Source organism: Pseudomonas siliginis, from assembly GCF_024072275.1.
GTDB classification, from domain to species: Bacteria; Pseudomonadota; Gammaproteobacteria; order Pseudomonadales; family Pseudomonadaceae; genus Aquipseudomonas; species Aquipseudomonas siliginis.
In genome coordinates this window covers 5,093,961-5,150,243 of sequence record NZ_CP099598.1, presented here as the reverse complement: position 1 = coordinate 5,150,243, position 56,283 = coordinate 5,093,961, and the positions used below count along the sequence as shown (strand labels likewise).

54 protein-coding genes (2 of these 54 running past the window's edge) are annotated in these 56,283 nt (G+C 61.2%); 26 read left to right on the top strand and 28 right to left on the bottom strand.

The window, feature by feature from the left end:
- From lnt to miaB, 5 genes are all read right to left on the bottom strand, one after another.
- A protein-coding gene (gene lnt / locus NF676_RS23650; RefSeq protein WP_122750928.1) for an apolipoprotein N-acyltransferase crosses the window boundary here: on the bottom strand, window positions 1–1,095 show its 5' portion. It extends 429 nt beyond the left edge of the window; the window shows 1,095 of its 1,524 coding nt (coding positions 1–1,095); it begins with the start codon at window positions 1,093–1,095; its stop codon lies off the left edge, out of view.
- Between the two features lie 14 nt (window positions 1,096–1,109).
- On the bottom strand, window positions 1,110–1,949 hold the full coding sequence (locus NF676_RS23645) for a CorC family transporter (RefSeq protein ID WP_024014438.1): 840 nt from the start codon (window positions 1,947–1,949) through the stop codon (window positions 1,110–1,112).
- 5 nt (window positions 1,950–1,954) lie between these two features.
- On the bottom strand, window positions 1,955–2,449 hold the full coding sequence (gene ybeY, locus NF676_RS23640) for an rRNA maturation RNase YbeY (protein WP_016773042.1): 495 nt from the start codon (window positions 2,447–2,449) through the stop codon (window positions 1,955–1,957).
- Window positions 2,442–3,434, bottom strand: coding sequence for a PhoH family protein (locus tag NF676_RS23635; RefSeq protein WP_016773043.1), 993 nt, complete (start codon window positions 3,432–3,434; stop codon window positions 2,442–2,444). Before NF676_RS23635 ends, ybeY begins: the two co-directional genes overlap by 8 nt.
- A 284-nt stretch (window positions 3,435–3,718) precedes the next feature.
- Window positions 3,719–5,047 (bottom strand): tRNA (N6-isopentenyl adenosine(37)-C2)-methylthiotransferase MiaB, encoded by a 1,329-nt coding sequence (miaB, locus tag NF676_RS23630; RefSeq protein ID WP_041477732.1) that lies wholly within the window; start codon window positions 5,045–5,047, stop codon window positions 3,719–3,721.
- A gap of 132 nt (window positions 5,048–5,179) precedes the next feature.
- On the opposite strand from miaB, the gene NF676_RS23625 reads away from it, so the two are divergent.
- Window positions 5,180–5,509, top strand: coding sequence for a DUF1820 family protein (locus NF676_RS23625; RefSeq protein WP_016773045.1), 330 nt, complete (start codon window positions 5,180–5,182; stop codon window positions 5,507–5,509).
- 187 nt (window positions 5,510–5,696) lie between these two features.
- Here NF676_RS23625 and NF676_RS23620 read toward each other — a convergent pair whose 3' ends face one another.
- From NF676_RS23620 to NF676_RS23605, 4 genes are all read right to left on the bottom strand, one after another.
- Window positions 5,697–6,251, bottom strand: a complete 555-nt coding sequence (locus NF676_RS23620) for a tetratricopeptide repeat protein (protein ID WP_041477733.1) — start codon at window positions 6,249–6,251, stop codon at window positions 5,697–5,699.
- Window positions 6,252–6,475: 224 nt separating this feature from the next.
- A complete protein-coding gene (gene hemL, locus NF676_RS23615; RefSeq protein ID WP_252886846.1) occupies window positions 6,476–7,759 on the bottom strand; it encodes a glutamate-1-semialdehyde 2,1-aminomutase in 1,284 nt (427 codons plus the stop codon).
- A 15-nt stretch (window positions 7,760–7,774) separates the two neighbouring features.
- Entirely contained in the window at window positions 7,775–8,398 is a 624-nt protein-coding gene (gene thiE, locus NF676_RS23610) for a thiamine phosphate synthase (RefSeq protein ID WP_056790629.1), read from the bottom strand.
- 18 nt (window positions 8,399–8,416) lie between these two features.
- Window positions 8,417–9,214, bottom strand: a complete 798-nt coding sequence (locus tag NF676_RS23605; RefSeq protein ID WP_007909650.1) for a hydroxymethylpyrimidine/phosphomethylpyrimidine kinase — start codon at window positions 9,212–9,214, stop codon at window positions 8,417–8,419.
- A 475-nt stretch (window positions 9,215–9,689) separates the two neighbouring features.
- Between NF676_RS23605 and NF676_RS23600 the strand changes: the two genes are divergently transcribed.
- The 4 genes from NF676_RS23600 (at window position 9,690) to NF676_RS23580 (ending at window position 16,176) form a co-directional block, all read left to right on the top strand.
- Window positions 9,690–12,041 carry a hybrid sensor histidine kinase/response regulator gene (locus tag NF676_RS23600; protein WP_252886845.1) on the top strand — a complete coding sequence of 784 codons (2,352 nt, stop codon included), beginning with the start codon at window positions 9,690–9,692 and terminating at the stop codon, window positions 12,039–12,041.
- Between the two features lie 95 nt (window positions 12,042–12,136).
- Window positions 12,137–13,786: an acyl-CoA dehydrogenase family protein gene (locus tag NF676_RS23595; protein WP_252886844.1), complete on the top strand. Its 1,650-nt coding sequence runs from the start codon at window positions 12,137–12,139 to the stop codon at window positions 13,784–13,786.
- Between the two features lie 182 nt (window positions 13,787–13,968).
- On the top strand, window positions 13,969–15,468 hold the full coding sequence (gene amn / locus NF676_RS23585; protein WP_016773051.1) for an AMP nucleosidase: 1,500 nt from the start codon (window positions 13,969–13,971) through the stop codon (window positions 15,466–15,468).
- 72 nt (window positions 15,469–15,540) lie between these two features.
- Complete coding sequence (locus tag NF676_RS23580; protein ID WP_252886843.1) at window positions 15,541–16,176, top strand: pseudouridine synthase; 636 nt, start codon at window positions 15,541–15,543, stop codon at window positions 16,174–16,176.
- On the opposite strand, the gene NF676_RS23575 is transcribed toward NF676_RS23580, so the two are convergent.
- A complete protein-coding gene (locus tag NF676_RS23575; protein WP_016773053.1) occupies window positions 16,171–16,380 on the bottom strand; it encodes a DUF2788 domain-containing protein in 210 nt (69 codons plus the stop codon). The two genes, NF676_RS23580 and NF676_RS23575, sit on opposite strands and share 6 nt — an antisense overlap.
- A 170-nt stretch (window positions 16,381–16,550) precedes the next feature.
- Window positions 16,551–17,030 (bottom strand): Lrp/AsnC family transcriptional regulator, encoded by a 480-nt coding sequence (locus tag NF676_RS23570; protein WP_007909658.1) that lies wholly within the window; start codon window positions 17,028–17,030, stop codon window positions 16,551–16,553.
- Window positions 17,031–17,480: 450 nt separating this feature from the next.
- Between NF676_RS23570 and NF676_RS23565 the strand changes: the two genes are divergently transcribed.
- Window positions 17,481–18,419: a DUF6515 family protein gene (locus NF676_RS23565; protein ID WP_252886842.1), complete on the top strand. Its 939-nt coding sequence runs from the start codon at window positions 17,481–17,483 to the stop codon at window positions 18,417–18,419.
- On the opposite strand, the gene NF676_RS23560 is transcribed toward NF676_RS23565, so the two are convergent.
- Both NF676_RS23560 and pmcY read right to left on the bottom strand, forming a co-directional pair.
- Window positions 18,413–19,309 carry a cation diffusion facilitator family transporter gene (locus NF676_RS23560; RefSeq protein ID WP_252886841.1) on the bottom strand — a complete coding sequence of 299 codons (897 nt, stop codon included), beginning with the start codon at window positions 19,307–19,309 and terminating at the stop codon, window positions 18,413–18,415. The genes NF676_RS23565 and NF676_RS23560 overlap by 7 nt on opposite strands.
- A gap of 13 nt (window positions 19,310–19,322) precedes the next feature.
- Complete coding sequence (pmcY, locus tag NF676_RS23555) at window positions 19,323–19,742, bottom strand: periplasmic Zn2+ metallochaperone PmcY (protein WP_252876951.1); 420 nt, start codon at window positions 19,740–19,742, stop codon at window positions 19,323–19,325.
- A 110-nt stretch (window positions 19,743–19,852) separates the two neighbouring features.
- Between pmcY and hrpB the strand changes: the two genes are divergently transcribed.
- The 3 genes from hrpB to NF676_RS23540 all read left to right on the top strand — a co-directional run bounded on the left by hrpB (window position 19,853) and on the right by NF676_RS23540 (window position 23,513).
- The gene (hrpB, locus tag NF676_RS23550; RefSeq protein WP_252886840.1) at window positions 19,853–22,372 is read left to right on the top strand and encodes an ATP-dependent helicase HrpB; all 2,520 of its coding nucleotides are present in this window, start codon (window positions 19,853–19,855) and stop codon (window positions 22,370–22,372) included.
- A gap of 129 nt (window positions 22,373–22,501) precedes the next feature.
- Complete coding sequence (locus tag NF676_RS23545; protein ID WP_217852787.1) at window positions 22,502–23,074, top strand: hypothetical protein; 573 nt, start codon at window positions 22,502–22,504, stop codon at window positions 23,072–23,074.
- Between the two features lie 13 nt (window positions 23,075–23,087).
- Window positions 23,088–23,513 carry a hypothetical protein gene (locus NF676_RS23540; RefSeq protein ID WP_052392144.1) on the top strand — a complete coding sequence of 142 codons (426 nt, stop codon included), beginning with the start codon at window positions 23,088–23,090 and terminating at the stop codon, window positions 23,511–23,513.
- Window positions 23,514–23,524: 11 nt separating this feature from the next.
- On the opposite strand, the gene NF676_RS23535 is transcribed toward NF676_RS23540, so the two are convergent.
- Both NF676_RS23535 and NF676_RS23530 read right to left on the bottom strand, forming a co-directional pair.
- Complete coding sequence (locus NF676_RS23535; protein ID WP_252886839.1) at window positions 23,525–24,604, bottom strand: endonuclease/exonuclease/phosphatase family protein; 1,080 nt, start codon at window positions 24,602–24,604, stop codon at window positions 23,525–23,527.
- Between the two features lie 75 nt (window positions 24,605–24,679).
- Window positions 24,680–25,354 carry a YciC family protein gene (locus NF676_RS23530; protein ID WP_016773061.1) on the bottom strand — a complete coding sequence of 225 codons (675 nt, stop codon included), beginning with the start codon at window positions 25,352–25,354 and terminating at the stop codon, window positions 24,680–24,682.
- Between the two features lie 177 nt (window positions 25,355–25,531).
- Here NF676_RS23530 and NF676_RS23525 point away from each other — a divergent pair, with 177 nt between their 5' ends.
- The 5 genes from NF676_RS23525 (at window position 25,532) to rhlE1 (ending at window position 30,367) form a co-directional block, all read left to right on the top strand.
- On the top strand, window positions 25,532–26,293 hold the full coding sequence (locus tag NF676_RS23525) for a DUF2076 domain-containing protein (protein ID WP_252886838.1): 762 nt from the start codon (window positions 25,532–25,534) through the stop codon (window positions 26,291–26,293).
- Window positions 26,294–26,593: 300 nt separating this feature from the next.
- A complete protein-coding gene (locus NF676_RS23520; RefSeq protein ID WP_056790604.1) occupies window positions 26,594–27,073 on the top strand; it encodes a LabA-like NYN domain-containing protein in 480 nt (159 codons plus the stop codon).
- 35 nt (window positions 27,074–27,108) lie between these two features.
- A complete protein-coding gene (locus tag NF676_RS23515; protein WP_024014425.1) occupies window positions 27,109–27,714 on the top strand; it encodes a 3'-5' exonuclease in 606 nt (201 codons plus the stop codon).
- Between the two features lie 324 nt (window positions 27,715–28,038).
- Window positions 28,039–28,974 carry a drug/metabolite exporter YedA gene (gene yedA, locus NF676_RS23510; RefSeq protein ID WP_130887733.1) on the top strand — a complete coding sequence of 312 codons (936 nt, stop codon included), beginning with the start codon at window positions 28,039–28,041 and terminating at the stop codon, window positions 28,972–28,974.
- 52 nt (window positions 28,975–29,026) lie between these two features.
- Window positions 29,027–30,367, top strand: a complete 1,341-nt coding sequence (gene rhlE1 / locus NF676_RS23505; RefSeq protein WP_150742285.1) for an RNA helicase RhlE1 — start codon at window positions 29,027–29,029, stop codon at window positions 30,365–30,367.
- A gap of 150 nt (window positions 30,368–30,517) precedes the next feature.
- Here rhlE1 and NF676_RS23500 read toward each other — a convergent pair whose 3' ends face one another.
- Window positions 30,518–31,762, bottom strand: a complete 1,245-nt coding sequence (locus NF676_RS23500; protein ID WP_252886837.1) for a TIGR03862 family flavoprotein — start codon at window positions 31,760–31,762, stop codon at window positions 30,518–30,520.
- Window positions 31,763–32,042: 280 nt separating this feature from the next.
- Window positions 32,043–32,963, bottom strand: a complete 921-nt coding sequence (locus tag NF676_RS23495; protein ID WP_252886836.1) for a histone deacetylase family protein — start codon at window positions 32,961–32,963, stop codon at window positions 32,043–32,045.
- Window positions 32,964–33,045: 82 nt separating this feature from the next.
- Between NF676_RS23495 and NF676_RS23490 the strand changes: the two genes are divergently transcribed.
- From NF676_RS23490 to NF676_RS23480, 3 genes are all read left to right on the top strand, one after another.
- Window positions 33,046–33,615 (top strand): GNAT family N-acetyltransferase, encoded by a 570-nt coding sequence (locus NF676_RS23490; protein ID WP_110603105.1) that lies wholly within the window; start codon window positions 33,046–33,048, stop codon window positions 33,613–33,615.
- Window positions 33,616–33,726: 111 nt separating this feature from the next.
- Complete coding sequence (gene tesB / locus NF676_RS23485; protein ID WP_041477751.1) at window positions 33,727–34,596, top strand: acyl-CoA thioesterase II; 870 nt, start codon at window positions 33,727–33,729, stop codon at window positions 34,594–34,596.
- Entirely contained in the window at window positions 34,593–35,186 is a 594-nt protein-coding gene (locus NF676_RS23480; protein WP_041477753.1) for an HAD family hydrolase, read from the top strand. Before tesB ends, NF676_RS23480 begins: the two co-directional genes overlap by 4 nt.
- Window positions 35,187–35,319: 133 nt before the next feature.
- On the opposite strand, the gene NF676_RS23475 is transcribed toward NF676_RS23480, so the two are convergent.
- A complete protein-coding gene (locus tag NF676_RS23475; protein ID WP_252886835.1) occupies window positions 35,320–36,273 on the bottom strand; it encodes an alpha/beta hydrolase in 954 nt (317 codons plus the stop codon).
- Window positions 36,274–37,158 (bottom strand): KPN_02809 family neutral zinc metallopeptidase, encoded by an 885-nt coding sequence (gene ypfJ, locus NF676_RS23470; protein WP_095181874.1) that lies wholly within the window; start codon window positions 37,156–37,158, stop codon window positions 36,274–36,276. It abuts the gene before it with no gap.
- A gap of 391 nt (window positions 37,159–37,549) precedes the next feature.
- On the opposite strand from ypfJ, the gene NF676_RS23465 reads away from it, so the two are divergent.
- A complete protein-coding gene (locus NF676_RS23465) occupies window positions 37,550–38,428 on the top strand; it encodes a DMT family transporter (protein WP_041477756.1) in 879 nt (292 codons plus the stop codon).
- Window positions 38,429–38,560: 132 nt separating this feature from the next.
- Here the strand turns inward: NF676_RS23465 and NF676_RS23460 are convergent, their stop codons facing one another.
- Window positions 38,561–39,898 (bottom strand): MFS transporter, encoded by a 1,338-nt coding sequence (locus tag NF676_RS23460; RefSeq protein ID WP_056790566.1) that lies wholly within the window; start codon window positions 39,896–39,898, stop codon window positions 38,561–38,563.
- Between the two features lie 361 nt (window positions 39,899–40,259).
- Between NF676_RS23460 and quiC the strand changes: the two genes are divergently transcribed.
- Window positions 40,260–42,161 carry a 3-dehydroshikimate dehydratase QuiC gene (gene quiC, locus NF676_RS23455; RefSeq protein WP_252886834.1) on the top strand — a complete coding sequence of 634 codons (1,902 nt, stop codon included), beginning with the start codon at window positions 40,260–40,262 and terminating at the stop codon, window positions 42,159–42,161.
- 102 nt (window positions 42,162–42,263) lie between these two features.
- The gene (locus NF676_RS23450) at window positions 42,264–42,941 is read left to right on the top strand and encodes a TetR/AcrR family transcriptional regulator (protein ID WP_016773079.1); all 678 of its coding nucleotides are present in this window, start codon (window positions 42,264–42,266) and stop codon (window positions 42,939–42,941) included.
- Window positions 42,942–43,059: 118 nt separating this feature from the next.
- Here NF676_RS23450 and NF676_RS23445 read toward each other — a convergent pair whose 3' ends face one another.
- The 4 genes from NF676_RS23445 to NF676_RS23430 form a co-directional block, all read right to left on the bottom strand.
- The gene (locus NF676_RS23445; protein WP_252886833.1) at window positions 43,060–43,914 is read right to left on the bottom strand and encodes a shikimate dehydrogenase; all 855 of its coding nucleotides are present in this window, start codon (window positions 43,912–43,914) and stop codon (window positions 43,060–43,062) included.
- 5 nt (window positions 43,915–43,919) lie between these two features.
- On the bottom strand, window positions 43,920–44,360 hold the full coding sequence (gene aroQ, locus NF676_RS23440) for a type II 3-dehydroquinate dehydratase (protein ID WP_137215639.1): 441 nt from the start codon (window positions 44,358–44,360) through the stop codon (window positions 43,920–43,922).
- Window positions 44,361–44,630: 270 nt separating this feature from the next.
- Window positions 44,631–45,710: a tRNA (uridine(54)-C5)-methyltransferase TrmA gene (trmA, locus tag NF676_RS23435; RefSeq protein ID WP_252886832.1), complete on the bottom strand. Its 1,080-nt coding sequence runs from the start codon at window positions 45,708–45,710 to the stop codon at window positions 44,631–44,633.
- A complete protein-coding gene (locus NF676_RS23430; RefSeq protein ID WP_016773083.1) occupies window positions 45,707–47,002 on the bottom strand; it encodes an NCS2 family permease in 1,296 nt (431 codons plus the stop codon). Before NF676_RS23430 ends, trmA begins: the two co-directional genes overlap by 4 nt.
- A gap of 220 nt (window positions 47,003–47,222) precedes the next feature.
- Between NF676_RS23430 and NF676_RS23425 the strand changes: the two genes are divergently transcribed.
- Together NF676_RS23425 and NF676_RS23420 are read left to right on the top strand one after the other, a co-directional pair.
- Window positions 47,223–47,669, top strand: coding sequence for a DUF4879 domain-containing protein (locus NF676_RS23425; protein WP_252886831.1), 447 nt, complete (start codon window positions 47,223–47,225; stop codon window positions 47,667–47,669).
- Window positions 47,670–47,736: 67 nt separating this feature from the next.
- The gene (locus tag NF676_RS23420) at window positions 47,737–48,288 is read left to right on the top strand and encodes a DJ-1 family glyoxalase III (RefSeq protein WP_252886830.1); all 552 of its coding nucleotides are present in this window, start codon (window positions 47,737–47,739) and stop codon (window positions 48,286–48,288) included.
- 5 nt (window positions 48,289–48,293) lie between these two features.
- Here NF676_RS23420 and NF676_RS23415 read toward each other — a convergent pair whose 3' ends face one another.
- Window positions 48,294–49,529, bottom strand: coding sequence for an MFS transporter (locus NF676_RS23415; RefSeq protein WP_095181867.1), 1,236 nt, complete (start codon window positions 49,527–49,529; stop codon window positions 48,294–48,296).
- A gap of 470 nt (window positions 49,530–49,999) precedes the next feature.
- Between NF676_RS23415 and NF676_RS23410 the strand changes: the two genes are divergently transcribed.
- From NF676_RS23410 to NF676_RS23400, 3 genes are all read left to right on the top strand, one after another.
- Window positions 50,000–51,445: a cytochrome ubiquinol oxidase subunit I gene (locus NF676_RS23410; RefSeq protein ID WP_252886829.1), complete on the top strand. Its 1,446-nt coding sequence runs from the start codon at window positions 50,000–50,002 to the stop codon at window positions 51,443–51,445.
- Window positions 51,446–51,448: 3 nt separating this feature from the next.
- A complete protein-coding gene (cydB, locus tag NF676_RS23405) occupies window positions 51,449–52,456 on the top strand; it encodes a cytochrome d ubiquinol oxidase subunit II (RefSeq protein WP_016773089.1) in 1,008 nt (335 codons plus the stop codon).
- A gap of 84 nt (window positions 52,457–52,540) precedes the next feature.
- Window positions 52,541–52,708, top strand: coding sequence for a DUF2474 domain-containing protein (locus NF676_RS23400; RefSeq protein WP_016773090.1), 168 nt, complete (start codon window positions 52,541–52,543; stop codon window positions 52,706–52,708).
- A 71-nt stretch (window positions 52,709–52,779) separates the two neighbouring features.
- Here the strand turns inward: NF676_RS23400 and NF676_RS23395 are convergent, their stop codons facing one another.
- Window positions 52,780–53,904 (bottom strand): methyltransferase, encoded by a 1,125-nt coding sequence (locus NF676_RS23395; protein ID WP_252886828.1) that lies wholly within the window; start codon window positions 53,902–53,904, stop codon window positions 52,780–52,782.
- A gap of 174 nt (window positions 53,905–54,078) precedes the next feature.
- Window positions 54,079–54,789 carry an autoinducer binding domain-containing protein gene (locus tag NF676_RS23390; protein ID WP_041477771.1) on the bottom strand — a complete coding sequence of 237 codons (711 nt, stop codon included), beginning with the start codon at window positions 54,787–54,789 and terminating at the stop codon, window positions 54,079–54,081.
- A 313-nt stretch (window positions 54,790–55,102) separates the two neighbouring features.
- On the opposite strand from NF676_RS23390, the gene NF676_RS23385 reads away from it, so the two are divergent.
- Window positions 55,103–55,879: a ferredoxin--NADP reductase gene (locus tag NF676_RS23385; protein ID WP_252886827.1), complete on the top strand. Its 777-nt coding sequence runs from the start codon at window positions 55,103–55,105 to the stop codon at window positions 55,877–55,879.
- A 45-nt stretch (window positions 55,880–55,924) separates the two neighbouring features.
- Here the strand turns inward: NF676_RS23385 and mscL are convergent, their stop codons facing one another.
- Window positions 55,925–56,283: the 3' portion of a large-conductance mechanosensitive channel protein MscL gene (mscL, locus tag NF676_RS23380; protein ID WP_024014404.1), read on the bottom strand. Its footprint extends 55 nt past the window's final position; the window shows 359 of its 414 coding nt (coding positions 56–414); its start codon lies beyond the right edge, outside the window — the gene reads right to left on this strand; it ends in the stop codon at window positions 55,925–55,927.

Genomic DNA, 56,283 nt, shown 5'->3' with positions numbered 1-56,283 from the left:
CGGGCCGCGAGCGAAGTCCGACATCGGCAGGTCGAAGAACGCGATCAAGCCGCGCAACACGTCCTGCAACGGCACGTACTCGCCGAACGGCACCAGTTTCTGCTTCAGGTAAGTGCCGTCGCCTTCGCCGACCACGGTGATGCCGTTGAAGAAGCGCCGCTCGTGATGCACGGTCTGGCGGATCGGCACGCCGGTGATCAACGCTGATTTACGCTCGGCGGCGAAGTTGCCCATCATCGTCAGGTAGCCCTCGGCGGACTCCTTCAACACCGGCACGGCGGTTTCCGGCCAGATCAGCAGATCGACCGGTTTGGAGCGGAAGCTCAGATCACGGTACAGCGCCAGTTGCGCGTTGAGTTCGGCCGGGTCCCATTTCATGCTTTGCGCGACATTGCCCTGAATCGCGGCGACCGTCAGCGGTGCGCCGGACGGGCTGGTCCACGCGTGGCCCTTGAGGGCAATGCCCGCCACCCAAGGCCCCGCCAGAAGTACCACACCGGCCGCGATGAAACCCTTGCGGCGCGCCTGCAACAAGCGCGACGCGTTGTAGATCAGCGCTGCGGTAAGTGCCAGGACAAACGACACCAGCCACATGCCGCCCACCGGCGCGAGCCCGGCCAGCGGGCCGTCGAGCTGGCTATAACCGGAATACAGCCACGGGAAACCGGTAAGGAACCAGCCACGAAACGCTTCCTGGCCGACCCACAGCGCTGCAAAGGCCAAGGCATCCGCCAGCGGTGCTTCGTTACGCCGCAACCAGCGCGCCCACAGCCACGCGGGCAGGGCGAAGAACCAGGCAATCGCCGCGGTGAACAGCAGCATCAGGAACCCGGCGAGCAACACCGAAGCGCCGCCGAAATGATGAATGCTGTAATAGATCCAACTGGTGCCGGCACCGAACAGGCCGAAGCCGAAGCACCAGCCACGGCCCAGCGCCTGACGCGGGCTCAGCTCACGCAAACCGGCATAGAACAGACCAACCGCCAGCAATGCCAACGGCCAGATGTCGAATGGTGCGAGAGCGAAGGTGGTAATTGCACCGGCCGCCACGGCCAGCAGGTTACCGGGCCAGCCGGGGCGGGTTGTCCAGCGCATTTCAGTCCTTAGAATTAACGAGCGATAGGCGTCAGTCGCAGCAAGTGAATCCGACGGCTGTCGGCGTTCAGGATGCGGAAACGATAAGCGCCGATTTCAGTGGTTTCGTTGCGTTTTGGCAAGTGCCCGAACGCGCTCATCACCAGGCCGCCGACGGTGTCGAACTCGTCGTCGGAGAACTCGCTGTCGAAGAACTCATTGAAGTTCTCGATCGGCGTCAGCGCCTTGATCAGGAAATCACCGCTGGGCAGCGGCTTGATGTAGCTATCTTCTTCGACGTCGTGCTCGTCCTCGATGTCGCCGACGATCTGCTCGAGCACGTCTTCGATTGTCACCAGACCGGCCACACCGCCGTATTCGTCGATGACGATGGCCATGTGGTTGTGGTTGGCGCGAAACTCACGCAGCAACACGTTCAGACGCTTGGACTCCGGCACGAAGGTGGCCGGGCGCAGCAGGTCCTTGATGTTGAAGCTGTCGCCGTTCTCCTTGAGGATCAGCGGCAGCAGATCCTTGGCCAGCAGCACGCCCATCACGTCGTCATGGCTTTCGCCGATGACCGGATAGCGCGAGTGGGCCGAGTCGACCACGGCGGGGAGGAATTCGCGGGGTGTCTGGGTCGCCTTGATGCTGACCATCTGCGAGCGCGGCACCATGATGTCGCGCACTTGCAGGTCAGCCACCTGGATGGCGCCTTCGACGATGGCCAGCGCTTCGCTGTCCAGCAGTTTGTTCTGATGTGCATCACGCAGCAGCTCGAGGAGCTCCTGACGGTTCTTCGGCTCGTGGGCAAAAGCCTGGGTCAGCTTACCCAGCCATGACTTCTGCCCGTTGCTCGATCGATCTTCGCTCATAGCGATTACTCTGAATCCTTTGTTGTAACGATGGGGGAGTGTTCGGTTTCGTCGTCCGCGTACGGATCGGGATAGCCCAGTTCAGCAAGCAACTCGCGTTCCAGTGCTTCCATTTCCTCGGCTTCGTCGTCATCTATATGGTCGTAACCCAACAGATGCAAGCAGCCGTGAATGACCAGATGTGCCCAGTGGGCCTTTAGTTCCTTGCCCTGCTCGGCGGCTTCGCGTTCGACCACGGCCACGCAGATGACCAGATCGCCGAGCAGCGGGATATCGAGAAACTCGTCAGGCACTTCCGCCGGGAACGACAACACGTTGGTCGCGTAGTCCTTGTGGCGCCAGGTGTGATTGAGCTCGCGGCCTTCTTCCTCGTCGACCAGACGAATGGTCATTTCCGAATCAGCGCTGCGCTGGCGCAGGGCCAGTTCGCACCACTGGCGGAACTCGGCTTCACTCGGCGCGCTGGCCTCGGTGGCGATTTGCAGATCCAGCTCAAGCATCGCGCGAGGCTTCCTTCGCGGCTTCGGCACGGGTTTCGAAGCGCTCGTAGGCCTCGACAATCCGCTGCACCAACGGGTGGCGCACGACGTCCTTGGGCTGGAAGTGGGTGAAGCTGATGCCCGGCACGTCTTTGAGCACTTCGATCACATGGTGCAGCCCGGACTTGGTGCCGCGCGGCAGGTCGACCTGGGTGATGTCGCCGGTGATCACGGCGGTGGAGCCGAAGCCGATGCGCGTGAGGAACATCTTCATCTGCTCGACGGTGGTGTTCTGGCTTTCGTCGAGAATGATGAAGCTGTTGTTCAGCGTACGACCGCGCATGTAGGCCAGCGGCGCGACTTCGATCACCTGTTTCTCGATCAGCTTGGCGACGTATTCGAAACCGAGCATTTCGTACAGCGCGTCGTAGAGCGGGCGCAGGTACGGGTCGATCTTTTGCGACAGATCGCCGGGCAGGAAGCCGAGCTTTTCTCCCGCTTCGACTGCCGGACGCACCAGCAGGATGCGGCGGATCTGCTCGCGCTCCAGCGCATCCACCGCGCAGGCCACGGCCAGATAGGTCTTGCCGGTACCGGCCGGGCCGATGCCGAAGTTGATGTCGTTGCCGAGGATTTCCTTCACGTAGCGCTGCTGATTCAAGCCGCGCGGGCGAATCATGCCTTTCTTGGTGCGCAGGGCGACGGTCGCTTCGGCAGGTGCCGGGTTGTCGATATCTGCTGATTCCTGAATGAACAGGTGCACCAGGTCTGGCGACAGCTCGGTACCCTTGGTTTCCCGGTACAGGCGGCGCAGCAGGTTTTCCGCGGACGTGGTGAGTTTTGGATCGCCAATCAACTCGAACTGGTTTCCGCGATTGCGGATCTCGATGGCCAGGCGCTGTTCGATCAAGCGCAAATGCTCGTCGAATTGCCCGCACAGATTGGCGAAGCGGCGAGCCTCAAAAGGCTCGAGGAGAAAACGATGTGGTTCGATGGGTGCGTTCAAGGTCGTATTTAGCCGCCCTGGGGCAATTAGGATGAAATCAAGGATAACGCCAGTGGCCTGGGTGCGAAAGCTCTTAAATATCGACGCTGCTTTCGAACCCATTCTCTGTGGCTGGCGGGGTCATTTGGTGGTGAGGGGATTTATCCCCGATGGGACGCGAAGCGGTCCTGAAACCATTATCAGAGGTGTATCAGATCACCCGGAGTGCAGGTTTTGGGTCGGCTGCGCCAACCATCGGGGATAAATCCCCTCACCACAGAAGCCCCATCCACAATGCGATGGTGTTATTGAACCAGCGAACCACGCAGCGAGTGCGGTTGCGCGGCGTCGATGTGCACATCGGCGAACTGGCCGATCAGGGTGGGATTGTCGCAGCGGAAGTTGACGATACGGTTATTCTCGGTACGGCCCTGGAGCTCGCCTGGGTCTTTCTTCGAATAATCGGTCACCAGAATGCGCTGGATCGAGCCGACCATTTGTCGGCTGATCTCGAAGCCCTGCTGATTCAGACGATGTTGCAGCGCGTTCAGGCGTTCTTTCTTCAATTCTTCGGGGGTGTCGTCGGCCAGATCGGCAGCGGGCGTGCCCGGGCGCTGGCTGTAGACGAACGAGTAGGAGAAATCGAAGCCGACATCGGCAATCAGCTTCATGGTCTGTTCGAAGTCTTTCTCGGTTTCACCGGGGAAGCCGACGATGAAGTCCGAACTGATGCAGATTCCTGGCACCGCAGCGCGCAGTTTGCGCAGCTTGGATTTGTACTCCAGCGCCGTGTGGTTGCGCTTCATCGCCGCGAGAATCCGGTCGGAGCCCGACTGCACTGGCAGGTGCAGGTGCTTGACCAGTTCCGGCACTTCGGCGTGGGCCTGGATCAGGCTGTCGGAGAACTCCAGCGGGTGCGACGTGGTGTAGCGGATGCGGTCGATGCCATCGACAGCGGCGACCACGCGGATCAGTTCGGCCAGATCGGCCAGGCGACCGTCGTGGGTCTGGCCGCGATAGCCGTTGACGTTCTGCCCGAGCAAGGTCACTTCACGCACGCCGTGTTCGGCAAGGTGAATGATTTCCGCGATCACGTCGTCGAACGGCCGGCTGACTTCTTCACCACGGGTATACGGCACCACGCAGAAGGTGCAGTACTTGCTGCAACCTTCCATCACTGACACATAAGCGCTCGGGCCGTCGATACGCGGCTCGGGCAGGTGGTCAAATTTTTCGATTTCCGGAAACGAGACGTCGACCTGCGGCAGCTTGCTGCTGCGCGCGGCGTCGATCATTTCCGGCAGACGGTGCAGGGTCTGCGGGCCGAACACCACGTCAACGTAGGGAGCGCGATCGCGGATCGCCGCGCCTTCCTGACTGGCCACGCAACCGCCGACAGCGATGACCATGTCCGGGTTGGCCAGCTTCAGTTCGCGCCAGCGGCCGAGCTGCGAATACACGCGGTCTTGCGCGCGTTCGCGGATCGAGCAGGTGTTGAGCAGAATCACGTCGGCGTCTTCCGCGCGAGCGGTGACTTCCAGGGCCTGATGTTCGCCCAGCAGATCGACCATGCGCGAGCTGTCGTACTCGTTCATCTGGCAACCGTGGGTTTCGATGTAAAGCTTCTTGGCCATGGATTCGGGTCGTCACGTGATTCAAAGAACCGCGCATTATAGGGAACAAGCCGTCAGGTTCCTACCGCTGTGCGTCCGGTGGCTATGCTATAGTTCGCGCCCTCATTTTTACCCCGATGTTATCCGCCCGCCATGACCAAACGCGAAGCTCCAATCTACAAGGTGATTTTCCTCAACCAGGGCCAGGTGTTCGAAATGTACGCCAAGCAGATCTATCAAAGTGATCTGTGGGGTTTCCTGGAAGTTGAAGAATTCGTCTTTGGCGAGCGCACGCAAATGGTCGTCGATCCGAGCGAAGAAAAGCTCAAGGCGCAATTCGAAGGCGTGGTGCGCAGTTTTGTGCCGATGCATTCGATCGTGCGCATCGATGAAGTCGAACGTCTGGGTACACCGAAAATCAGCGAAGCCCGTGGCGCGGTCGGCAATGTCATGCCGTTTCCGATGCCGATGCCTGAGAAGTAACAGCAGATTCTGGGAATGAGTTTGTGGTGAGGGGATTTAGCGAAACGTCGCACCGCCCCGTTGCGCTGCGAAGCAGTCGCAGCTCCATTCAGCAAGGTGTGTCAGACAGAATCGGGTTGCAGGTTTTGGGGCCGCTTCGCAGCCCAACGGGGATAAATCCCCTCGCCACAGGTAATCTCCACAGCCTTTAGGGCAGTGGTGAAAACGGCGTACGCCCATCGGCGTTCTGCAGTTCCATCAGGTATTTGCGGAAAATCTGCCCGAGCACCTGAGTGGCGGTTTCGAGATCTTCGCGGGACATCTTTTCCGAGACTTCGTCGGCCGTGTCCAGCGCCTCTTCGGCACCGTTGACCGCTGCCATCTTCAGCACGATGTAGGCCTGGATATTGTTGGCCTGCACACCTTCACCGTGGAAGAACATGCTGCCGAGCTTGTATTGCGCCTGGGCGTGGCCTTGCAACGAGGCCTTTTCGAAATAGCTCAGGGCTTGATTGAGGTCGCGCGGCGCGTTCTTGCCGTCGTAGTAGAACTCACCCAACTCGTATTGCGCTTGCGCGTCCCCTTCGTCCGCCGCTTTCTGGCAGGCGGCCAGTGCCTGCGTGACATCTTGCGGCTGAGTATTGAGGGTGCAACGACCCATCGCCGGGATCAACAACGAGTTGCCGCCTGCTTGTGCATGCGCGAGCAGGGGCTGAAGGAGCAACAGGCAGCCCAATGCAAGGGTGCGGCCGGTGCGGTTCATGGGAATCGACTTACCTCTGAAGGGCACGCGGACCCGTCGAGGGATCCAATAAGCGCGCATTATGAAATAAGCAGGGCCAACCTTACAAAGTCTTTACTCGTTTTTCTGCTGCGTGGGGAATATATCGCCCGATTCGGGCAGGATTTTCGCAGGCATGTCGGAAAAACCGAGCGGATGTAGGCGAAAGCTGACGCTGGCCATAGCCAACGTCAGCGGTACGGCGATTATTTCAATGCGGCGAAGGCGCGCTCGGCGGCGTCCAGTGTCAGTTGCAACTCGGCTTCGCCATGGGCGATCGAGGTGAAACCGGCTTCGAAAGCGCTCGGCGCCAGGTACACGCCACCTTCCAGCATCAGGTGGAAGAAGCGACCGAACATTGCTGCGTCGCTGGCCATCACGTCGTCGAAGGTGACGATGTCGTCGGCGCCGCTGAAGTACAGACCGAACATGCCGCCGGCCTGAGTGGTCACGAACGGGATGCCCGCAGCATCGGCACGCTGCTGCAGACCGTCGAGCATGCGCGCGGTGTAGTCGGTCAATTCGGCGTGGAAACCCGGGCGGCTGATCAGACGCAAGGTCGTCAGGCCGGCAGCCATCGCCAGCGGATTACCCGACAACGTACCTGCCTGATACACCGGACCGAGCGGGGCGATGCGCTGCATGATCTCGCGCTTGCCGCCGAAGCAGCCCACCGGCATGCCGCCGCCGATGATCTTGCCGAACGTGGTCAGGTCCGGCGTCACGCCGTAGTGCGCCTGGGCACCGCCGAGGGCGACGCGGAAACCGGTCATCACTTCGTCAAAAATCAACACCACGCCGTGCTTGTCGCACAGCGAACGCAGGCCTTCGAGGAAGCCCGGCGCTGGCGGCACGCAGTTCATGTTGCCGGCGACCGGCTCGACGATGATGCACGCCACCTCTTCGCCCACTTCGGCGAGCATCGCTTCAACCGCGTCGATGTCGTTGAACGGCAGGGTCAGGGTGTGTTTGGCGAACGCTGCAGGCACGCCGGCCGAGCTCGGTACGCCCTGGGTCAGAGCGCCGGAACCGGCCTTGACCAGCAGGCTGTCGGAGTGGCCGTGGTAGCAGCCTTCGAATTTGATGATGCTGTCGCGACCGGTGTAACCACGGGCCAGACGGATCGCGCTCATGGTCGCTTCGGTGCCGGAGCTGACCATGCGCACCATCTCCATCGACGGCACCAGCGAGCAGACCATATCGGCCATCTCGGTTTCCATCGACGTCGGTGCGCCGTAGGACAGGCCGTGTTGCAGCTGATTGCGCACCGCGTCGAGCACGTCCGGATGGCTGTGGCCAAGGATCATCGGCCCCCACGAACCCACGTAATCGACATAACGCTTGTCATCTTCGTCGGTGACGTAAGCGCCTTCGGCGTGTTTGAAGAACAGCGGGGTGCCGCCAACGCTCTTGAACGCGCGCACCGGCGAGTTGACGCCGCCGGGAATGTGTTTCTGAGCATTGGCAAACAGGGTTTCGGAACGAGACATGATCGGGCTCTCAAATCAGATTTTCAGAAGTTCGTTGAAGGCGCGGGCGCGGCGGGTCACTTCGGCGCTGCTCTCGGCGCCGAACAAACCGTGGATCACGGCGAGCAGATCGACACCGTGCTCGACCAGGGGCGCGGCGTTATCGAGGGTGATGCCGCCGATCGCGCAGATCGGCAAGTGCAGCGTGCGTTTGGCTTCGTCGAGCAAGTCGAGGCTGCAACTCGGCGCACCGGGTTTGGTGGTGGAATTGAAGAAGCGGCCGAAGGCGACATAACTCGCACCTTCTTTGGCAGCCTGTTCGGCCAGAGCGATTTGCCCGTGGCAGGTCGAACCGATGATCGCTTTCGAACCGAGCAGGGCGCGGGTCGGCGACAGCGGGCCGTCGGTCTGGCCCAAGTGCACGCCAACGTTGAGGCGCGCGGCCAACTCGGCGTCGTCGTTGATGATCAACTGCGTCTTGTAGCGCTCGCACAAGTTGCGCAGCGTTTCGGCCTCGCGCAGACGGCGGGCCTCGTCGCTGCTCTTGTCGCGGTATTGCAGCAGGGTGACGCCGCCGTCGAGCGCCGCCTCCACGTAAGACAGAAACTTGCCGGCCAGCAACTGGCTGTCGGTAATGGCATACAGGCCACGTAGTTTCATCGGGCAGACCTCACGACGTTACGAGCAGAAATCCAGCGGCAGGCGACGCGGCACGAACTGGCCTTTGCCCAGTTGTTCGGCATCGCGCAAAGTGCGCCAGGTGTAATCCAGCGCACTGCGCACGGCACTGGCCAGGTGTTCGCCCTGAGCCAGGCGACCGGCGAGGGCGCTGGCCAGCGTACAACCGGAGCCGTGATAGCTGCCCGGCAGGCGCTGGCAGATAAAGGTTTCGCGCAGGCCGTCGCGGCTGTACACGCGGTTGTGGATTTCAGTTTCGTCGCCATGGCCGCCGGTGATCAGCAGGTTTTTGACGAATGGCAGGAGTTTTTCTGCGCACTCGTCGGCCGTGCCTTCGGGCAGTTCGGCGAGGATGCGCGCTTCAGGAAGATTGGGGGTAGCAATGATCGACAGCGGCAGCAGACGCTCGCGCATCGCATAGCCGACCTCGTCCTTGCCCAGGCGTCCGCCGCCGCCGGCACGCAGCACCGGGTCGCAGACCACCGGCAGATGCGGGTGCGCCGAGAGCAGTTCGACGACCGTGTCGACCATCTCCAGCGAACCGAGCATGCCCAGTTTCACTGCGGCGACTTCGGAATCGTTGAGCACGGCGTTGGCCTGGGCCAGTACCCACTCACGGTCGAGGACGCGGAAGTCAGTGACGTTGACGGTGTCTTGCACGGTCAGGGCGGTGACGGCCGGAGCCGCATGGCAACCCTGCGCGAGCAAGGCTTCGATATCTGCCTGCAAGCCGGCGCCACCACTGGGGTCGTGGCCGGAGAGACAGAGGACAACGGGGCGGGAGCTGTAGATATTCATGGTGCGCGAGCTTACCACCAAAGCTGATTTTGGGGTTCAGTACTCACGGTGTTTGCGAGCAGATTGTCGGACAACCCCGCAGTCTTTATTTGGAGCACATTTGTGGCGAGGGGATTTATCCCCGTTGGGCTGCGAAGCGGCCCCAAACCCTGCAATCCGGTTCTTTCTGACACACCTCGCTGGATGGACTTGCGACTGCTTCGCAGCCGAACGGGGATAAATCCCCTCGCCACAATTGGTCATCTATCAAGGAGGCTGTCGTCGCGAGTTGACCAACCCAACAGCTCTATCTCGGTGCTTTGCCCTGGAACGCCCGTTCTAGAGCCGTTGTAGGAAAAATTTCCATGGTGCTCAATGGCCATCAACGGCTATGCTAGGCTGGATCCAAACAATCACAGGTAATACCGGTTTTACGTCTACTCAAAGGGAATGGGGGGCTTCCTGACACAACCGGACGAGCCACGCTGGGGCTTCAATGCGCTATTTGCTGATGTTGCTGTTCTGCTTGCCCCTCATGGCGAGCGCTGTCGAATTCGACGAATTCACCCAAAGCCTGCCACTGGGCCGATCGCTGCAAGTGTTCGAAGACCCGAGCGGTCAGGCGACGATTGCCGACGTCCGCGCGCAAGACGCCGCCGGCCAGTTCAAAGCCCACGACAAAGCCACGCTCAACGCCGGTTACTCGCGTTCGGCGTTCTGGCTGAAGATCGACCTGCATTACCGCCCGAGCAACCCGGCCGCCCAGCGCACGTGGCTGCTGGAACTGGCGTATCCGCCGCTTGATCACCTCGACCTGTACTTGCCTGACACCAGCGGCGAATACCGACTGGTGCGCCAGACCGGCGATGCCTTGCCTTTCGCCAGTCGCGAGATCCGCCAGAACAACTACCTGTTCGACCTTCCCTTCAAACCGGATCAACAGCAGACGCTGTACCTGCGCCTGGCCAGCGAAGGCTCGATCCAGGCGCCGGTGACGTTGTGGTCGAGCAGCGCATACCTCGAAGACCAGCCGGTGCGCCTGTACGTACTTGGCATCATTTATGGCGTGCTGCTGGGGATGCTGGTCTACAACCTGTTCATCTACCTGAGCGTGCGCGACACCAGTTACCTCTATTACATCTTCTATATCGGCTCGTTCGGCCTCTATCAATTGTCGGTGAATGGTGCGGCGGTCGAGTATTTCTGGCCGGACAACCCATGGTGGGCCAACGCCGCGACGCCGTTCTTCATCGGTTGCGCCGGTCTGTTCGGCAGCCAGTTCGCCCGCAGTTTCCTGCAGACCAAGACCCACAGCCCCTGGCTGGACCGCTTGCTGATCGGCCTGATTGCCTTCAGTGCGCTGGTGATCGGCCTGTCGCTGATGACCAGTTACGCCCTGGCCCTGCGCCTGGCGACCACACTGGCGCTGACCTTCACCGTGGTGATCTTTGCTGCCGGGATTCTTGCCTGGTGGCGCGGCCTGCGGGTGGCGCGTTACTTCATCATCGCCTGGTCGGCGTTCCTGCTCGGCGGCATCGTCAACACGCTGATGGTGCTGGGACTGCTGCCCAACGTATTCCTGACCATGTACGCCAGCCAGATCGGCTCGGCCATCGAGGTGGCGCTGCTGTCGCTGGCGCTGGCCGACCGCATCAACGCCATGCGCGAACAACAGGCGCAGACCTTGTTCGACGCCGGGCAGAAACTCGAAGTGCTCAACCAGCAACTGGCCCACAGCAACAAGCTCAAGGATGAATTCCTCGCGACGTTGACCCACGAACTGCGCACGCCGATGAACGGCGTGATCGGTTCGCTGGAGCTGATGCAGACCGTCGACCTCGATCCCGAGCTTGAGCAATATCAACAAACCGCCGCCGGTTCTGCTCGCGACATGATGCGCATGGTCAATGGCATCCTCACGCTCACTGAATTGCAGGCCGGCAAACTCAAGGCGACGCCGGGCAGTTTCAGCCTGCGCGCAGTGGTCGAGGCGTTGCGCGCGCAGTTCGAAGGTAATGCAGCGAGCAAGTCGCTGGACTTCAAGGTCGAGGTGCTGCCGACCCTGCCTGATCGCTTGCTCGGCGACAGCGCGAAACTGGCGCAGTGCCTGGAATGCCTGCTGGACAATGCGATCAAGTTCACCCGCGTCGGCGGGCTGGCGTTGCGCGTTACCGGGCGGCCGTCGGCGGATGAGCGCATGGCGCTATCGTTCGCGGTGATCGACACCGGTATCGGTTTCACTGATCTGGGCGAGGCGACCCTGTATCAGCGTTTCTTCCAGCTCGATGGTTCGATGACTCGCGAATACGGCGGCCTGGGGGTGGGGCTGGCGATCTGTCGGCAGCTGGTCGAATTGCTCGGCGGCAAACTCACCCATCGTTCCGAGCCGGGACGCGGCAGCCGCTTCCAACTCGATGTCGAATTCGAACTGCCGGTGATCGAAGCGCCTGCGGATCAGCCGACCCGCGATTGCATTCGTGCGCCGCAGGACTGCACGGTGCTGCTGGTGGACGACAACAGCGTCAATCAACTGGTCATGCGTGGCATGTTGCTCAAGCTCGGTTTCCGCGTGCGCAGCGCTGACAACGGCGCCGCCGCGCTGGACTGCCTGCAACGGGAAAGTTTCGATGCGGTGCTGATCGATTGCCAGTTGCCCCGCCACGAAGGCGCATCGCTGTGCTGCCAGATCCATGCATTGCCGGGCTGTGCGCACTTGCCGGTATTCATGCTGGCGCTGGGTGCGGATCGCGAGCAATGCGCCCCGGGCGCGCCTATCGACTATCTGCACAAACCGGTCAAATTCGAGGATCTGCAGGCTGCATTACAGCGCCGCGTGCTCAGTTGCTGATGGGGTAAAAGCGCCGCAAAAACGGCGTCTATGACACTTTGTTCAAAAAAGCACCAGTGCTTAACTGGTGCCATTGCTGAACACGGAGCGCCGTCATGAACCTGCATCAGTTCGCCGAAACCCACGAAGTCACCAATCAGCCGCCGTCGCTGGACGGCACCAACCTGTACCGCATCGATCTGCCGTTACAGGAGTGGTCGCGGCGTTTTGGCGCCGGTTGGGCCGAGTCGCGCATCGATGCCTATGGCGCACTCGCGGGTGGGCCTTTGATGGAAGCGGGGTTTCTCGCCAACCAGAACAAACCGGTGTTTGCCAGCCATGATCGCTACGGCCATCGCATCGATCTGGTCGAGTTTCACCCGGCCTACCACGAGCTGATGCGCACCGCGATCGAACATGGCCTGACCTCGCTGCCTTGGGCACACCCGCAGGACGGCGCACATGTCGCCCGCGCGTCGATGACCTACCTGCACAGCCAGGCCGAGGCCGGCAGTGGTTGCCCGCTGACTATGACCTTCGCCAGCGTGCCGGCCCTGCGCTTGCAGCCGGACCTGGTCGAACAGTGGCTGCCGAAAGTCCTCGCCACCGACTACGACCCGCGCAACGTCGGCATGGCGCACAAGGCTGGCGTGACCATCGGTATGGCGATGACCGAGAAGCAGGGCGGCACCGATGTGCGCGCCAACACCACCAAGGCTTATCCGGTCGGCGCCAGCGGCCCGGGTCAGGCTTATGAACTGGTCGGGCACAAGTGGTTCTGCTCGGCGCCGATGTGCGACGCCTTCCTGACATTGGCGCAAACCGACAAGGGCTTGAGTTGCTTCCTGCTGCCGCGCCATCGCCCGGACGACACGCGCAATCAGTTCTACATTCAGCGTCTGAAAAACAAACTCGGCAACCAGTCCAACGCCTCCAGCGAAGTGGAGTTTCGTGGGGCGCTGGCGTGGATGATCGGCGAAGAAGGGCGCGGCGTGCCGACCATTATCGAGATGGTGGCGATGACCCGTTTCGATTGCATGGTCGGTTCCAGTTCGCTGATGCGCCAGGCGCTGACCCAGGCCAGCCATCACTGCGCGCATCGCAAGGTCGGCGGCAAATTGCTCAGCGAGCAGCCGCTGATGCAAAACGTGCTGGCCGATCTGGCGCTGGAGAGCGAAGCCGCGCTGGCCCTGAGTCTGCGCATGGGCAAGGCGCTCGATCATCTGGATGATCGCCACGAAGCGCAATTCGCGCGGCTGGTGACGGCGGTGGGCAAATACTGGATCTGCAAACGTGCGCCAGGAATGATCAACGAAGCCGCCGAATGCATGGGCGGCGCCGGTTATGTCGAAGACAGCATCCTGCCGCGTCTGTACCGCGAAGCGCCGGTGAATTCGACGTGGGAAGGGTCGGGGAATGTGCAATGTCTCGACGTGCTGCGCGCATTGTCAAAAGAACCGGGCGTGCTCGATGTGCTGTTCAGCGAACTGGGCGACGGCCATGGCGACAAGCGTCTGGCTGCGCATATTCAGCAGTTGCAGGCGCAATTCAAGGACACCAGTGATATTCAGTATCGGGCGCGGCAGTTGACCGAGGACATTGCGCTCGGTTTGCAGGCCAAGCTGTTGCTCGAGGCGGGCAACTCGGTGGTCAGTGATGCCTTCATTGCCAGCCGTCTGAGCGGTGGAGGTCGCGTCTACGGCGCGTTGCCGCGTGGGCTGGACGTCGAAGCCATCGTCGCGCGCTCGACTCCACAGCTTTTCTGACCCACGTCATATCCCCCCTGTGGGAGCGAGCCTGCTCGCGAAAGCGGTGTGTCAGTCGACATCTTTATTGGATGATCCACCGCATTCGCGAGCAGGCTCGCTCCCACAGAGGACATCATTGGTCTGCAGATTTAAGTGTCGCCACAACGCCACTGTTCCCGTGCGTCCACGATGCAGGCAAGATGAAGCTCTGCAAGTCAGAACACAGGAAGCTGATCGTGACCGAAGCGTTTATTGTCGTTCAAACCGCCGAACAAGCCGTGGATCGTCTGGCCGAGCTGCATGAGCGGGCCACCACTGCGCTGAATTCTGCCCTCAAGCGTTACCTCAAGGACCGCGTCGAACCCGACGCCGAACAGCGTGCCCTGTTTCGTTATCCCGAACTGCGACTGACCTACCACTGCCAGGGCGAAGTGCCGCAGACCACCCGCGCTTACGCCAAGGTGCAGTTGCCCGGTACTTACAGCGTCACCGTCACTCACCCGGCGGCGTTTCGCAAATACCTGCTCGAACAACTGACGCCGTTGATGCACGACTTCACCGTGACCGTCGAAGTCGGCGTCAGCCAGCAGAATATTCCGTATCCGTATGTGGTCGAGCAGGGCGATGAACTGGCCGGTTCCGGCGTCACTGCGGCGGTGCTGGCGCGGGTGTTCCCGAGTACCGATCTGTCCGCCGCGACCGATGGCATTGCCGACGGCCTCTACGACTGGGAAAACACCGATCCGCTGCCGCTGGCACTGTTCGATGCGGCGCGCGTGGACTTCTCGCTGCGCCGTCTGGTGCATTACACCGGCAGCGACTGGCGCCATGTGCAGCCGTGGATTCTGCTGACCAACTACCATCGCTACGTCGATCAGTTCATCGTTCATGGTCTGGAGCAGTTGCGCCGCGACCCGCGCTTCGTGCGCATGGTCCTGCCGGGCAACGTGATCATCGAGAAGAGCATGGATCACGGCGAAGCCTCGGCGATTGCCGCCGGTGTGGTCTGGCACCGGTACCAGATGCCGGCCTATCACCTGATCGCCAGCGACGGCCACGGTGTCACGCTGGTGAACATCGGCGTCGGCCCGTCCAACGCCAAGAACATCACCGATCACCTGGCGGTGCTGCGTCCGCATTGCTGGCTGATGATCGGCCACTGCGGTGGCCTGCGTCAGTCGCAGACCATCGGCGATTACGTGCTGGCCCACGCCTACATGCGCCGCGACGGCATTCTTGATCGCGTGGTGCCGCCGAATATTCCGATCCCGGCACTGGCCGAAGTGCAGCTTGCGCTTCAACAGGCAGCGGCGAATGTCACTGGCGAGAAGGGCGACGATCTGAAGAAGCGCCTGCGCACCGGCACGGTCCTGACCTACGACGACCGTAACTGGGAACTTCGCTGGGCTCAGGAACGGCCGCTGATCAACCTGTCCCGCGCCGTTGCGGTGGACATGGAAAGCGGCACGATCGCAGCGCAGGGTTATCGCTTGCGGGTGCCGTACGGCACGTTGCTCTGCGTTTCGGACAAGCCGCTGCACAGCGAAATCAAACTGCCGGGCTCGGCCAACGCCTTCTATGAGCGCGCGGTCAGCCAGCATTTGAAAATCGGCATCGAAGCGGTGGATCTGCTGCGTACCGAACTCAACTCGCTGCACTCGCGCAAGTTGCGCAGCTTCGACGAGCCGCCATTCCGTTAACGGTTAGTCGTGGTCATTTGGCGGTCGGGGCACTAGCATTGTCAGCCCTGACCGCTAAATGTTCTGTCTCTTATGTCCCGTCCGCCCCGTCCACCTTCGCGCCGTCCCGGTGTGAAGCCGCAATCGTCCTCGCCACGCCGTGTCGCAAAAGCACCACCGGCTGAGCCGAAGCTGATCCTGTTCAACAAACCCTTCGATGTGCTGACGCAGTTCAGCGACGGTGAGGGGCGGGCGACGCTCAAGGATTACATCGATGTGCCGGGGATTTATCCGGCCGGACGTCTGGATCGTGACAGCGAAGGTTTGTTGCTGCTGACCAACGACGGCCAGTTGCAGGCGCGCATCGCCGATCCGAAACACAAACTGGCGAAGACCTATTGGGTGCAGGTGGAAGGCGAGCCGACGGCTGAGCAGTTGCAGCGCCTGCGTGATGGCGTCGAGCTGAATGACGGCATGACTCTGCCCGCCGAAGCGCGGCAACTGGCTGAGCCGCAGTTGTGGCCGCGCAATCCGCCGGTACGCTTTCGCGCGACCATACCGACTTCGTGGCTGGAATTGGTGATTCGCGAAGGGCGCAACCGTCAGGTGCGGCGCATGACGGCGGCGGTCGGGCTGCCGACTTTGCGTCTGGTGCGGGTCAGGATTGGCGACTGGACCCTTGAAGGGCTGGATCAGGGCCAGTGGCGGGAAGTGCCGGCGCGCTTATAAGGCGCCGGACTCGATCAGGCCGATCACCACACTCTTGATGATGAACGCGGCCACGCCCAGGCCCAGCACGAAAAACAGAATGAACGAGCCGAACCGCCCGGCCTTGGACTTCTTCGCCAGATCCCAGACGATGAAACCCATGAAAATGATCAGGATGCTGACCAGACCGGTCATCATCCACTCTTCAAACAGTGCTGGATCCATTGGCGATCTCCGGCGCGGACAGGGCTGAAAGGGCGGCGGCGAGTATACGCCAAGGGCGGATGGCGGGGCATTGATCTGCGTCGCCTGTGCAGGCCCCATCGCGAGCAGGCTCGCTCCCACAGGTTGAAATGCATTCCCCTGTTGGAGCGAGCCTGCTCGCGAAAGCGATATCAGCTACGCAAATGAGTCAGCGGCAGTTCGGTGCTGTTGAGCACCTGATTCAGCACAAAACTCGACCGCACGCTGGTGACCCCCTCGATCCGGGTCAGATGCCCCAACAGCAACTTTTGATAGTGATCCATATCCGGCACCACCACTTTCAACTGGTAGTCGGCATCCACTCCGGTCACCAGACTGCATTCCAGCACTTGCGGCAATGTGCGGATTGCCGCCTCGAAATTCTCGAAGCGCTCGGGGGTGTGCCGGTCCATGCCGATCAGTACATACGCCGTCAGGCTCAAGCCGAGCATCTTGCGATCGAGCAGCGCCACCTGGCGCGAGATATAGCCATCGTCTTCCAGCTGCTTGACCCGGCGCGAGCAAGGCGAGGGCGACAGACCGATGCGTTCGGCCAGTTCCTGGTTGGAGATACGGGCGTCGCGCTGCAATTCCGCCAAAATACTCAGGTCATACCGGTCGAGTTTGCTCATCAATCTGTCCTTGGTCGTAACTATTGCGGCGGATTATCTATCCAGGGTTAAAAATTGCGCAAGCGGTGTTTAATTGAGCAATTTTCGCAATCCTCTGTCGCAGCCTCAGGCTTATTCTTAACACCAGAATCACTGCTCGGTAACACAGTCCACGCGGCCCGCCCAATCAGGCCCGCCGCGGCCGCCACCCCCACCGGGGATGTGCCGGCCCCCGAGCTGCACACTGTCCAGAAGACGGCGTGAGGTGAGCCGACGTCAAAAGCGTCGAGCCAGGACGAAGTTCTCCAGAAGGGAGGCCGACGGGTCTCCCTTTTTTCTTGCCTGCGATTTCATGTTGGCGCCTCAATAAATAAGTCGCGCGACTGATAACCTGTTGCAGAACCCGATGGGGCTGTTTCGAGTCTCAGCAACAAGCCCTGCCAACGACAGGCTCCCACAGTGAGGAAAAGCATGAATTCGCGCATCTGGCGTCTGGCCGGTGTTGGTTTGCTGTGTGTGGGTGTCAGTGCGCAAGCGCTGGCCGATGAGCCGCAGAATCGCGGGCCGGGCAACGGGCCGCAGAACGACGGGATCATCCGTGGCGACAACAGCCGTCAGTTCGAGCACAACGGCCAGCCGCACAACAATGACGGTCAATGGCAGAACCGCAACCGTGTCGATGATCGTCCAGAATCGCCTCGCCAGCCGGGCAACAACCTGCCGATCCAGCCGCGACCCGACGCCGTGCACCAGACTCAGGAGCCGCGTCAGGGTTACTACCGCGACGAGCGCCCGCAGAACGGTTACCACAATCAGCAATGGCAGACGCGGCCACGTCCCGATGACAACCGCTGGCCGGGACGGCCGAACGGTCATGGCAATGGCTGGGGGCCTGGCCCGCAATATCGTCCGGGCCATGTGATCGATCGTTTCCCGGATCGTGATTACCGCGTGCCGTATCGCGGTCAGGATTACTTCTATTCCGGCGGCTACTGGTATCGCCCGCAAGGCCCGCGCTACATCGTCGTGCAGCCGCCGCGCGGGATCCGCATCCAGTATTTGCCGGATTACGCCCGTGAAGTGTGGATCGGCGGCTCGCTGCTGTTCCTCGCCGCCGGCTCGTATTACGCCTATCAAGAGGCGACGCAGGATTACGTGGTGGTCGAGCCGCCGCTGCAGCAACCGCCGCAACCGCAATCTCAAGGCTATGACGTCGAAGCCTACCCGGCCAACGGCCAGTCACCGCAGCAGGTGCAGCAGGACGGTTACCAGTGCTCGCAGTACGCGGTGCAGCAAAGCGGTTTCGACCCGCGCACCGCGACCTACCAACCGGCACCCGAAGTGGTTCAGGCCTATCGCCAGGCGCAGGGCAACTGCCTGAGCAGTCGCGGTTACCAAGTCAATTACTGAGTGCGGGCGGCGAGCACCACTTCCTGTGGGTCGGCGTGCACCAGCACCTCGGCCTTCGGATATTCCTTGTGAATCGCCGCCGCCGCTTGATCGCTGATGCCATGGGCGACTGACAGGGTCAGTTCGCCCGGCAATTCCAGGTGCAATTGCACGAACCAGTGGTTGCCCGAGATCCGCGTGCGCAAGTCATGCGCACCGAGCACCCCCGGCACGCTGCACGCCAGTTCGAGCATGTGCTGGCTGACATCGGTCGGCAACTCCTCGTCCATCAACACCGAAAAACTTTCCCGGGCGATCTGAATCGCGCTCCAGAAAATGTACACGGCGATCCCCAGCCCGAACCACGCGTCCAGTTGCGCAAAACCCATTCCCGCCAACACCAGCGCGATCAGGATGCTGCCGTTGAGCAGCAGGTCCGAACGGTAATGCAGGGAGTCGGCACGCACGGCGTTGGAGCCGGTCTGCTTGATCACCCGGTGCTGCAAGATCAGCAGCGCCGCCGTCAGCAGCAGGGAAAACACGATCACACCGATGCTCAGCCACGGCGCGCCAAGCGGCTCTGGTTTCTGCAAGCGCTCGTAGGCCTGAAACGCGATCAACACCGCGCTGCCACCGATGAACAACGCCTGCGCCATGCCCGCCAGCGATTCGGCTTTGCCGTGGCCATAACGGTGATCGTCATCCGCCGGACGCAAGGCGTAATGCACCGCCAGCAGATTGAGCATTGAAGTGACGCCATCCAGCGCCGAGTCGGTGAGGCCGGCGAGCATGCTCACCGATCCGCTGAGCCACCAGGCAATCGCTTTGGCGACGATCAGCGTGCACGCGACCGCCACCGAGGCGCGGGTCGCCAGCCGCAGCAGGCGGGCGTGTTCGGGGCTGGAGGTCATTGAACGTCCTTATTCAAGCGGCGGGTTGCAGGCCGAACATCGCCAGTTGCTGAGTGCTGCCCTTGTGCTGGATCAGGCGCGGGTCGTCGAGAGGAAAGTCTTTACCCAGTTCGCTCTCGAGAATCGCCTGCAACTTGTGATTGTCGACCTGACCGTCCGGGCCGATGGCTTGCTTGAGCTTGGCCGGATCGATCTGCGCGGTGTGGCCCGGTTCGAAATAGATCGCCCCAGTGGCGAAGTCGACGGCAAACGCGATCAGCCCGGGAATGATGTAGAACAGCAGGCCGACGGCATCGAGCACGGCAATCGCCGGGTCGATCTTGCCGTCGATCTGGCCACGGCGGTCCGGGTAGAAAATCGAACCGCACGCCGTGAGTTGCGTGAGCAGAGTGGTGACCAGAACACCGCCGATCAGGCGAGAGGGTAAGCGCATGGAAATGTCTCCTGAGTCATCAAATAACGAAGCTTCGTCTTGTGAAGTTAAGACCCTGACGAACGTCAGACAGTTCGTCGTTATACTCGCCGCTCTGTTTGGGAGCCAGCATGATTTCTTTGCCGATCGACGATGTTTTACCCGCCCTGCGTGAAGCCCTTGCGTCACGCCACGAAGCCGTGCTCGAAGCACCGCCCGGCGCCGGTAAGACCACCCGCGTGCCCTTGGCCTTGCTCAACGAAGCCTGGCTGGCCGGGCAGACCATCGTCATGCTCGAACCACGGCGTCTGGCCGCGCGCGCAGCGGCGGAACGTTTGGCCAGCGAGCTCGGCGAGCAGGTCGGTGAAACCGTCGGCTATCGCATCCGCCTCGACAGCAAAGTCGGCCCGAAGACGCGTATCGAAGTGGTCACCGAAGGCATTCTCACCCGGCGCTTGCAGGACGACCCGGCGCTGGAGGGTGTGGGCTTACTGATCTTCGACGAATTTCATGAACGCAGTCTCGACGCCGATCTGGCGCTGGCCCTCAGTCTGAACGGTCGCGAGCTGTTTCGCGCTGAACAGCCGCTGAAGATTCTGCTGATGTCGGCCACCCTCGAAGGCGAGCGCCTGGCGGGCTTGCTCGATGACGCGCCGATCCTGCGCAGCGAAGGCCGCATGTACCCGGTGACGATGCGCTGGGGCCGGCCGTTCCAACCAGGGGAATACATCGATCAACGCGTTACCCAAACCGTGCTCGAAGCGCTGCACGACGAGACCGGCAGCCTGTTGGTGTTTCTGCCGGGGCAAGCGGAGATCCGTCGCGTACATCAGCAACTGGTCGACGCAATCGGCGAGCGCAAAGACGTTCTGCTGTGCCCGTTGCACGGCGAACTCGACCTCAATGCGCAACGCGCGGCAATCGACCCGGCGCCGCCCGGTCAGCGCAAAGTGGTGCTGGCAACCAACATTGCCGAGACCAGCCTGACCATCAACGGCGTACGCGTGGTCATCGATGCCGGATTGGCGCGGGTGCCGCGTTTCGATCCGGGCAGCGGCATGACCCGCCTCGACACCCAACGCATCTCCAAGGCCAGCGCCACCCAGCGTGCCGGCCGCGCCGGGCGATTGGAGCCGGGCGTGTGTTATCGCCTGTGGTCACAGGATCAGCACGAACAACTGGCGGCCTATGGCAGCGCGGAAATTCTCTCGGCGGATCTGGCCAGCCTCGCTTTGCAGCTGGGGCGCTGGGGCGTGACCCCGGGCGAACTGGTCTGGCTGGATGTGCCGCCAGCGGCCGCGTATGCGCAAGCGCAGGATCTGCTGCAACGGCTCGGCGCCTTGCACGGCGACACGCTGACGGCCCACGGCCAGGCGATGGCTGAATTGCCGGCGCATCCGCGCATTGCGCATTTGCTGTTGCGCGGTCAGGCATTGGGGCTGGCGGCGATGGCCTGCGATGTGGCGGCGCTGCTCGGCGAGCGCGATATCCTGCGCGGCGCTGGCGCGGATCTGCACAGCCGATTGGTCCTGCTTTCTGGCCAAGAACGTGCCGGTCGTGGGGCGCAGGGCGGGGTGCAACGTGCCCGGCAATTGGCTCGGCAATATCGCGGCTATCTGCGCGGCAAGCCGAGCGAACCGGTAAACGATCCCGAGCATCCACGCTGGCTCGGCGCGCTATTGGCGCTGGCCTACCCGGATCGCGTCGCCCAGCAACGGCGTGCCGGGGGGGCCGAATACCGCTTGGCCAACGGTCGCGCCGCGCTGTTCGCTGAGGCCGACAGCTTGATGAAGCATGAGTGGATTGTCATCGCCGACCTCGGCAGCCGTCAGGGCCAGCGCGAAGAACGCATCTATCTGGCGGCGGATTTCGATCCGGCGCTGTTCGACTCGGTGCTCGCCGAGCAAGTGCGCAGCGTTGACCAACTCGATTGGGATGAACGCGAAGGCGTGCTGCGTGCCGAGCGCCAGCGCAAGGTCGGCGAGCTGATTCTCAGCCGCGAACCGTTGACCGGTCTCGATGAAAACGCGCGCAGTCAGGCGCTGGTCAATCTGGTGCGACGCAAGGGTCTGGAGCTGCTGCCATGGACGCCAGAACTGCGCCAGTGGCAGGCGCGGGTGGCGCTGCTGCGTCAGCTCGATCTGAACACTCAGGACGACAGCCAATGGCCGGATGTCAGCGATGCAGCGCTGCTCAATACCCTGGAAGACTGGCTGATGCCGTATCTGGGCAAGGTCTCGCGGCTGAGCCATTTCGCCAACCTCGACCTGTCGAGCATCGTGCGCAATCTGCTGCCGTGGCCGCTGCCGCAGAAGCTCGACGAACTGGCGCCGCATCATTTGAGCGTGCCGTCGGGTTCATCGATTCGTCTGGATTACAGCGACCATCCACCGATTCTCGCGGTGCGCTTGCAGGAGCTGTTTGGTCTGGCCGATACGCCACGGATTGCCGGCGGCCGGCAAGTGGTCAAGCTGCATCTGCTGTCGCCAGCGCGGCGGCCGGTGCAGGTGACGCAGGACCTGGCCAACTTCTGGCGCAGCACCTATGCCGAGGTGAAGAAGGATCTGAAGGGGCGCTACCCCAAGCATTACTGGCCGGATGATCCGCTGGTGGCTGAAGCCACGGCGCGGGCGAAACCCCGGGGCACCTGACCCGCAATGGCTGCGCGCCATTAGCCCATCCGTGCTAATTGCCCTTGGTTGTTCAGGCTCGCAAAATCGCCGCCTGAACAATAACAAGCCTTGTTGCCTGGCAGCTTGGCCCAAGGAACGGAACTGCCCATGACCTCTTTTTTCAAGCTCAAGAAGTTGATCTTCTTGTCGGCTGCGCTGCTGGCCGCCTCCAATCCGGCCATGGCCGAAGAGCCCAATCCGATTGGAGACTGGTGGATTATCTACGGCAATGGCGTGCCCCAGAAAAACATCATGTACGTCGCTGATGCCACCTCGGTGGTGCCTTCGCAGAAAACCAAAGGCGCGACCATGGTCGCGGTGACGCTGGTGTATGAAGAACCCGGCAAACCGATGATCGACGTCTACAACCTCGAAGCCCACTGCTCTACGGGCAAGGTGCGTTTTATCAATGGCCAATCCATCGAGCGTCTGGCCTACACCATGCGTCATCTGAAAGTTGCCAACCAATGGCAGACCCCGAAAGAGTTCTGGGTCCAGCAAGCGCTGAAGTTTGCCTGCGCCCCTGGCAGTCGCGCGAAAAACGACATGGCCGCCGTGGGCAAGATGGAATACCTGCAGATGATCGAGATGCTGCAGCAGATGTTCTTCAAGCTCGCGCCGATTCAGCAAAAGAGCCAGATGATGGACAACATCGACAGCCTGCTCGAACTCAAGAAATAAGCCGGGGCATCCAATGACTTACACACGTTTGTGGCTGGCAACCCTAGTGGCAGGATTGCTCTTGAGCGGTTGTGGCACTATCGCGCAGAGCCGCTGGGAAGGCCGCGATCTCCAGGAAGCACTGGACCTGTTCGGCACGCCTGATTCGATGAAAAAAGAAATCGGCCCAAATGGCGAACCCTTGGCCGTGCTGACCTGGTACAAGTCCGCGAGCTGGACCACCACCGAAGCGGCTGGCACTTCGATGACCCATACCGGCAACGGCATGGTGTACACCGAGCATTATCAGCAAGTTGGGCACAGTTCCGATTGCAAATTGCAGGCGAAGATCGATCAACAGAAGAAGATTGCACAGTTCCTGATCGAGGACGGGCGAATCCTGCATGGCAAGTGCCTGGGCGTCCGGTTTGTCCCCGGTTACATTCCGCCCGGCTTCTAAGGGCAGAGCGCTCAGGGCGCAGCGGGCAGGAGGAACCGCGCAATCACCGGCAAGTGGTCGGAGATGCGCAAGGTATCGTCCTGTCGCACCTGGGCTTGCACTCGTTTGAGCTTCGGGCTGTAGAACAGATAATCCACCGTGCGATCCGGGCCGTTGAGCCCGGGGTCGTTGGGGTAATGGGTCAGCCATTTGGCCCGGTCGATGCCGCCAGCCTCGTTGTTGGTCGGGATCATCGGGTATTTGTCCCACAGCAAGTGCAGTTCGCTGTCGGCAGAGTAGGGCGTGCGGCGCTCCACGGGCAGGCGCCGGTACTGGCCCAGCGGCAGCAGATTGAAATCGCCACCGATCAGCCAGGGCAGGCCCTGGCTTTCATACTTGTCGAGGACTTTGGCCACGGCAGCCACTTGCGCCTGCACGTTGCCGTCCGCCTGGCTGGCGCGCTGCAAGTGGGTGTTGAACACGGTCAGTTGTCCGCCATCGCTGAGCGGCAGTTTGACGGCGAGCAAAGCGTCTTTGGGCTGGAACTGGCGGCTGATGAAGTTGCTCGGTGCGACGGGCAGTTGCAGGCGTTCGGCGTGTTCGATGCGATAGCGACTCAACGTGGCCAATTGGCGGCCGACGCTGCCGTAGATGTGGGGCTCGGGGACAAAATCGGCTTTCCAGTCGAAGGCGCTGGTGCTGCATGGATACAGATCGGCGACGCGTTCCTGTAACAGTTTGAGCTGGTTCTGGTAATCGCTGGCCTTGGCGCCGTCATCGAGCTCCTGCAACAGCACCACATCGGGTTGTTCGTCACGAATCACCCGCGCCACTTCGTCGAGGCTGAACGCCATGTCTTCGGCGGTCGGCGCTTCATCGTCGCCTTCGGCCAGATCATTCCAGAATACGTAGCGCTTGCCGGCGAGGAACTGCACGTTCCAGGTCATGACTTTCAGTGCTTGCCCGGGAACCAGCGTCGGCGCCGTGGTGCTGCAACTGACCGGCAGGGTTTCGCGGGCATCGGGGCGCCAGGTCAGGCTGAACAGCAGTACGCCGAACAGGACGACGGCAAGGATGACGAGAAGCAGGGTGTAGCGCAGCAGACGGGTCATGGCTCGGCTTATAGCGTTACAGGAAGTGGCCCCGAGCATACCTGACGGCAGCCGCGAAGCCCAAGCACGGCGCGGTCAGACCGCTCCGTTACGTTTGTCAGGCAATTCGCTGATCAGCATGAACAGGCGGAACAGCACCACACTGGTGAACAGTTGCAGAAAGCTGTGAGCGCTGTCGATCAGCCCGGCAATCAGCGGATTCTGCGGTTCGGGGTACACCGCCAGCGTCGCGCCCTTGAGCAACCACAACGGAGTCATCACGCAGAGAATGCACAGCAGGATGCGCCAGAAGTGCCCGCGCGTCAGGCGCAGGCTTTCCTTCATCGCCTGCAACGGCCCGAGGCCGCGCAGCACCAACAGGTATTCAGCGAAGGCGAGCATGACCATCAGCATCAGGCCCGGGAGGAAGTACAGCGACAGGCCCAGCAGAATCAGCAAGGTATTGAGCGCGGTCAGCACGGCGAAGCGTGGCCACAGGGTTGCGGCCATCGCCAGCAGGTCGCGGTTGCGCGGCGACTCGCCACGGCTGCGCGCATCGAGAAACAGAATCAGCGCGGCGGTGTACAGCGGATACACCAGCAGGCCGACGATGATGCTGACTCCGGCGAAGGTGTCCGGCCCGGTGGCGTGATCGACCGCCTGCTGCAAGAAAGCTTCGACAATCACCAGCGGCAGGCACAACTGCACGATGCTGCCCAGATGGCGTTTGAAAAAATACAAAGAGTCGCGCAGTACTTCGAGGGCATTCATCAGTCGGTATCGCAGGTCGAAAACAGTGGCTCACTTTAACCGATGCAACGCGGGGCGACACAAACGTAAACATTCGGTAAAGGTCATTGAAACGTTTTGTCACTGTCTCCATTACAGGAGAACACCGCGCCCAGAGTGGGTGCGGGCATGTTATTACGGGCAATCTACGAGGTCGCCATGAACAGCGAAGAGCAAACCCTGATCGATGGACTGTTTTCCCGGCTGCAACAGGCCGAAACGGAGGCAGCCCCGCGCGACGCCCAGGCCGAGACGCGGATCAAGGAACACCTGACGCGCCAACCGGCGGCAGGTTATTTCATGACCCAGGCGATTCTGGTGCAAGAGGCCGCGCTGAAAAGCCTCGACGAGCAGAACAAGCAACTGACCCAGCAAGTCCAGCGCCTGCAGGCCGAGCTGCAATCGGCCAAGGCCCAGAGTGGCGCACCGGCAGCGAGCGGTAGCGGTGGCTTCCTGTCGAGCATTTTTGGTGGCGGCAGTTCGCGTCCGGCGCCGAGCCAGAGTGCAGCGCCGTCGTCCTCCGGCGGCTGGCGTGAACCGGCACCGCAGCAGAGCTACCAGGCACCGGCGCCACAACAGAGCTTCGGCGCCGCGCCGCCCAACTATGCGCAGCAGGCAGCCCCGGCGGCGGGCAACAGCTTCCTCGGCGGCGCGCTGAAAACCGCCGCTGGCGTGGCCGGCGGTGTGATGCTGGCGCAGGGCATCAGCAGCCTGTTCCACCACAATCAGCAACCGGAAGAAATCGTCGAGGTCATCAAGGAAGAACCGGCGCAAGTCGCCGACCAGAGCAACAACGGCTGGGGCGATGATCAGCGCGTGGCGGACAACGGCTTCTCTGGCAATGACCAGGGCGGTTTCAGCGACGCCGATTACAGCAGCGACAATTCGTCGTTCTTCGATGACGACGACTCCTTTGTCTGACATAGCCTCTGAAGGCTGACATAGAAACTGTGGCGAGGGGATTTAGCGAAACGTCGCACCGCCCCGTTGGCTGCGCAGCAGCCCCGCTTTTCCTGGTTAAAGCGAGGACTGCTGCGCAGCCCAGCGGGGCGGTGCGACGTTTCGCTAAATCCCCTCACCACAACACCGTTTGTCAGGGACATCTCGGCGCCAGCCGGTGATTATTCGCTGAATCTTTCTCCTGGCTGGCATACTGAGCGCCTTTTTCGGGCCTGATCGCCTGACCCCGCTTCGTGCGCTTGTGCGCCCACAGGAACTCCGGTGAAAAAAATCGCAGTGTTCGCCGATGTGCAGAACCTCTACTACACCGTGCGTCAGGCCTATGGTTGCCACTTCAACTACGCCGCATTGTGGGCGGACATCAGCAAGAACGGGCAGATCGTCGAGGCCTATGCCTACGCCATCGACCGTGGCGACAGCAAGCAGCAACAGTTTCAGCAGATCCTGCGCAACCTCGGTTTCACCGTGAAGCTCAAGCCCTACATCCAGCGCAGCGACGGCTCGGCCAAGGGCGACTGGGATGTCGGCATTACCCTGGACATCATGGACGCCGCCGACCACGTCGACGAAGTGGTGCTGGCTTCCGGTGACGGCGATTTCGACATGCTGCTCGAGCGCATCATCAACAAGCACGGCGTGCAAGCGGTGGCCTACGGCGTCCCCGGCCTGACCGCCAACTCGCTGATCCGCGCCGCCAGCCGCTACGTGCCGATCGAAGGCGCACTGTTGCTCAAGAGCTGAGCTGAACAATAGATTTGAACGGAGTACACCCCGGTTTGGAACGCATTGCAGTCATCGACTTTGAAACCACCGGCCTGTCGCCGAACAGCAGCTGCCGCGCCACGGAAATCGCCGTGGTCATGCTGGAAAACGGCCGCATCGTCGAGCGTTACCAGAGCCTGATGAACGCCGGCGTGCGCGTCCCCGCGTTCATCGAGCAACTGACCGGCATCAGCAACGCCATGCTGCGCACCGCGCCGCCGGCCGAGCGGGTGATGGAAGAGGTCAACGAATTCGTCGGCTGCACGCCGTTGCTGGCGCACAACGCGTCGTTCGACCAGAAGTTCTGGGATTTCGAACTGGGGCGGATCAAACGCACACGCCTGCAGAATTTCGCCTGTTCACTGCTGCTGGCGCGGCGCCTGATGCCGGCGGCGCCGAATCACAAGCTCGGTACGCTCACCACGTTCGCGCAGTTGCCGCACACCGGCCAGGCTCACCGGGCCATGGCCGACGCCGAGATGGCCGCCAATCTGATGGCGCATTTGGCGCAAGAGTTGCGGGGCAAGCACGGGGTGCGCGAGTTGAATCACGACCTGCTGTGCAAATTGCAGAAAGTCCCCGCAGCGAAAGTTGGCGAGCATTTGCAGCGTTATCGCTGATCCCGGGTACTCCGACTGATCGTTCCCACGCTCTGCGTGGGAATGAAGCCCGGGACGCTCGGCGTCCCTTTCAAAGCCGAACGCAGAGCGTCCGTTGAGGCGTTCCCACGCGGAGCGTGGGAACGATCCATGCGGTGTGTCATTCAACGCAACTGTGACTGATACACCGCTTTCGCGAGCAGGCTCGCTCCCACAAGGACCTTATCGGTCTCAGCTGCTTTCATGCAAAAGTGTACCGGCGCGATAAACAGGTTTTGTAACTTATTTTTGCTCGTGCGCCTTTCTAGAATAATCCATCCACCGAATCTGACTGTCGAGCTGCCCATGCCTGCCTTGCGCCGTTTTTCCCTGCCGTTGATCGCTGCGTTTTTTGCGTTGTACGTGATTTGGGGATCGACCTATCTGGTGATTCGCATTGGCGTCGAATACTGGCCGCCGCTGTTGCTGGCCGGGGTGCGCTTCGTCATTGCCGGCAGCTTGATGTACGCCTGGCTGCGCTGGCGCGGTGCTCCTGCGCCGACCTGGGCGCAGTGGAAAGCGGCGGGGCTGGTCGGCATTCTGCTGCTCAGTTTTGGTAATGGCGCGGTCAGCGTGGCCGAGCACACTGGTGTGGCTTCCGGCGTTGCCGCGCTGGCGGTGGCGACGGTGCCACTGTTCACCTTGTTGTTCGGCTACTTCTGGGGCGCGCGCAATACGCGACTGGAGTGGGCCGGTGTGGCGTTGGGGATTATTGGCATCGCCATGCTCAACATGGGTTCCAACCTGCAATCGAGCCCGCTCGGCGCGATGTTGCTGATCTTCGCGGCGGCGAGCTGGGCGTTCGGTTCGGTATGGAGCAAGCATCTGCCGCTGCCAGCAGGGGCGATGGCCAGTGCGGTGGAAATGCTCGTCGGCGGCGTGGTCTTGCTGATCGGCAGTGCGCTGAGTGGCGAGCACCTGCAAGCCATGCCGCCGCTCGAGGGTTGGCTGGCGCTGGCCTATCTGATCTTCTTTGGCTCAATCATCGCCTTCAATTCCTACATGTATCTGCTCAAACACGTGCGCCCGGCGGCGGCGACCAGTTATGCCTACGTCAACCCGGCGGTGGCGGTGTTGCTCGGTGTGGTGTTTGTCGGCGAGACCATCGGCATCGAAGAAGCGCTGGCGATGCTGGTGATCATCAGCGCCGTGCTGCTGATCAGCCTGCCGCAGTGGCGTCGACCTGCGCAGCCACCCGTGGAAGAGGCGAAAGCCGTTCCGACGGAAGCGCGTACGAATTAGGGTAAACTGCGCGGCATTGCATCCCCGCGTCATTTTTTCCTACGGTACTCCCATGACTTTCGCCTCCCTTGGCCTGATCGAACCCTTGCTGCGCTCCCTCGAGACGCTCGGCTACCAGACCCCGACGCCGGTGCAGGCGCAAGCCATTCCGGCGGTGCTGGCCGGTCGTGACCTGATGGCAGCCGCCCAGACCGGCACCGGTAAAACTGCCGGTTTCGCTTTGCCGCTGTTGCAGTTGCTGACCATGGAAGGGCCGAAAGTCACCGCCAATTCGGCGCGTGCGCTGATTCTGGTGCCGACCCGCGAGCTGGCCGAGCAGGTCCACGAAGCCGTGCGCCAGTACGCGGAAAACCTGCCGCTGCGTACTTACGCGGTGTATGGCGGTGTCAGCATCAACCCGCAGATGATGAAGCTGCGCGGCGGCGTCGATGTGCTGGTCGCCACACCCGGTCGCTTGATCGACCTGTTCCGCCAGAACGCGCTGAAACTCAATCAGCTGCAAACGCTGGTGCTGGATGAAGCCGATCGTATGCTCGACCTGGGCTTCTCCGAAGAACTGGCGAACATTTACCGCATGCTGCCGAAAAAGCGCCAGACCCTGCTGTTTTCCGCGACCTTCTCCGATGACATCCGCCTGCTCGCCGGGCAGATGCTCAATGATCCTTTGAGCGTCGAAGTCAGCCCGCGCAACGTCGCTGCCAACACGGTCAAGCAGTGGATCGTCACCGTAGACAAGAAGCGCAAGGCTGAACTGTTCGTGCACCTGATGCGCAAGAACAAGTGGAAGCAGGTGCTGGTATTCGCCAAGACCCGCAACGGCGTCGATGCGCTGGTGGAAAAACTTCAGGGCCTCGGTGTGAATGCTGACGGCATCCATGGCGACAAACCCCAGGCTACGCGCCAGCGCGCGCTGGACCGGTTCAAGCTCAGCGAAGTGCAGATTCTGGTGGCGACCGACGTCGCCGCCCGTGGTCTGGACATCGAAGATCTGCCGCTGGTGGTCAACTTCGATCTGCCGATCGTCGCCGAGGATTACATTCACCGCATCGGCCGGACTGGCCGCGCGGGTGCCACCGGTGAGGCGATCTCGCTGGTGTGTGCCGATGAAGTGAACATGCTCTCGGCCATCGAAATGCTGACTCGGCAGAACCTGAAGCGCCAGAACGAACCGGATTTCGAACCCGAGCACCGCGTGCCGGACACCGACGCCAGCGGTCAGGTGATCAAGAAGCCGAAAAAACCGAAGAAGCCGAAAGCCTCGGGCGGTGGCGGTGGAAAACGCAATCTGGGCAAGTGGGTCGACAGCGGCGAGACCTCGGCACCGGAGCCATCGATCAAGCCGGTGCGCAAAGTGCCGGTGTTCAATACTGGGCCGCGTAAGCGCAAGCCGTGATTTGATGCGGCGTCTGCGATAACGCCTTCGCGAGCAGGCTCGCTCCCACATTGGGAATGCGTTTCCCTGTAGGAGCTGCGGAACGCTGCGATCTTTTGATGTTGATTTTTGAAGATCAAAAGATCGCAGCCTCGTTTCACTCGTCAGCTCCTACAGGGTTTTGTGCTTAAGCCATTGCACGATTCCCAGCCCAGCCGCCCGCCCACTGGCAAAACACCCGGTCAGCAAGTAGCCGCCCGTCGGCGCTTCCCAGTCGAGCATCTCGCCGGCACAAAACACCCCCGGCAACGCCTTGAGCATCAAGCGCTCATCCATCGCTTCAAACCGCACTCCACCGGCACTGCTGATCGCTTCGTCCAGCGGACGGGTTTTCACCAGAGTCAGCGGCAACGCTTTGATCGCTCGGGCCGACAGCGCCGGATTGGCGAAGGTTTCGGCATCGGTCAGCTCGCGCAACAACGCTGCTTTAACCCCATCAATCCCCACCTGACTGTGCAGATGCTTGGCCATTGAGCGCGAGCCGCGTGGTTTGCTCAGCGCTGCCTGCAATTTATCCACAGGCCGGCCGGGCAGCAGGTCGATGTGGATAACCGCTGCGCCATAGCGATTGATTTCCTCGCGTATCGGCGCCGACAGGGCATAGATCAGGCTGCCTTCAATGCCGGTCGCGGTGATCACGCATTCGCCCAAGCGCGGGATATCGTCGTTCAAACCGATGGCGATGTTTTTCAGCGGCGCGCCGGCGAATTTGCTCACCATCAGATCGCTCCAGGCCTGCACCTCGAAGCCGCAATTGCTTGGCTGCAACGGTGCCAGATCCACGCCGCGCTGCTCCAGCGGCAACATCCACGCGCCATCCGAGCCCAGGCGCGCCCAACTGCCGCCGCCGAGGGCGAGCAGGGTGGCGTCGGGGTTTACGCTGATTTCGCCTTGCGGGCTGGCGATGCGCAGTGCACCGCTTGCGTCCCAGCCGAGCCAGCGATGGCGGGTGTGGATAACTACGCCGCTGTCGCGCAGGCGCTTGAGCCAGGCGCGCAACAGTGGCGCGGCTTTCATGTCGGTGGGGAACACGCGGCCGGAGCTGCCGATGAAGGTTTCGATGCCCAGATCGTGAATCCACTGGCACAAGGCATCGGCATCGAATGCGCGCAGCAGCGGGGCGATCTGCGGTGCGCGTTCAGCGTAGCGGGAGAGGAATGCCGGGTAGGCTTCGGAGTGGGTGATGTTCATGCCGCCGACTCCGGCCAGCAGGAACTTGCGCCCGACCGAGGGCATGCCGTCGTACACGTCGACGCGGATTCCGGCCTGGCTCAGCACTTCGGCGGCCATCAGGCCGGCGGGGCCACCGCCGATGATAGCGACGTGGGTGTTGGCGGGGGCGGAGTTCTGGGTCATGGGCGTGCGCTGCGGTATGGCGGGACAAGGCGCGCATTCTAACAGCGCTGAACCCCTGTAGGAGTGAGCCTGCTCGCGAACGCGGTCTGTCAGTCAATTAGAAGTTGCGGGTGCTAAAGCTTTCGCGAGCAGGCTCGCTCCCACCGGGGCTGCGGTGTATTTCGAGGTTGGTTAAAAAATAAACAGTGCGCTGGGCGCCATGCCCAGCCTGGCCTGCAGTCCCTTTCACTCAGGTTATCCACAGCCAGTTCCACAGCGATTGTGGGTAACGCAGCACGTTTCAATGACAGCCGTGTGAATCCCAGACCCGTTGCGCGCTGTGATGGAGGATGCCGTGGCGGCGGGCGAGGGCGTGGCGGTCCTTGCTGTAGCCGCCGCCGATCACCCCGACCACCGGGATGTCGCGGCCCAGACAATGGCGCATCACCCGTTCATCACGCTCGGCTACGCCCTCGTCGGTCAGTTGCAGATAACCGAGGGCATCGTCCTTGTGCACATCGACACCAGCGTCGTAGAGCACCAGATCCGGTTGATACAGCGGCAGCAGGTAGTTGAGGGTGTCATCGACCACCTGCAGATAATCGGCATCGCCCATGCCTTTGGGCAGCGGAATGTCCCAGTCACTTTCGGCTTTGCGCGCAGGAAAATTCTTCTCGCAGTGCAGGGAAACGGTAATCGCCTCCGGCGTGTCATGCAGAATCCGCGCAGTGCCGTCGCCTTGATGCACGTCGCAATCGAAGATCAGCACGCGATTGACCCGGCCGCTCTGCAACAGGTACTGGCTGATAATCGCCAGGTCATTGAAGATGCAGAAGCCGGCGGGGTAATCGTAGTGAGCGTGATGAGTGCCGCCGGCCAGGTGACAGGCCAGGCCATGCTCAAGGGCTTTCTCTGCCGCCAGGATCGAACCGCCCACCGCGCGCACGGTGCGTCGCGCCAGCGCCTCGTTCCAGGGCAGGCCGAGGCGCCGTTGGTCTTCGCGGGACAACTCGCCGCTCATGTAGCGTTCGATATAGCTGCGGTCATGGGCGAGGGCGAGGATGTCGTTGGGACAGATCTGCGGGCGCAGCAGGTCGGCGTCGCGGGTCAGGCCGCTGTCGACCAGGTGATCGCGCAACAGACGAAACTTGTCCATGGGGAAGCGGTGCTCCGCAGGAAACTCGGGGCTGTAGTCTTCGTGATAGATCAACGGCAAAGGCATGGCTTGTTTCGCGCAGAACCTGGGAAAGAATGAACGATCCTACCAGCGATGTAGACTCAACGGCATGGAAATGGAGGGGACGATGGAGCCGATACTGGAGCTGCAAAGCGCGCGCTTGTTGATGCGTCAATGGCAGGACGAGGATTTGCCGGCATTCGCCGCGATGTGCGCCGATCCGCAGGTGATGCGCTACTTTCCAGCGCCGTTGACCCGGCTCGAAAGTGCCGCATTGATCGGCCGCGTGCGCGGACATTTTGCCGAGCACGGCTTTGGCCTGTGGGCGCTGGAGCGCAAGGACACGGGTGAGTTCATCGGTTTCACCGGGTTGGGCGTGGTCGGCTTCGATGCGCCGTTTACCCCGGCGGTGGAAATCGGCTGGCGTCTGGCCAAGGAACACTGGGGCCTGGGTTATGCCAGTGAGGCGGCGTGGACGGCTCTGCGCGCGGGTTTCGACCAGTTGAAACTGGAGGAAATCGTCTCGTTTACCGCCGGGCAGAATGCGCAGTCGGAGAAGGTCATGCAGGCGATCGGCATGCATCACGATCCACAGGATGATTTCGACCACCCCAGGCTTGCGCTCGATCACCCGTTGCGCCGCCATGTTCTGTATCGCATCAGCCGCGAACAATGGCTGCAAACCTTGCATGAATAAGCCGACACGGACGTTTACAATGGCCGCCATCGTATTTGGCCCGTGCCAGAACCTGAATCGTCCGCCGCAGCCAAGACTGCGCGGCCATTGCTTTGTGTGAGGAGAGTCTGAATGAGCCAAGTGCTGGAAGATCTGGTCGATCTGCTGACCCTGGAACCGATCGAAGAAAACCTGTTCCGTGGCCGCAGCCAGGATCTGGGGTTCCGCCAGTTGTTCGGCGGTCAGGTGCTCGGCCAGTCGCTGTCGGCGGCCAGTCAGACGGTGGAAGAGGCGCGTCATGTGCACTCGCTGCACGGTTATTTCCTGCGCCCGGGCGATGCCAAGTTGCCGGTGGTCTATTCGGTTGATCGCGTGCGTGATGGCGGCAGCTTCAGCACTCGCCGCGTGACGGCGATCCAGAAGGGCCACCCGATCTTCACGTGCAGCGCTTCGTTCCAGTACGACGAAAAAGGCTTCGAGCATCAGGGCCAGATGCCGGCGGTGGTCGGCCCGGAAAACCTGCCCTCGGAGCTGGAACTGATCCAGCAGCGAGCGCACCTGATTCCCGAGCACATGCGTGAAAAACTGCTGTGTCCGAAACCGATCGAAGTACGCCCGGTTACCGAAAAAGACCCGTACAACCCGCAACCGGCCGATCCGCTGAAGTACGTGTGGTTCCGCGCCGACGGCGCCTTGGCCGACATCCCGGCGCTGCACAAATACCTGCTGGCGTATGCCTCGGACTTCGGCCTGCTGACCACTTCGATGCTGCCCCACGGCAAGTCGGTCTGGCAGAAGGACATGCAGGTCGCCAGCCTTGATCACGCGCTGTGGTTCCACAATGATCTGCGCGCCGATGACTGGTTGCTCTACGCGATGGACAGCCCGTGGGCCGGCAACTCCCGTGGTTTTTCCCGTGGCAGCGTATTCAACCGCGCCGGGCAACTGGTCGCTTCGGTGACTCAGGAAGGTCTGATCCGCCATCGCAAGGACTGGGCATGAGCCTGACCGCGGTTCGCCATTGGGTATTCGACATGGACGGCACGCTGACTGTCGCCGTGCATGATTTCGCGGCGATTCGCGTGGCACTGGCGATTCCGCCCGAGGACGACATCCTCACCCACCTCGCCGCGTTGCCAGCGGATGAAGCGGCGGCCAAGCATGCCTGGTTGCTTGAGCATGAACGCGATCTGGCGCTGGGCTCGACCCCGGCCACCGGCGCGGTTGAGCTGGTGCGCGACCTGCATGCGCGCGGTTATCGCCTCGGCATCCTCACGCGCAATGCGCGGGAGCTGGCGCATGTCACGCTGGAGGCGATCGGCCTGGCTGACTGCTTCGCGGTCGAGGATGTGCTGGGTCGCGACGAAGCACCGCCGAAGCCGCATCCCGGCGGTTTGCTGAAACTGGCCGATGCCTGGCAAGTGCCGGCCAGTGACATGGTGATGGTTGGTGATTACCGCTTTGATCTGGATTGCGGCCGAGCAGCGGGGGCGCGGACGGTGTTGGTGAACCTGCCGGATAACCCGTGGCCGGAGTTGACGGATTGGCATGCAAGGGATTGTGTTGAGTTGCGGCGGATGCTGCAGGCCTGAGATCGTTGTTGTCTGATCGGACGCCTTCGCGAGCAGGCTCGCTCCCACAGGGGAATGCATTCCAACTGTGGCATTTATTCCAAATGTGGGAGCGAGCCTGCTCGCGAAGGGGCCGGTGGATCCAGCAAAAAACTCACTGATCAAACAACGCCTTCTGCCCCTCCGCCGACGTCAGCATGCCATCCCCGTCATGCCCGACCCCAGGCACCTCCACCAGCCGCTGATTGACCCCCTCAGGATGGCGACGCAGCAAGTAACCGAAATACAGCTTACTGCGCATCAAGCGGTAAGCCCCTTGCGCCTCGGCTGCGCAGCTCTTGTCCAGCGCCGGGTGTTCCGGGTCGACGTCCTGCTGCCCGAGCAGATAAATCACCTCGCGTTTGACGTAAGCGCTCTCGACCTGCAACGGCGTTTGCCCTCCGGCATACACCGGCATGTCCGCCAGGCCGTACTTCCAGCGATTGAAACCCGGGCATTGTGCGTGGTCGAACGCCACTGGCCGCTGCTCGTTGAAGTACGCATAAGAAGAAGGATTGGCCACTACATAGCGCAAGCGAATACCGTTGGCCTTGAGCGCCGGCTGATCCTTGGCCAGCAGGGCGTAACGCTGCACCACCTGACCACCGCCGGAGTGGCCGAAGATCACGATCTGCTTCACGTCCGGAAACTGTTTGCGGTCGCTGAGCCGGGCGACGATTTCGTCCAGCGCCGCATAGGAACTCAGCGGATTCGGCCCGGTGGACAAGCCGCCGCCCATCCACTCGTCGCCCTGCCAGCGCAGCACCGTCGGCGGCAAGGAATACAGGGTGACGTCGCTTTCATTGAGAAACTGCGGAGCGATCACCAGCGTGTGCGCGGTCTGCCCGGCGAGTTCGGCGGCGCTTTCCGCGCTTTTGCGGTAGGTCTCGGCGTTGCGCAGGCGACCGTGAATGACGATCAGCACCCGCTCGATCTTTTCCGGTGCCGGGCCGATGCCCACTGCCATTTCCCCGGCCTTGAGTTGCAGGCGACCGGGGCTGATCGCATCGACGCCGGCCGCTTGCGCGGTGCCGGCGATCAACAGTAACGCCACAAGCCATTTATGCATTTACAGGGTTTTCGCCGCGAAGGTGTCGCACTGGCTTACCTGGCCTTGCGCGAATCCGGTTTTGAACCAGCGCACCCTTTGCGCTGACGTACCGTGGGTAAACGAGTCCGGGACCACACGGCCCTGACCCTGTTGCTGCAAGCGATCATCGCCGATGGCGTTGGCGGCGTTCAAGGCTTCTTCGATGTCGCCGGGTTCCAGCCAGTTCAGGCGTTTCTGCGCGTTATACGCCCAGACGCCGGCGAGACAGTCCGCCTGCAATTCCTGACGAACCAGCAAGCCGCCGTCGCCTTCCATTTGCCGGCCTTGCTGGCGCGCCGCCTGCATCTTCGCCGAGACGCCCAGCAGCGTCTGCACATGGTGGCCGACTTCGTGCGCGATCACGTAGGCCTGAGCGAAATCGCCGGCGGCTTTGAAGCGCTGCGACATTTCCTGGAAGAAGGCCATGTCCAGATAGACCTTCTGGTCGGCCGGGCAATAGAACGGGCCGGTGGCAGAAGTGGCCATGCCGCACGCGGAGTTCACCCGATTGCTGAACAGCACCAGTGTCGGGTCTTTGTATTGGCGTCCGGCCTGCTGGAAGATCGGACCCCAGGTGTCTTCGGTGTCGCCGAGGATCGAGCGGACGAATTCAGCCTGTTCATCATTGGCCGGCGGTGCCTGACGGGTTTGCGAGGTGGGCGCCGGTTGTTCCATCTGGCCGGTCAACTGGCCGAGGATCTGCAGCGGGTCCTGGCCGGTGAGCCAGCCGATGCCGACGATCAGCACGATGGCCGTCAGGCTCAGGCCCTTGCCGCCACCGAAGCGCATGCCGCCGCCACCGCCGGCATCATCACCCCGGGCGTCGACGACGTTGTCACTGCGTCGGCCTTTTTTCCATAGCATGTGGGAATCCTCTTTTATTGCCGGTGATGAATCTGCTGGTGATGAGTGTTGCCGCTGTGTGAGTGTGGCGCCAGTCCGGTCGTCCGTCCATGCACACGCGCCCACATGGTGCGGGCCTGGTATTGACGGTCGAGCGGGCCGTGAATTCAATCCCGAGTGGAATTTCTTCCGTCGAATTCATGAACCCGCTGTTTCGACGGCAGTCTGTGATGTTGCACACTGGCCGGACGCCGAAGTGGCGGGAATCTTGCCTCAAGGTTTTGCCTGGCGGCGGTTTCCCGGCGAAGAAGAGTGCAACCTGTGCGGTTGCTGAAAGCTCGGCCGACTATGATTGCCGCAACGATTGCCGCCAGCGCGAACGCTCGCCCGGGTATTTTTTCAGAGATTGCCAATGACCGTCAGCACCCCGCTCTCCGGTGTCAACCAGCCCTTCAAGGGGATTCTGCTGATTGTCGTGGCGACGTTCCTGTTTTCCAGCCACGACGCCTTGTCGAAATATCTCTCCGGTTTTTATCCGATCGTGATGGTGGTGTGGGCGCGCTATGTGGTGCACACCTTGTTGATGGCGGGGATTTTCCTGCCGCAGTCCGGTTTGCGCGTTCTGCGCACCAAGAAGCCGTTATGGCAACTCGCCCGTGCACTGTGCCTGCTCGGCACCAGCCTGTTTTTCACCACGGCGCTGCTGTACATCCCGCTGGCGGAAGCCACCGCGGTCAACTTTCTCGCGCCGGTACTGGTGACGGCGTTATCGGTGCCGCTGCTCAAGGAACGAGTGACGCGCGGGCAGTGGATCGCGGTGATCTGCGGCTTCATCGGCGTGCTGATCATCGTCCACCCGGGCGGCGAACTGTTCACCCCGGCAATCCTGCTGCCGTTCTGCTCGGCGCTGTTCTTCTGCTTCTACCAATTGCTGACGCGCAAGCTCGCCGAAGTGGACAGCCCTACCACCAGCAACTTCTTCGCCGGGCTGTGCAATACCCTGGTGATGAGCGCGCTGGTGCCGTTCTTCTGGCAGGTGCCGACGTTGCCTCATGCCGCGCTGATGCTGGCGCTGGGCAGTTGCGGTATGACGGCGCATCTGTTCCTGACTCAGGCCTTCCGTCACGCAGCACCAGCCTTGCTGGCGCCGTTCGGCTATTGCCAGATCGTCTTTGCCGGGTTGTTGGGCTGGCTGCTGTTCAATCACACACCGAGCGGGTTGACGGTGATTGGTATTGCGGTGATCTGTTGCAGCGGATTGGCGGCAGCGTGGCAGCAGAGCCGGCGCTGAAGAGCGGAATCCCGGTACAACTTGTGGGAGCGAGCCTGCTCGCGAAAGCGGTGTGTCAGTCACCCTGTTCAGTGGCTGACTTGACGCCTTCGCGAGCAGGCTCGCTCCCACAATGGGATGTATGCAGGCAGGTTATTCGGTAATGGTCGGAATCTTGCGCGGTGCCATGAAGTACATCCACGTCAGTGCGAGGAAGTACATCGCCGGAATCAGCGTGAACAGCACCGTGTAGTTGTTGTTGGTAACGGTGAGGATGTGGCCGACGATCTGGGTCATGAACATCCCGCCGATCGCCGCGCACATGCCGCCGAAGCCGAACACCGTGCTCATCATGTGCTTGGGCGTGTAGTCCATCACCAGGCTCCAGATGTTCGCAGTCCAGGCCTGATGCGCGCCGATCGCCAGCGAGATCGCCGCCACCGCCACCCACAGATTCGCCGAACCGGCGGCCATGACCACGCCGATGATGCAGCAGGCAAACAGCAACATCGACAGCAGCCGCGCCTTGATCGAGTTCATCCCGCGGCCGATCAGGAACGAGGACAGAATCCCGCCGCCGACACTGCCGAAGTCAGCCGTGACGTAGATGATGATCAGCGGAATACCCATCTGCGTCACGTTGATGCCGAGGTTGTATTGCTGATTGAGAAACGGCGGCAGCCAGTACAGATAGAACCAGAACACCGGCGCGGTCAGCGAGTAGGCGAGGGCGAAGGCCCAAGTGCCGCGCATGCGCAGGATCTTGCTGAACGGCACGCGGGCCTGTTCCGGTTCGACTTGCTGCTGGATGTAATCGAGTTCCGACTGCTTCACCGTCGGGTGATCTTCCGGATTGAAATACTTCAAGCCCCAGAACAACAGCCAGATGCCGCCGAGTGCCGCCATGCACAGGAACGCCGCTTGCCAGCCCCACACATGCAGGACCAGTGGCAGCAGCATCGGCGTGAACATCGCGCCGACGTTGGTGCCGGCGTTGAAGATGCCGGTAGCGACAGCGCGTTCACCGGCCGGGAACCACAGGCGCGTGGTTTTCACACAGGCCGGGTAGTTGGCCGCTTCCGTCAGGCCGAGGATGAAGCGGCAGACCATGAAGCCGACGGCGGAGGTCGCCAGGCCATGGGCACCGGTGGCCAGGCTCCAGAGCAGTACGGCGCAGAAGAACACGCGCTTGACGCCGACCCGGTCGATCAGGCGTCCCTGCAGGACAAACCCGATCGCGTAGCCGACCTGAAACCAGAAGTTGATGTTGGCGTAGTCCATCGCCGTCCAGCTCATTTCCTTGGCGAGGATCGGCTGCATGACGCCGAGGGCGGCGCGGTCGATGTAGTTGAGGGTGGTGGCAAAAAACACCAGCGCCAGCATGCCCCAGCGGGTCTTGCCGACGGCCATGGCGCCGCGGATCTTGTCGCCAATGCCACCCGTGGCAGTGCTCATGGCCGGAGCCATGCGGGAAGTCTGTGAAGGAATCATGTGTTCCACCCGTTTTTGGATTTGTTATTTGGTGTTCTTTTCTGTCGAACACCTTGCCCGGTGGTTAGTGGCCGGACTCGATGTGCAACCGATGTTGGGCAGTGAACAAAAAATCGTCAATTCGCCAAATCGCCTTAGTGTTCGATAATCGCACGCAAAACTAACCGGGTAGTACACTTTAAATTGCTGCGCGCAGGGATGCAGCCAATAATTTCCCTCACTATAAAAACCCATTCCCCGGTAGGAGCTGCCGAAGGTTGTGATCTTTTGATTTTGCTGTTTTGGTAATCAAGATCAAACGATCGCAGCCTTCGGCAGCTCCTACAGTAAAGATAAAGCGGCGCAGTCCGGGAGTTGAAACATGCAGCGTTCCATTGCCACCGTTTCCTTGAGCGGCACCCTGCCGGAAAAACTCGAAGCCATTGCCGCCGCCGGGTTCGACGGCGTGGAGATTTTCGAAAACGACCTCCTGTACTACGACGGCAGTCCCCGGGAAATTAAGCAGATGTGCGCCGATCTGGGGATCGCCATCACCCTGTTTCAGCCGTTCCGTGACTTCGAAGGCTGCCGCCGCGAGCGCCTGGCGCGCAACCTTGAGCGTGCCGAGCGCAAATTCGATCTGATGCAGGAGCTCGGCACCGACCTGGTGCTGGTCTGCAGCAACGCCTCGCCGGACAGTGTCGGCGATCAACAAATCCTCGTCGATGATTTGCGCCTGCTGGCTGAACGCGCCGGCGCCCGTGGCTTGCGCATCGGTTACGAAGCGCTGGCGTGGGGCCGTCACGTCAATACTTATCAACAGGTCTGGGACATCGTCCGTCAGGCTGATCACTCCAACCTCGGCGTGCTGCTCGACAGCTTCCATACCCTGTCGCTGAAGGGCGATCCCAGCGCGATCGCCGACATTCCCGGGGACAAGATCTTCTTCGTGCAAATGGCCGACGCACCGATCCTGGCCATGGATGTGCTGGAGTGGAGTCGGCATTTCCGCTGTTTCCCGGGGCAGGGCGAATTCGATCTGCCGGGTTTCCTCGCGCCGATCATAAAGAGTGGTTATACCGGGCCGCTGTCGCTGGAAATCTTCAACGACGGCTTTCGCGCCGCGCCGCCACGGGCCAACGCCGCCGACGGTTTGCGCTCGCTGCTGTATCTGGAAGAGAAGACCCGTCAGCGTCTCGAGCAGGAAGCGGCGCCGGTGGCCAACCGTGAGATTCTTTTCGAAACGCCGCCGGCCAGCGAATACAACGGCGTGGAATTTCTCGAATTTGCCGTCGACGAAGCGCTGGGCGCGAAGCTCAGTCACTGGCTGCAACGCCTCGGTTTCGCCAAGGCCGGGCAGCATCGCTCCAAGAGTGTCAGCCTGCTGCGTCAGGGCGATATCAACCTGATCCTCAACTCCGAGCCGTATTCCTTCGCCCACAGCTTTTTCGAAGCCCACGGCCCGTCACTGTGCGCCACGGCCGTGCGGGTCAAGGACAGCGCCAGTGCGCTGGCCCGCGCGGTCGCTTACAAGGGGCAGCCCTATCGCGGCCTGGTCGGGCCGAATGAACTGGAGCTGGCGGCGGTGCGCGCACCGGACGGCAGCCTGATTTATCTGGTCGATGCGGACGCCGACGTGTACGGCACCGATTTCAATCTGTTGCCGGACGCGCAGACCGGCGGCGGCCTCAGGCGTATCGATCACATGGCCATGGCACTGCCGGCGGACAGCCTCGACAGTTGGGTGCTGTTTTACAAAAGCCTGCTGGATTTCGAAGCCGACGATGAAGTGGTGCTGCCCGATCCGTACGGTCTGGTGAAGAGCCGCGCACTGCGCAGCCGCGACAGTTCGATCCGGCTGCCGCTGAACATTTCCGAGAACCGCAACACCGCCATTTCTCATGCGCTGTCGAGTTATCGCGGCTCCGGTGTGCACCACATCGCCTTCGATTGTGACGACATCTTCGCCCAGGTCAGTCGCGCCAAAGAGGCCGGTGTGCCGCTGCTGGACATCCCGTTGAATTACTACGACGACCTTGCGGCGCGTTTCGATTTCGACGATGAATTCCTCAGCGAACTGGCCTATTACAACGTGCTCTACGACCGTGATGCCCAGGGCGGCGAGTTGTTTCATGTCTACACCGAGCCGTTCGAGGGGCGTTTCTTCTTCGAGATCATCCAGCGCAAGAATGGCTATGCCGGCTACGGCGCGGCCAACGTTGCGGTGCGGCTGGCGGCGATGGCCAAATCCCGCAGCGGTGCGGTGCGCCAGGCGAAGTTGTAGGGAATTCGTAAACGCGGGATTAAACACCGGCTGCGCGGCTTCCTTCACTGTCCCGCGCGGCCCATAATCGCCAGCTTGTGCAGTGATGGCCGTGAGCCCGCGATGACCATGAATTCAGAACTTTCCGCCGCTGCTGTCGAGTCCGACGCAGTGCCGCGCAAGAGTCGCAAGAACAACCCGGAAAAGACCCGCGAAAACATTCTCCAGGAGGCGATCGTCGAGTTCGTCCAGCAGGGCTTGTCCGGCGCCCGCGTCGACGCGATCGCCGAGCGCATCCACACCTCCAAGCGCATGATCTATTACTACTTCGGCAGCAAGGAGCAGTTGTACGTCGAGGTGCTGGAGAAGCTTTACGGCGATATTCGCAGCACGGAAAACCGCCTGCACCTGGACGAGCTGCCGCCCGAGCTGGCGATCCGTCGGTTGGTGGAATTCACCTTCGATCACCATGACCACAACGTCGATTTCGTGCGCATCGTCAGCATCGAAAACATCCACAACGCCGAGTACGTAAAGCGTTCCGATGCGATCAAGGCGCTGAACAACACGATCCTCGACACCTTGGGCGGGATTCTGCAACGAGGCGCGGACGAAGGTTTGTTCCGGCGTGGCATCGATGCGCTGGACGTGCACCTGCTGATCAGTTCGTTCTGCTTCTATCGCGTGTCGAACCGCCACACGCTGGGAGAAATCTTCCAGATCGACCTGCCGGACGAAACCATCAAGCAGCGCCACCGCGAGATGATCTGCGAATCGGTGTTGCGCTACCTGAAGGCCTGACTCGATCCCCCCTGTGGGAGCGAGCCTGCTCGCGAAAGCGGTGTGTCAGTCGCCCTGTTCGTTGACTGAATCGACGCCTTCGCGAGCAGGCTCGCTCCCACAAGAGTTACCCTGTTGTTCAGCCATTCATGCTCTGAAAATGCTCAAGCATGCGCTGCGCATCCGGCACCACGCCGCTGAACAATTCAAACGCCTTCACCGCCTGAAACACCGCCATGTTGCCGCCATCCAGGGTGCGGCAGCCCAAAGCGCGGGCGTCGCGCAGCAGTTCGGTTTCCAGCGGGAAATACACAATCTCCGCGACCCACATTGCCTTGCGCAGCAACCCGGCCGGCACCGGTGAACCCGGCAGCTTGGCCATGCCCATCGGCGTGGTGTTGACCAGGCCATCGGCCTGCGCCAGCGCCCCGGGCAAATCCCGTCCCGCCTGCGCGCGACCGGCGCCAAAATGTTGATTCAGATTGTTCGCCAGGCTCTCGGCACGCTCGCGGTCGACATCAAAAATCGTCAATTGCCGTACGCCTTCACTGAGCAGCGCGTGGGCCACCGCCGCGCCAGCGCCACCGGCGCCCATCTGGACTACACGTTCTCGGGCAGCATCCGGCAGACCTCGGCGAAAACCCTCGGCGAAACCGAGGCAATCGGTGTTGTGGCCGACACGCTTGCCGTCCTTCAGCACCACGGTGTTGACCGCGCCGATGCCACGGGCTTCCGGCGACAACTCATCGAGCAGCGGGATGACCGCCTGTTTGCACGGGAAAGTGATGTTCAACCCGGTGTAATTCATCTGCTCCGCCGCTTGCAGCAAGTCGGGCAGAGCCGTGCTGTCGAGGTGCAATTGATCGAGGTCGATGAGCTGGTACAGATAACGCAGGCCCTGCGCATCACCTTCGTGCTCATGCAGTGCCGGTGTACGTGAAGCCTGAATCCCGGCGCCGATCAGCCCGGCGAGTATCACCCTGGAACGCGACATGGTTCTTACCTCTGCAACCGCTGACTGAAATGCTCCAGCGCCAGGCGGTAGCCATGGCTGCCGAACCCGCACATCACCGCCGTGGCGATGCCGGAAACAAACGAATGATGTCGAAACGGCTCACGGGCATGCACGTTGGACAGATGCACCTCGATCACCGGCAATTCACTGGCGACCAGTGCATCGCGAATCGCCACGGACGTATGCGTCCACGCCGCCGGATTGATCACGATCCCGGCACAACGACCACGCGCGGCGTGAATCCAGTCGAGCAGCTCGCCTTCATGATTGGTCTGGCGAAATTCCACGGTCAGGCCGAACTCGTCAGCCGCGCGACCACACAGTGCAGAAATATCGGCCAGGGTTTCATGACCATAAGTCGCCGGCTCGCGGGTGCCGAGCAGGTTCAGGTTCGGGCCGTTAAGCACCAGAACGATAGGGGACATGGGGGCAACTCCACTTATTGTTTTTGGCATGGGCCGAGAGGTTCCGGCCTGTGGAGATAAAATGTACTAGATGGTTACATCGGTCAATTGAACAGAAATGACCTGGGCGTTTTATGTTCGGTGATCGCACAGATCAAAAGATCGCAGCCTTCGGCAGCTCCTACAGATAACCGCGTTCCACATGTAGGAGCTGCCGAAGGCTGCGATCTTTTAGAGCACCCACAAAAAAGCCGTCAATCACGACGGCTTTCTCGTACCAACTACCCGCGATTAGCGTCGGGTCAGCAGCACACCGGATTCCATGTGATGGGTCCACGGGAACTGGTCGAACAATGCGCACTTGGTAATGCGGTGGGTGTCATGCAGCTGGGCGATGTTGGCCGCGAGGGTGTCAGGGTTGCAGGAGATGTAGAGGATGTTGTCGAAGCGTCGTGTCAGTTCGCAGGTGTCCGGGTCCATGCCGGCGCGTGGCGGGTCGACGAAGACGCTGCCGAATTCGTAGCTCTTCAGATCGATGCCGTGCAGGCGGCGGAAAGGGCGCACTTCGTTGAGCGCTTCGGTCAGCTCCTCGGCGGACAAACGCACCAGCGTAACGTTATCCACAGCGTTTTCGCTGAGGTTGCTCAGGGCCGCGTTGACCGAAGTCTTGCTGATTTCGGTAGCGAGCACTTTGCGCACGCGAGTCGCCAGCGGCAGGGTGAAGTTGCCGTTGCCGCAGTACAACTCGAGCAGATCGTCGCTGCGATCGCCCAGCGCTTCGTATGCCCAATTGAGCATCTTCTGGTTCACCGTGCCGTTGGGCTGGGTGAATGCGCCCTCGGGCTGGCGATAGCTGAAGGTGCGGCCGCCGACTTCGAGTTTCTCGACGACATAGTCCTGCCCGAGCACTTCGCGCTTGCCTTTGGAGCGGCCGATGATGCTCACGCCGAGATCTGCCGACAGCTTCGTTGCTGCCGCATGCCAGTGCTCGTCCAGCGGACGGTGATAGCACAGGGTGATCATCGCGTCGCCGGCCAGCGTGGTCAGAAACTCGACCTGAAACAGCTTGTGGCTCAGCGCCGAACTGGCTTGCCACGCGGCCTTCAACTGCGGCATCAACTGGTTGATGCGCAGGCTGGCAATCGGGAATTCTTCGATGAGGATCGGCGTGCGTTTGTCTTCCTGAGAGAACATCGCGTAGTGGCGTTCGCCGCCCTCGCGCCAGAGGCGGAATTCGGCGCGCAGGCGAAAGTTCTGCAACGGCGAATCAAACACCGTCGGCGCAGGTGCATCGAACGGTGCCAGCAGATCACGCAAACGCGTGACCTTGGCTTCGAGTTGTTCGGCGTAGGCTTGGGAATCGAAACTCATGCGTTGAACCAACCCAACTTGATCACAAACAGAATCGACAGAATCACCAGTGCCGGGTTCAGCTCACGGGCACGGCCGGACAGCAGTTTGATGGCGGTCCAGGCGATGAAGCCGAAAGCGATGCCGTTGGCGATCGAATAGGTGAACGGCATCGCCAGTGCTGTGACCACAACCGGCGCAGCCACGGTGATGTCGTCCCAGTCTATTTCCGCCAGGCCGGAAGTCATCAGCACGGCGACGAACAGCAGCGCTGGCGCAGTGGCGAACGCCGGAACGCTGGCCGCTAGGGGCGAGAAGAACAGCGCCAGCAGGAACAGGATTGCCACGACGATGGCGGTCAGGCCCGTGCGGCCACCGGCACTGACGCCGGCAGCGGATTCGATGTAACTGGTCGTGGTCGAAGTACCCAGCAGCGAGCCGGCCATGGCCGCAGTACTGTCGGCGATCAGCGCACGGCCCATTTTCGGCATGTGGCCGTCCTTGCCCATCAGGCCGGCGCGCTTGGCGACGCCGATCAGGGTCCCGGAGTTGTCGAACAGGTCGACGAACAGGAAGGCGAAGATCACGCTGACCAGACCGATGTCCAGTGCGCCTTTGATGTCCAGTTGCAGGAAGGTCGGCGCCAGCGACGGCGGCATTGACATGATGCCGCCGAACTCGGTGACGTTCAGTACGATCGAGGCGATGGTTACGGCGAGAATGCCGATCAGCACCGCGCCACGCACTTTCAGCGCTTCGAGGGCGACGATCACGGCAAAGCCGACGGTGGCCAGAATCGGTGCCGGTTTGGTCAGATCGCCGAGGCCGACCATGGTCGCCGGGTTGCTGACCACGATACCGGCGTTGTGCAGGGCGATCAGCGCCAGGAACAGGCCGATACCGGCGGCAATCGCCGAGCGCAGTGGCAGCGGAATGGCGTTGATGATCCATTCACGGATGCGGAAGATCGACAGCAGAAAGAACAGCACGGCGGAAATGAACACCGCACCCAGCGCCACCTGCCAGGTGTGGCCCATGTGCAGCACCACGGTGTAGGTAAAGAAGGCGTTCAGGCCCATGCCCGGAGCGAGGGCGATCGGGTAGTTGGCGATCAGGCCCATCACGGTCGAGCCGATTGCAGCCGCCAGACAGGTGGCGACAAAGATCGCGCCTTTGTCCATGCCGGTCTCGCCGAGGATGCTCGGGTTGACGAACAGAATGTAAGCCATGGCCAGGAAAGTCGTGACGCCCGCAAGAATTTCGGTGCGCACGTTGGTGTTGTGTGCCTTGAGTTGAAACAGCCTTTCCAGCATGTCTGCTCCCCGTGGCGCGCGTGGCGCCGTGAATGTATCGACCTCAACAGCAAAGCACAGACCGTCGCAAGCGCCTGGAAAATTGTCGTGGGCCGGAAAAAGCCGCGCATCATACCAGCCGCGTGAGGAATTTGGCGGATGTTGGTGTCGATCGTCGGCGAAGTTTTGCGCAGCCAACAACTGCGCCATACTGCGCGCTGATTTTTTGGAGTGGGCAGGCATGCGCAACGGTTGGATCAGGATTTTCGGATGGATTGCAGCACTGCTGCTGACAGCTCCGGCGTTCGCGGCATCGGCGCCGCCGTTGACCGAGGTGAAGGTGATCAAAGTGCAATCGCCATCCTGCGGTCTGGAAGATATCGCCGATAACCAGCCGCAAACCCAATGCAATCACAGCGGGCCGAATATCAAAGTCTTCGTGCTGGAAGTCGGCTATGGCCAGAACCAGCCACACGTGACTCTGGATGGCTTCGAGGTCAACGGCACCCGAGGTCCGGTGTGCGCCTTCGATAATGGCAACCTCACTGAATGCACCCCTGGCAGCAAAACCGTCGGATCTCTTTATACCTTCGATCTGGCCGGCAAACAGGAAGGCACCTTCAACTTCAGCAACACCTCGATCAACGCCCCGCGCAACACGCTTTCGACCCAGCTTTACATCAAGTAACGGCTGTCTGCGAACAGGGTGGGACAAAGCTGACTACGCTTGACTGACTATCCAGCGGAAAGCGCCCATGACTTCCAGAGCCCTGATTGCCCTCGCCGAGGGCATCGACGATTTGCAAAGCGTGACCCTGATCGACGTGCTGCGCCGCGCCGGCATCGAAGTGGTCGCCGCCAGCATCGAAGGCCGACGCATGCTGACCTGCGCGCGCGGCACCCGGCTGACTGCCGACGGCATGCTCGTCGATGTACTGGCACAGACTTTTGACCTCATTGTCCTGCCGGGCGGTGCCGTCGGTTCCCGGCATCTGGCGGCGCATCAGCCCTTGCAGCAATTGCTCAAGGACCAAGCCAGCGCCGGCCGCCTGTTCGCCGCCATCGGCGAAGCTCCAGCTGTCGCCCTGCAAGCATCAGGCGTGCTGCGCCAGCGACGCATGACCTGCCTGCCCGGCGCCAGCCATCAACTATCAGGCTGTACGTTTGTTGATCAAGCGGTGGTGGTCGACGGCAACTGCATCACCGCCCAAGGCTCGGGCGCGGCGCTGGAATTTGCCTTGACCCTGGTCGAGCAGCTTGCTGGCAAGGCGTTGCGGGCGAGGGTAGCGGGGGAGTTGATGGCCTGAAGGATTCAGGCCTTCTCTTCCACCGGCACATGCATCCGATCCCGACTCGCCAACGTCGGAAACAGTTTGATCCACGTCCCCGTTACCACCAGCGTGCCGATCCCGCCCATCACCACGGCCGGCACGGTGCCGAACCAGTGGGCGGTGAGGCCGGATTCGAATTCGCCCAACTGGTTCGATGCGCCGATGAACAGGCCGTTGACCGCACTGACCCGGCCGCGCATTTCGTCGGGGGTTTCCAGTTGTACGAACGAGGCGCGGATGACCATGCTGATCATGTCCGCTGCGCCGAGCACCACCAGCACCGCCAGCGAGAACCAGAACGAGGTCGACAGGCCGAACGCGATGGTAGCGACGCCGAAGATGCCGACGGCGGTGAACATCACCCGGCCGACATTGCGTTCCACGGCAAATCGCGCCAGAAACAGCGACATCAGCAACGCACCCACCGCCGGCGCCGAGCGCAACAGGCCAAGGCCCCACGGGCCGGTCAGCAGAATGTCCTTGGCGAATACCGGCAGCAACGCCGTGGCGCCACCGAGCAACACGGCGAACAGGTCCAGCGAGATCGCTCCGAGGATGTCCGGACGGCTGCGGATGAAGCGAATTCCCGCCAGCAGCGAGTCCAGCGTGGCTTTGCCTTTATTCAATGGCGTCTGGCGTGCCGGCAGGTTGAGCATCAGCGCGCAGGCGATCACGTACAGCAGCACGGTCGGGCCGTAGACCCAGACGCTGCCGAACGCATAGAGCAAACCGCCAAGAGCCGGAGCGACGATAGTGGCCGACTGCTGCGCCGATTGCGCGGCGGCAACCGCACGGGGGAAAAGCGCACTGGGGACGATGCTCGGCAGCAAGGCCTGAGTCGTCGGCATCTCGAACGAACGGGCGGCGCCGAGCAGGAAGGCGAGGATGAAAATCATCTCGCGGGTGACGTGATCGGTGGCGCTGCCGATAGCCAGCGCCAAGGCAATCAGTGCCTGCAACGACTGGCAAAGCGCGGCGACCTTGCGCCGATCATAGCGATCGGCAACGTGCCCGGTGTGCAGCATGAACAGCACGCGCGGGGCGAATTCGACCAGACCGACCAGGCCCAGATCCAGCACGTTGCCAGTCAGCTGATACAGGTTCCAGCCGATCGCGACGGTGAGCATCTGGAAACCGCTGGCGGTGAAAATCCGCGCCAGCCAAAAGGCCATGAATGGTCGATGGTGACGTAACAGCAGGGGCTCTTGAATGGGCATCTGAAGGCAGGTCTTGGGCGAGTGAACGGCGAGATTATCACCAGTCTGTAACAGGAAGTTGCTAGGAGAAACAATTCAGTTAGCCAGACATCGATCTTTCATGCTGACAATCAACCCTGTGGTGAGGGGATTTATCCCCGTTGGGTCGCGCAGCGGCCCCAAAAGCTGGAAGCGACGACTGCTGCGCAGCCGAACGGGGATAAATCCCCTCGCCACAGGAGAGTGAGGCAACTTGTCACGCGGCAAACCACCACGCAGTTCATTGGCAAAAATGGGACTACTCTTTCAACGTTGCTTGATCCAGATCAAGACCCCGACCGGAACTGATCTGGCGGCCATTTGGCCAGACTCCCTGCGTTGCGATGGTTGCAAAAAAAGAACGAATCCGAATTCGCCGCACTCCATATCCGTGGGGGCAGTGGTGCAGGCCTCCGGGCCAGCTACCCGTATTACCTGACAGAGGAAGCCATATGTTCGGTTTAGAGGCTCTGGATCTCGCCCGAATTCAGTTCGCGTTCACCATCTCGTTCCACATTCTGTTCCCGGCCATCACCATCGGCCTGGCGAGTTACCTGGCAGTGCTCGAAGGTTTGTGGCTGAAGACCCGCAACGACACCTACCGCGATCTCTACCATTTCTGGTCGAAGATTTTTGCCGTCAACTTCGGCATGGGCGTGGTTTCCGGGCTGGTCATGGCTTATCAGTTCGGCACCAACTGGAGTCGTTTTTCCGACTTCGCCGGTGCCGTCACCGGGCCGTTGCTGACCTATGAAGTGCTCACCGCGTTCTTCCTTGAGGCCGGTTTCCTTGGCGTCATGCTGTTCGGCTGGAACAAGGTCGGGCGCGGCCTGCACTTCTTCTCGACGGTGATGGTAGCGATCGGCACGCTGATTTCGACCTTCTGGATTCTCGCCTCCAACAGCTGGATGCAGACCCCGCAAGGCTTTGAAATCGTCAACGGTCAGGTCATCCCCACCGACTGGCTGGCAATCATCTTCAACCCGTCATTCCCTTACCGGCTGATGCACATGGCCACGGCCGCGTTCGTCGCGACGGCGTTCTTCGTCGGCTCGTCAGCGGCCTGGCACCTGCTGCGCGGCAGAGACAACACGGCGATCCGCACCATGCTGTCGATGGCCATGTGGATGGCATTGATCGTCGCGCCGATTCAAGCGGTGATCGGCGACTTCCACGGCCTCAACACGCTCAAGCATCAGCCAGCGAAAATCGCTGCGATCGAAGGCCACTGGGAAAACCATGGCGACGAAGCGACGCCGCTGATCCTGTTCGGCTGGCCGGACATGAAAGAGGAACGCACCAAGTTCGCCGTAGAGATTCCATACCTCGGCAGCCTGATTCTGACCCACTCGCTGGATAAACAAGTACCGGCGCTGAAGGAATTTCCACCGGAAGACCGGCCGAATTCGACCATCGTGTTCTGGTCGTTCCGGATCATGGTCGGCCTCGGTTTCCTGATGATCTTCACCGGTTTGTGGAGTCTGTGGCTGCGCAAGCGTGACTCGCTGTATACCTCGCGGCCGTTCCTGCATCTGGCGTTGTGGATGGGGCCGTCCGGCCTGATCGCGATTCTCGCCGGCTGGTTCACCACGGAAATCGGCCGTCAACCGTGGGTGGTCTACGGCCTGATGCGCACTGCCGATGCTTCGTCCAACCACAGCTTCATGCAGATGAGCATCACCCTGATCATGTTCGTCGTGGTCTATTTCGCGCTGTTCGGCGCCGGTCTCGGCTACATGATGCGCCTGGTGCGCAAAGGGCCGAAGATCAGCGAAGGCAGCGCAACGCCGGACGGTGGTCCAGGCAAGAAACGCACCCCGGCGCGTCCGTTGTCCGCAGCCGACGATCCGGCCGAGGGCGAGCACGAAGACAACACTCGCTTGACCAAGGAGATTTGACTCATGGGTATCGATCTTCCGCTGATCTGGGCCGTGATCATCATCTTCGGCATCATGATGTACGTGGTCATGGACGGCTTCGACCTGGGCATCGGCATTCTCTTCCCGTTCGTGCCCGGCAAGACCGATCGCGACGTGATGATGAATACGGTCGCCCCTGTATGGGACGGCAACGAAACCTGGCTGGTGCTGGGCGGGGCGGCGTTGTTCGGCGCCTTCCCGCTGGCCTATTCGGTGGTGTTGTCGGCGCTGTACCTGCCGCTGATCTTCATGCTCATGGGCCTGATCTTTCGCGGTGTGGCCTTCGAGTTCCGCTTCAAGGCGAAGGATGAAAAACGTCACCTGTGGGACAAGGCATTCATCGGTGGTTCGATCGCGGCGACGTTCTTTCAGGGCGTGGCGCTGGGAGCGTTCATCGATGGTCTGCCGGTGGTCAATCGCCAGTTCGCTGGAGGTTCACTGGATTGGCTGACGCCGTTCACGCTGTTCTGCGGCGCGGCGCTGGTGGTGGCCTATGCCTTGCTCGGCTGCACCTGGCTGATCATGAAAACCGAAGGCAAGTTGCAGGAACAGATGCACGACCTGGCGCGGCCGCTGGCGTTCGTGCTGCTGGCGGTAATCGGTATCGTCAGCCTGTGGACACCCCTGTCGCATCCGGAAATCGCCTCACGCTGGTTCAGCATGCCGAACCTGTTCTGGTTCATGCCGGTGCCGATTCTGGTGCTGGTCACTTTGTACGGCCTGATCCGCGCGGTGGCACGTAACGCCAACTACACGCCGTTCCTGCTGACTCTGGTGCTGATCTTCCTCGGCTACAGCGGCTTGGGCATCAGCCTGTGGCCGAACATCGTGCCGCCGTCGATCTCGATCTGGGACGCCGCCGCGCCGCCGCAAAGTCAGGGCTTCATGCTGGTCGGCACGCTGTTCATCATTCCGTTCATCCTGGGTTATACCTTCTGGAGCTACTACGTGTTCCGCGGCAAGGTCACCCACGAAGATGGTTATCACTAATCCAATGCTGGGCTTGCCCTGTGGGAGCGAGCCTGCTCGCGAAGGCGTCCGCAGTGACGCCTTGGCTTAACGGAGATCGATGCAATGACCGGCAAACATTCCCTGCACGACATTGAAGAAGCCGAAAAAAAGCCGCTGTGGCAGCGGCTCGGCTGGTTGGCCCTGATCTGGGTTGGCAGTGTCGGCGTGTTGTTCATCGCCGCCAGCCTGATGCGCATGTTCATGAATGCCGCGGGTTTGACCACCCACTGAAATATCCCGTCCCGGCGCCTTCGGGTATGGACTCGCAACCCTCCTCACGGAGGGTTTTTTATGCCGCAGATTTATTTGCGGGCCTTGAGGATGACAAATTTCGGCGTGGCCGCCACTTGCTCGACACCACGAAACAAGCGCGCCAGTTTGCTGTGATAGCCCAGATGCCGATTGCCGACAATGTACAGCGCACCGCCGACCACCAGTGCCTCGCGCGCCTGCTGGAACATGCGCCAGGCGAGGAAATCGCCGACCACCTGTTGCTGATGGAACGGTGGGTTGCACAGCACCACGTCCAGCGACTGCGGCGCCTGCCCGGCCAGACCATCGCCAGCGCGCACGATCACTTCGCGATCGCCCAATGCCGCGCGCCAGTTCTCGGCAGCCGATTGCACCGCCATGAACGATTCGTCGACCAGCGTGTAATGCGCATCCGGGTTCTGCAAGGCGCTGGCGATTGCCAGAACACCGTTGCCGCAACCGAGATCGGCAACCCGTGCGCTGCCAAGGTTCTTCGGCAGATGCGGCAGAAAAGCGCGAGTGCCGATGTCGAGGCCTTCGCGGCAGAACACATTGGCGTGGTTGAGCAGTTCGATTGCCGGTTCGTCGAGGCGATAGCGAGTCGGATAGGGCGATGTGGCGAGCGCTTTGGTTTCAGGCGTGGCGATCAGCAGTCGGGCTTTCTTCACGGCCAGCGACGCCTGCACCGGGCCAATGTAGCGCTCGAGCAGATCGCCGGCAGCGCGCGGCAGATGCTTGACCATGGCGGCGGCGATCACTTGCGCGCCCGGCGCGAGTTGCCCTTGCAGGCGGATCAACTGCTCTTCCAATAGCGCCAGCGTCTTGGGAACGCGGATCAGCACCCGGTCAAACGGCCCGACCAAAGGCTCACTGGCCGGAATCGGACGGATCGCATCGAACGCCTGGCCATTGCGCAGCAGATTCTTTTCCAGCCCGACGAAACCGAGGAACGAGTCGCCGCTGCTGCTCACCTCGACCTTGCCCAGCAGGCTGATCGCCAAGGCGCCAAAGCTGTCATTGAGCACCAGCACGCGGGTGCTGCTCTGAGGTTGTCCGCTGGCGAGATGATTGAGCAGGTATTCGTCCGCCGCATCGAAGGCTTGCAGCGGTTCATTCTGCTGTTCAGGCTGGCGGATCAGGTCGAGCTGGGCGAAAGGCGTTTCGAGCAAGGGCATGGGGCGGGGACTCAGGATATTCGGCAGATATCCCGTTGCCGGCAGATGGTGCGACGGGATCCGACCGAGTGGACTGCGATGCAAGCAGGTTGCGTCATCACTCGGAAAGGCCTGAATGGTACGTTTTTTTGCGCGTAAATACTCGCAGGATTACCGTGCGATATCGCTCGTCAGTCAGATAATCCCGGCACGAGCGGCGGCAATCACCGCGGAAATCTTGTTGCAGACGTTGAATTTTTCGATGACGTTTTGCACATGATAGTTAACGGTGCGTTCGCTCAGGCTGAGGATTCTCGAAATATCGTGAGCGGTTTTGCCCATGGCGGACAATTTCATGATCTCCAGCTCCCGGGACGATAGCCTCGGTTTGCTGGGTTTGGCCGGTGTGGGAACGGTGCGGGCATACAGGTCACTGAAGTGTCGGTTGGCAAAAAACAGATAACCGTAATGCTCATACAGTTCGAGCGGGCTGATCGGGCAGTGGGTTCGAGCCAGACTGATGATGCTGCACAAACCGCTGGTTTCGTCATGAAAGGCCTGCGACCAGCCATGCTGCAGCCCATTCTGTTTCAACGCCTGCCACAACTCGGGTGCATCGTTGAAGACTCTTTCTTCCCAAACGATGGGTAATATTGAGTGATTGCAATGCGCTATTACCGGATCAATATTGCGAAAGTTCTCTTTGTTGTACTGAATGTTCCATTCTTTAGGGTAGTTATTGATCTGCAAGGCATTCAGGTGGACATCACGATGAGGGGACGTCACTGCTATTGCACAGTAGTTAAAGCCCAGATTCTCGGCAAATCTCAGCAGTATCGGGTACGCCGCTTCAATGCCTTTGGCAAATGTCAGTTGTTTCAATTGTGATTCCTTCCACGTTTCCATGAACTTTGCCTCTGTATCTTGATATCGGGGTGCGGAATGGATCCAAAAGATCCGGCACGAATCGAAGTGTAGGATCTTTCCTGCGAAACGCCTTACATTTTTTCGAGATTGAAACTTTGATGTTTTTTATAAAGTGTTCTTAGCAATACGCGCTGTTATATTTTAACTGCCATCTTAAAGTTATTACTCTAGATCTAAAATTGACATCACATCGAATGTGCAGCGCTGATTCTGTCAATATCATTACCGTTGGCAGGTGTTTGGCAGCGCGGTTTTGCGGGACACTGTAGGCAATCGTTTCTAGGAGCGCCTCATGACTGCCAGTACCGAGAAGTACACCACCCAGACCTTGCTCGATGTGCAACCGTTGACGCCGAACCTGTTCACGCTGCGCACCAGCCGCGACCCAGGCTTTCGCTTCCGTGCCGGCCAGTTCGCCCGGCTGGGCGTCACCAAGGCCGATGGCAGCACGGTCTGGCGCGCCTATTCGATGGTGTCGTCGCCGTTCGACGAGTTTCTCGAGTTCTTTTCCATCGTCGTGCCGGGCGGCGAATTCACCAGTGAGCTGAGCCGGCTCCAGGTCGGCGACAGCTTGATGGTAGAACGCCAGGCGTTTGGCTACCTGACGCTGGATCGCTTTGTCGATGGCCGAGACCTGTGGTTACTGTCCACCGGCACCGGGGTGGCACCGTTTCTGTCGATCCTGCAGGACTTCGAGGTCTGGGAGAAATTCGAGCGGATCATTCTGGTTTACAGCGTACGGGAGGCGCGGGAACTGGGTTATCAGGAGTTGATCGCCGGGTTGGCGCAACGGGAGTATCTGAGCGAATACGCCCACAAGCTGCAATTCATCCCCACTGTGACCCGCGAAGCGCATCCAGGCGCGCTGCGGGGCCGGATTACTACGCTGATTGAAAACGGCGAGCTGGAACGCGCGGCGGGCGTTAAGCTCTCGCCAGAGCATTCGCGTGTGATGTTGTGCGGCAACCCGCAGATGATCGACGACACCCGCGCCTTGCTCAAGCAGCGCGACATGCGCCTGAGCCTGACGCGCAAGCCGGGGCAGGTTGCGGTGGAAAATTACTGGTAACGAAAACGGCACCCGCGGGTGCCGTTTTGATGACTACCGAATGCCTCAGGGCCGCTCGTTCTGCGCCTTGAGCAGGTCGCGAATTTCGCCCAGCAGTTGCTCTTCCTTGCTCGGGATCGGCGGCGCGGTCGGTGCTACAGCTTCTTCGCGCTTGAGGCGGTTGATGGCTTTGACACCCATGAAAATCGCGAATGCGACAATCACGAAATCCAGCACCGTCTGCAGGAATTTGCCGTAAGCCAGCACCACTGCGGGCGCATCGCCCTGGGCTGCTTTGAGCGTGACAGCCAGATCACTGAAGTCCACTCCACCGATCAACAGGCCAATCGGCGGCATGATCACGTCGCCGACAAACGACGAAACGATTTTGCCAAACGCCGCGCCGATGATGATACCGACGGCCA

Coding starts and splice junctions, on each gene's coding strand:
- NF676_RS23645 (WP_024014438.1), bottom strand. CDS start 1,949: ATGAGCGAAGATCGATCGAGCAACGGGCAGAAGTCATGGCTGGGTAAG.
- ybeY (WP_016773042.1), bottom strand. CDS start 2,449: ATGCTTGAGCTGGATCTGCAAATCGCCACCGAGGCCAGCGCGCCGAGT.
- miaB (WP_041477732.1), bottom strand. CDS start 5,047: ATGGCCAAGAAGCTTTACATCGAAACCCACGGTTGCCAGATGAACGAG.
- NF676_RS23625 (WP_016773045.1), top strand. CDS start 5,180: ATGACCAAACGCGAAGCTCCAATCTACAAGGTGATTTTCCTCAACCAG.
- NF676_RS23620 (WP_041477733.1), bottom strand. CDS start 6,251: ATGAACCGCACCGGCCGCACCCTTGCATTGGGCTGCCTGTTGCTCCTT.
- hemL (WP_252886846.1), bottom strand. CDS start 7,759: ATGTCTCGTTCCGAAACCCTGTTTGCCAATGCTCAGAAACACATTCCC.
- thiE (WP_056790629.1), bottom strand. CDS start 8,398: ATGAAACTACGTGGCCTGTATGCCATTACCGACAGCCAGTTGCTGGCC.
- NF676_RS23605 (WP_007909650.1), bottom strand. CDS start 9,214: ATGAATATCTACAGCTCCCGCCCCGTTGTCCTCTGTCTCTCCGGCCAC.
- NF676_RS23600 (WP_252886845.1), top strand. CDS start 9,690: ATGCGCTATTTGCTGATGTTGCTGTTCTGCTTGCCCCTCATGGCGAGC.
- NF676_RS23595 (WP_252886844.1), top strand. CDS start 12,137: ATGAACCTGCATCAGTTCGCCGAAACCCACGAAGTCACCAATCAGCCG.
- amn (WP_016773051.1), top strand. CDS start 13,969: ATGAAGCTCTGCAAGTCAGAACACAGGAAGCTGATCGTGACCGAAGCG.
- NF676_RS23580 (WP_252886843.1), top strand. CDS start 15,541: ATGTCCCGTCCGCCCCGTCCACCTTCGCGCCGTCCCGGTGTGAAGCCG.
- NF676_RS23575 (WP_016773053.1), bottom strand. CDS start 16,380: ATGGATCCAGCACTGTTTGAAGAGTGGATGATGACCGGTCTGGTCAGC.
- NF676_RS23570 (WP_007909658.1), bottom strand. CDS start 17,030: ATGAGCAAACTCGACCGGTATGACCTGAGTATTTTGGCGGAATTGCAG.
- NF676_RS23565 (WP_252886842.1), top strand. CDS start 17,481: ATGAATTCGCGCATCTGGCGTCTGGCCGGTGTTGGTTTGCTGTGTGTG.
- NF676_RS23560 (WP_252886841.1), bottom strand. CDS start 19,309: ATGACCTCCAGCCCCGAACACGCCCGCCTGCTGCGGCTGGCGACCCGC.
- pmcY (WP_252876951.1), bottom strand. CDS start 19,742: ATGCGCTTACCCTCTCGCCTGATCGGCGGTGTTCTGGTCACCACTCTG.
- hrpB (WP_252886840.1), top strand. CDS start 19,853: ATGATTTCTTTGCCGATCGACGATGTTTTACCCGCCCTGCGTGAAGCC.
- NF676_RS23545 (WP_217852787.1), top strand. CDS start 22,502: ATGACCTCTTTTTTCAAGCTCAAGAAGTTGATCTTCTTGTCGGCTGCG.
- NF676_RS23540 (WP_052392144.1), top strand. CDS start 23,088: ATGACTTACACACGTTTGTGGCTGGCAACCCTAGTGGCAGGATTGCTC.
- NF676_RS23535 (WP_252886839.1), bottom strand. CDS start 24,604: ATGACCCGTCTGCTGCGCTACACCCTGCTTCTCGTCATCCTTGCCGTC.
- NF676_RS23530 (WP_016773061.1), bottom strand. CDS start 25,354: ATGAATGCCCTCGAAGTACTGCGCGACTCTTTGTATTTTTTCAAACGC.
- NF676_RS23525 (WP_252886838.1), top strand. CDS start 25,532: ATGAACAGCGAAGAGCAAACCCTGATCGATGGACTGTTTTCCCGGCTG.
- yedA (WP_130887733.1), top strand. CDS start 28,039: ATGCCTGCCTTGCGCCGTTTTTCCCTGCCGTTGATCGCTGCGTTTTTT.
- rhlE1 (WP_150742285.1), top strand. CDS start 29,027: ATGACTTTCGCCTCCCTTGGCCTGATCGAACCCTTGCTGCGCTCCCTC.
- NF676_RS23500 (WP_252886837.1), bottom strand. CDS start 31,762: ATGACCCAGAACTCCGCCCCCGCCAACACCCACGTCGCTATCATCGGC.
- NF676_RS23495 (WP_252886836.1), bottom strand. CDS start 32,963: ATGCCTTTGCCGTTGATCTATCACGAAGACTACAGCCCCGAGTTTCCT.
- NF676_RS23490 (WP_110603105.1), top strand. CDS start 33,046: ATGGAGCCGATACTGGAGCTGCAAAGCGCGCGCTTGTTGATGCGTCAA.
- tesB (WP_041477751.1), top strand. CDS start 33,727: ATGAGCCAAGTGCTGGAAGATCTGGTCGATCTGCTGACCCTGGAACCG.
- NF676_RS23480 (WP_041477753.1), top strand. CDS start 34,593: ATGAGCCTGACCGCGGTTCGCCATTGGGTATTCGACATGGACGGCACG.
- NF676_RS23475 (WP_252886835.1), bottom strand. CDS start 36,273: ATGCATAAATGGCTTGTGGCGTTACTGTTGATCGCCGGCACCGCGCAA.
- ypfJ (WP_095181874.1), bottom strand. CDS start 37,158: ATGCTATGGAAAAAAGGCCGACGCAGTGACAACGTCGTCGACGCCCGG.
- NF676_RS23465 (WP_041477756.1), top strand. CDS start 37,550: ATGACCGTCAGCACCCCGCTCTCCGGTGTCAACCAGCCCTTCAAGGGG.
- NF676_RS23460 (WP_056790566.1), bottom strand. CDS start 39,898: ATGATTCCTTCACAGACTTCCCGCATGGCTCCGGCCATGAGCACTGCC.
- quiC (WP_252886834.1), top strand. CDS start 40,260: ATGCAGCGTTCCATTGCCACCGTTTCCTTGAGCGGCACCCTGCCGGAA.
- NF676_RS23450 (WP_016773079.1), top strand. CDS start 42,264: ATGACCATGAATTCAGAACTTTCCGCCGCTGCTGTCGAGTCCGACGCA.
- NF676_RS23445 (WP_252886833.1), bottom strand. CDS start 43,914: ATGTCGCGTTCCAGGGTGATACTCGCCGGGCTGATCGGCGCCGGGATT.
- aroQ (WP_137215639.1), bottom strand. CDS start 44,360: ATGTCCCCTATCGTTCTGGTGCTTAACGGCCCGAACCTGAACCTGCTC.
- trmA (WP_252886832.1), bottom strand. CDS start 45,710: ATGAGTTTCGATTCCCAAGCCTACGCCGAACAACTCGAAGCCAAGGTC.
- NF676_RS23430 (WP_016773083.1), bottom strand. CDS start 47,002: ATGCTGGAAAGGCTGTTTCAACTCAAGGCACACAACACCAACGTGCGC.
- NF676_RS23425 (WP_252886831.1), top strand. CDS start 47,223: ATGCGCAACGGTTGGATCAGGATTTTCGGATGGATTGCAGCACTGCTG.
- NF676_RS23420 (WP_252886830.1), top strand. CDS start 47,737: ATGACTTCCAGAGCCCTGATTGCCCTCGCCGAGGGCATCGACGATTTG.
- NF676_RS23415 (WP_095181867.1), bottom strand. CDS start 49,529: ATGCCCATTCAAGAGCCCCTGCTGTTACGTCACCATCGACCATTCATG.
- NF676_RS23410 (WP_252886829.1), top strand. CDS start 50,000: ATGTTCGGTTTAGAGGCTCTGGATCTCGCCCGAATTCAGTTCGCGTTC.
- cydB (WP_016773089.1), top strand. CDS start 51,449: ATGGGTATCGATCTTCCGCTGATCTGGGCCGTGATCATCATCTTCGGC.
- NF676_RS23400 (WP_016773090.1), top strand. CDS start 52,541: ATGACCGGCAAACATTCCCTGCACGACATTGAAGAAGCCGAAAAAAAG.
- NF676_RS23395 (WP_252886828.1), bottom strand. CDS start 53,904: ATGCCCTTGCTCGAAACGCCTTTCGCCCAGCTCGACCTGATCCGCCAG.
- NF676_RS23390 (WP_041477771.1), bottom strand. CDS start 54,789: ATGGAAACGTGGAAGGAATCACAATTGAAACAACTGACATTTGCCAAA.
- NF676_RS23385 (WP_252886827.1), top strand. CDS start 55,103: ATGACTGCCAGTACCGAGAAGTACACCACCCAGACCTTGCTCGATGTG.